Annotated in this window: 57 protein-coding genes and 1 tRNA gene (1 of these 58 running past the window's edge); 36 read left to right on the top strand and 22 right to left on the bottom strand. The window is 45.7% G+C overall.

Annotated elements, in window-relative coordinates; genetic code table 11:
- A protein-coding gene (pth, locus tag ACI351_RS05450) for an aminoacyl-tRNA hydrolase (protein WP_439734234.1) crosses the window boundary here: on the top strand, positions 1-537 show its 3' portion. 24 nt of this gene lie to the left of the window's left edge; the window shows 537 of its 561 coding nt (coding positions 25-561); the start codon falls outside the window, past its left edge; its stop codon occupies positions 535-537.
- A gap of 137 nt (positions 538-674) precedes the next feature.
- A complete protein-coding gene (locus ACI351_RS05445; RefSeq protein WP_439734233.1) occupies positions 675-1199 on the top strand; it encodes a type IV pilin protein in 525 nt (174 codons plus the stop codon).
- Positions 1200-1266: 67 nt separating this feature from the next.
- Here ACI351_RS05445 and glyA read toward each other — a convergent pair whose 3' ends face one another.
- Positions 1267-2514 (bottom strand): serine hydroxymethyltransferase, encoded by a 1248-nt coding sequence (glyA, locus tag ACI351_RS05440; RefSeq protein WP_439734232.1) that lies wholly within the window; start codon positions 2512-2514, stop codon positions 1267-1269.
- A gap of 142 nt (positions 2515-2656) precedes the next feature.
- On the opposite strand from glyA, the gene ACI351_RS05435 reads away from it, so the two are divergent.
- The 6 genes from ACI351_RS05435 to ACI351_RS05410 are packed head-to-tail and all read left to right on the top strand — an operon-like array spanning position 2657 to position 9307.
- Positions 2657-3733 carry a 1,9-bis(guanidino)-5-aza-nonane synthase gene (locus ACI351_RS05435; RefSeq protein ID WP_439734230.1) on the top strand — a complete coding sequence of 359 codons (1077 nt, stop codon included), beginning with the start codon at positions 2657-2659 and terminating at the stop codon, positions 3731-3733.
- Positions 3733-4587, top strand: a complete 855-nt coding sequence (locus ACI351_RS05430; RefSeq protein WP_439734229.1) for a hypothetical protein — start codon at positions 3733-3735, stop codon at positions 4585-4587. Before ACI351_RS05435 ends, ACI351_RS05430 begins: the two co-directional genes overlap by 1 nt.
- Positions 4588-4601: 14 nt before the next feature.
- Positions 4602-5042, top strand: a complete 441-nt coding sequence (locus ACI351_RS05425) for a DoxX family membrane protein (protein ID WP_439734228.1) — start codon at positions 4602-4604, stop codon at positions 5040-5042.
- A 3-nt stretch (positions 5043-5045) separates the two neighbouring features.
- Positions 5046-6857, top strand: a complete 1812-nt coding sequence (gene dnaX / locus ACI351_RS05420; protein ID WP_439734227.1) for a DNA polymerase III subunit gamma/tau — start codon at positions 5046-5048, stop codon at positions 6855-6857.
- Between the two features lie 3 nt (positions 6858-6860).
- A complete protein-coding gene (recR, locus tag ACI351_RS05415) occupies positions 6861-7454 on the top strand; it encodes a recombination mediator RecR (protein ID WP_439734226.1) in 594 nt (197 codons plus the stop codon).
- Complete coding sequence (locus tag ACI351_RS05410; protein ID WP_439734225.1) at positions 7454-9307, top strand: ComEC/Rec2 family competence protein; 1854 nt, start codon at positions 7454-7456, stop codon at positions 9305-9307. Before recR ends, ACI351_RS05410 begins: the two co-directional genes overlap by 1 nt.
- Here the strand turns inward: ACI351_RS05410 and ACI351_RS05405 are convergent.
- Genes ACI351_RS05405 through ACI351_RS05385 form a run of 5 tightly spaced genes read right to left on the bottom strand, consistent with a single transcriptional unit; the run spans position 9302 to position 15027 of the window.
- On the bottom strand, positions 9302-10708 hold the full coding sequence (locus ACI351_RS05405) for a glycoside hydrolase family 3 N-terminal domain-containing protein (RefSeq protein ID WP_439734224.1): 1407 nt from the start codon (positions 10706-10708) through the stop codon (positions 9302-9304). The genes ACI351_RS05410 and ACI351_RS05405 overlap by 6 nt on opposite strands.
- The gene (locus ACI351_RS05400) at positions 10705-11793 is read right to left on the bottom strand and encodes an anhydro-N-acetylmuramic acid kinase (protein WP_439734223.1); all 1089 of its coding nucleotides are present in this window, start codon (positions 11791-11793) and stop codon (positions 10705-10707) included. The genes ACI351_RS05405 and ACI351_RS05400 overlap by 4 nt, the downstream gene beginning before the upstream one ends.
- On the bottom strand, positions 11786-12673 hold the full coding sequence (murQ, locus tag ACI351_RS05395) for an N-acetylmuramic acid 6-phosphate etherase (protein WP_439734222.1): 888 nt from the start codon (positions 12671-12673) through the stop codon (positions 11786-11788). The genes ACI351_RS05400 and murQ overlap by 8 nt, the downstream gene beginning before the upstream one ends.
- Complete coding sequence (locus ACI351_RS05390) at positions 12674-14014, bottom strand: MFS transporter (RefSeq protein ID WP_439734221.1); 1341 nt, start codon at positions 14012-14014, stop codon at positions 12674-12676. It abuts the gene before it with no gap.
- Positions 14011-15027, bottom strand: a complete 1017-nt coding sequence (locus ACI351_RS05385) for an AI-2E family transporter (protein WP_439734220.1) — start codon at positions 15025-15027, stop codon at positions 14011-14013. Before ACI351_RS05385 ends, ACI351_RS05390 begins: the two co-directional genes overlap by 4 nt.
- A gap of 333 nt (positions 15028-15360) precedes the next feature.
- On the opposite strand from ACI351_RS05385, the gene ACI351_RS05380 reads away from it, so the two are divergent.
- A complete protein-coding gene (locus ACI351_RS05380) occupies positions 15361-15507 on the top strand; it encodes a hypothetical protein (protein ID WP_439734219.1) in 147 nt (48 codons plus the stop codon).
- Between the two features lie 435 nt (positions 15508-15942).
- On the opposite strand, the gene ACI351_RS05375 is transcribed toward ACI351_RS05380, so the two are convergent.
- Positions 15943-16017 (bottom strand) — tRNA-Val (locus ACI351_RS05375).
- Positions 16018-16180: 163 nt separating this feature from the next.
- On the opposite strand from ACI351_RS05375, the gene ACI351_RS05370 reads away from it, so the two are divergent.
- From ACI351_RS05370 to ACI351_RS05360, 3 genes are all read left to right on the top strand, one after another.
- Positions 16181-16858: a MarC family protein gene (locus ACI351_RS05370; RefSeq protein ID WP_439734218.1), complete on the top strand. Its 678-nt coding sequence runs from the start codon at positions 16181-16183 to the stop codon at positions 16856-16858.
- A gap of 69 nt (positions 16859-16927) precedes the next feature.
- Positions 16928-18931, top strand: coding sequence for an excinuclease ABC subunit UvrB (uvrB, locus tag ACI351_RS05365; RefSeq protein WP_439734217.1), 2004 nt, complete (start codon positions 16928-16930; stop codon positions 18929-18931).
- Positions 18932-18974: 43 nt separating this feature from the next.
- Positions 18975-19556, top strand: a complete 582-nt coding sequence (locus tag ACI351_RS05360) for a biotin--[acetyl-CoA-carboxylase] ligase (RefSeq protein WP_439734216.1) — start codon at positions 18975-18977, stop codon at positions 19554-19556.
- Between the two features lie 54 nt (positions 19557-19610).
- Here ACI351_RS05360 and ACI351_RS05355 read toward each other — a convergent pair whose 3' ends face one another.
- A complete protein-coding gene (locus tag ACI351_RS05355) occupies positions 19611-19976 on the bottom strand; it encodes a response regulator transcription factor (RefSeq protein WP_439734215.1) in 366 nt (121 codons plus the stop codon).
- A gap of 43 nt (positions 19977-20019) precedes the next feature.
- Here ACI351_RS05355 and tilS point away from each other — a divergent pair, with 43 nt between their 5' ends.
- Complete coding sequence (gene tilS / locus ACI351_RS05350) at positions 20020-20754, top strand: tRNA lysidine(34) synthetase TilS (RefSeq protein WP_439734214.1); 735 nt, start codon at positions 20020-20022, stop codon at positions 20752-20754.
- A 129-nt stretch (positions 20755-20883) separates the two neighbouring features.
- On the opposite strand, the gene ACI351_RS05345 is transcribed toward tilS, so the two are convergent.
- Positions 20884-21663, bottom strand: a complete 780-nt coding sequence (locus ACI351_RS05345; protein ID WP_439734213.1) for a TIGR02757 family protein — start codon at positions 21661-21663, stop codon at positions 20884-20886.
- Positions 21664-21698: 35 nt separating this feature from the next.
- Here ACI351_RS05345 and ACI351_RS05340 point away from each other — a divergent pair, with 35 nt between their 5' ends.
- From ACI351_RS05340 to ACI351_RS05330, 3 genes are all read left to right on the top strand, one after another.
- Positions 21699-23156 carry a UDP-N-acetylmuramoyl-L-alanyl-D-glutamate--2,6-diaminopimelate ligase gene (locus ACI351_RS05340; protein ID WP_439734212.1) on the top strand — a complete coding sequence of 486 codons (1458 nt, stop codon included), beginning with the start codon at positions 21699-21701 and terminating at the stop codon, positions 23154-23156.
- Entirely contained in the window at positions 23149-24540 is a 1392-nt protein-coding gene (gene murD / locus ACI351_RS05335) for a UDP-N-acetylmuramoyl-L-alanine--D-glutamate ligase (RefSeq protein WP_439734211.1), read from the top strand. Before ACI351_RS05340 ends, murD begins: the two co-directional genes overlap by 8 nt.
- 166 nt (positions 24541-24706) lie before the next feature.
- Positions 24707-25231 (top strand): type IV pilin protein, encoded by a 525-nt coding sequence (locus ACI351_RS05330; RefSeq protein ID WP_439734210.1) that lies wholly within the window; start codon positions 24707-24709, stop codon positions 25229-25231.
- Between the two features lie 65 nt (positions 25232-25296).
- Here ACI351_RS05330 and ACI351_RS05325 read toward each other — a convergent pair whose 3' ends face one another.
- The 6 genes from ACI351_RS05325 to ACI351_RS05300 are packed head-to-tail and all read right to left on the bottom strand — an operon-like array spanning position 25297 to position 29944.
- The gene (locus tag ACI351_RS05325; protein WP_439734209.1) at positions 25297-26058 is read right to left on the bottom strand and encodes a TlyA family RNA methyltransferase; all 762 of its coding nucleotides are present in this window, start codon (positions 26056-26058) and stop codon (positions 25297-25299) included.
- Entirely contained in the window at positions 26048-26296 is a 249-nt protein-coding gene (gene xseB / locus ACI351_RS05320; protein ID WP_439734208.1) for an exodeoxyribonuclease VII small subunit, read from the bottom strand. The genes ACI351_RS05325 and xseB overlap by 11 nt, the downstream gene beginning before the upstream one ends.
- A 13-nt stretch (positions 26297-26309) precedes the next feature.
- A complete protein-coding gene (xseA, locus tag ACI351_RS05315; RefSeq protein ID WP_439734207.1) occupies positions 26310-27515 on the bottom strand; it encodes an exodeoxyribonuclease VII large subunit in 1206 nt (401 codons plus the stop codon).
- The gene (locus ACI351_RS05310) at positions 27516-28763 is read right to left on the bottom strand and encodes a replication-associated recombination protein A (protein WP_439734206.1); all 1248 of its coding nucleotides are present in this window, start codon (positions 28761-28763) and stop codon (positions 27516-27518) included.
- 4 nt (positions 28764-28767) lie between these two features.
- A complete protein-coding gene (gene zapA, locus ACI351_RS05305; RefSeq protein ID WP_439734205.1) occupies positions 28768-29064 on the bottom strand; it encodes a cell division protein ZapA in 297 nt (98 codons plus the stop codon).
- A 34-nt stretch (positions 29065-29098) separates the two neighbouring features.
- Positions 29099-29944, bottom strand: coding sequence for a hypothetical protein (locus tag ACI351_RS05300; protein WP_439734204.1), 846 nt, complete (start codon positions 29942-29944; stop codon positions 29099-29101).
- 56 nt (positions 29945-30000) lie between these two features.
- Here ACI351_RS05300 and ACI351_RS05295 point away from each other — a divergent pair, with 56 nt between their 5' ends.
- Both ACI351_RS05295 and ACI351_RS05290 read left to right on the top strand, forming a co-directional pair.
- A complete protein-coding gene (locus ACI351_RS05295) occupies positions 30001-30417 on the top strand; it encodes a hypothetical protein (RefSeq protein WP_439734203.1) in 417 nt (138 codons plus the stop codon).
- A 189-nt stretch (positions 30418-30606) separates the two neighbouring features.
- The gene (locus ACI351_RS05290) at positions 30607-31245 is read left to right on the top strand and encodes a type IV pilin protein (protein WP_439734202.1); all 639 of its coding nucleotides are present in this window, start codon (positions 30607-30609) and stop codon (positions 31243-31245) included.
- A 62-nt stretch (positions 31246-31307) separates the two neighbouring features.
- Here ACI351_RS05290 and ACI351_RS05285 read toward each other — a convergent pair whose 3' ends face one another.
- Entirely contained in the window at positions 31308-31838 is a 531-nt protein-coding gene (locus ACI351_RS05285) for a ferritin-like domain-containing protein (protein WP_439734201.1), read from the bottom strand.
- Between the two features lie 284 nt (positions 31839-32122).
- On the opposite strand from ACI351_RS05285, the gene ACI351_RS05280 reads away from it, so the two are divergent.
- Positions 32123-32611, top strand: coding sequence for a deoxycytidylate deaminase (locus ACI351_RS05280; RefSeq protein WP_439734200.1), 489 nt, complete (start codon positions 32123-32125; stop codon positions 32609-32611).
- Between the two features lie 128 nt (positions 32612-32739).
- Here the strand turns inward: ACI351_RS05280 and ACI351_RS05275 are convergent, their stop codons facing one another.
- Positions 32740-33252 (bottom strand): type IV pilin protein, encoded by a 513-nt coding sequence (locus ACI351_RS05275; RefSeq protein ID WP_439734199.1) that lies wholly within the window; start codon positions 33250-33252, stop codon positions 32740-32742.
- Between the two features lie 590 nt (positions 33253-33842).
- Positions 33843-35984, bottom strand: coding sequence for an ankyrin repeat domain-containing protein (locus ACI351_RS05270; RefSeq protein WP_439734198.1), 2142 nt, complete (start codon positions 35982-35984; stop codon positions 33843-33845).
- 547 nt (positions 35985-36531) lie between these two features.
- On the opposite strand from ACI351_RS05270, the gene ACI351_RS05265 reads away from it, so the two are divergent.
- The 9 genes from ACI351_RS05265 (at position 36532) to ACI351_RS05225 (ending at position 47094) form a co-directional block, all read left to right on the top strand.
- On the top strand, positions 36532-37020 hold the full coding sequence (locus tag ACI351_RS05265) for a MarR family winged helix-turn-helix transcriptional regulator (protein ID WP_439734197.1): 489 nt from the start codon (positions 36532-36534) through the stop codon (positions 37018-37020).
- Position 37021: 1 nt separating this feature from the next.
- Positions 37022-40432: an acyl-[ACP]--phospholipid O-acyltransferase gene (locus tag ACI351_RS05260; protein ID WP_439734196.1), complete on the top strand. Its 3411-nt coding sequence runs from the start codon at positions 37022-37024 to the stop codon at positions 40430-40432.
- 8 nt (positions 40433-40440) lie between these two features.
- Positions 40441-41427, top strand: a complete 987-nt coding sequence (locus ACI351_RS05255) for a 3-oxoacyl-[acyl-carrier-protein] synthase III C-terminal domain-containing protein (RefSeq protein WP_439734195.1) — start codon at positions 40441-40443, stop codon at positions 41425-41427.
- Positions 41417-42550 carry an ATP-grasp domain-containing protein gene (locus ACI351_RS05250; protein WP_439734194.1) on the top strand — a complete coding sequence of 378 codons (1134 nt, stop codon included), beginning with the start codon at positions 41417-41419 and terminating at the stop codon, positions 42548-42550. Before ACI351_RS05255 ends, ACI351_RS05250 begins: the two co-directional genes overlap by 11 nt.
- On the top strand, positions 42510-43481 hold the full coding sequence (locus tag ACI351_RS05245; RefSeq protein ID WP_439734193.1) for an NAD-dependent epimerase/dehydratase family protein: 972 nt from the start codon (positions 42510-42512) through the stop codon (positions 43479-43481). Before ACI351_RS05250 ends, ACI351_RS05245 begins: the two co-directional genes overlap by 41 nt.
- Entirely contained in the window at positions 43456-44238 is a 783-nt protein-coding gene (locus tag ACI351_RS05240) for an MBL fold metallo-hydrolase (RefSeq protein WP_439734192.1), read from the top strand. The genes ACI351_RS05245 and ACI351_RS05240 overlap by 26 nt, the downstream gene beginning before the upstream one ends.
- Positions 44163-45512 carry a F390 synthetase-related protein gene (locus tag ACI351_RS05235; RefSeq protein WP_439734191.1) on the top strand — a complete coding sequence of 450 codons (1350 nt, stop codon included), beginning with the start codon at positions 44163-44165 and terminating at the stop codon, positions 45510-45512. The genes ACI351_RS05240 and ACI351_RS05235 overlap by 76 nt, the downstream gene beginning before the upstream one ends.
- Positions 45509-46639: a hypothetical protein gene (locus ACI351_RS05230; RefSeq protein WP_439734190.1), complete on the top strand. Its 1131-nt coding sequence runs from the start codon at positions 45509-45511 to the stop codon at positions 46637-46639. Before ACI351_RS05235 ends, ACI351_RS05230 begins: the two co-directional genes overlap by 4 nt.
- Positions 46640-46704: 65 nt before the next feature.
- Positions 46705-47094 carry a DUF2924 domain-containing protein gene (locus ACI351_RS05225; protein ID WP_439734189.1) on the top strand — a complete coding sequence of 130 codons (390 nt, stop codon included), beginning with the start codon at positions 46705-46707 and terminating at the stop codon, positions 47092-47094.
- A 33-nt stretch (positions 47095-47127) separates the two neighbouring features.
- Here the strand turns inward: ACI351_RS05225 and ACI351_RS05220 are convergent, their stop codons facing one another.
- Complete coding sequence (locus ACI351_RS05220; RefSeq protein WP_439734188.1) at positions 47128-48183, bottom strand: ankyrin repeat domain-containing protein; 1056 nt, start codon at positions 48181-48183, stop codon at positions 47128-47130.
- 684 nt (positions 48184-48867) lie between these two features.
- On the bottom strand, positions 48868-49332 hold the full coding sequence (locus ACI351_RS05215) for a DUF6088 family protein (RefSeq protein ID WP_439734187.1): 465 nt from the start codon (positions 49330-49332) through the stop codon (positions 48868-48870).
- Between the two features lie 342 nt (positions 49333-49674).
- Between ACI351_RS05215 and ACI351_RS05210 the strand changes: the two genes are divergently transcribed.
- The 5 genes from ACI351_RS05210 to ACI351_RS05190 are packed head-to-tail and all read left to right on the top strand — an operon-like array spanning position 49675 to position 52981.
- On the top strand, positions 49675-50358 hold the full coding sequence (locus ACI351_RS05210; protein WP_439734186.1) for a hypothetical protein: 684 nt from the start codon (positions 49675-49677) through the stop codon (positions 50356-50358).
- On the top strand, positions 50348-50650 hold the full coding sequence (locus tag ACI351_RS05205; protein WP_439734185.1) for a hypothetical protein: 303 nt from the start codon (positions 50348-50350) through the stop codon (positions 50648-50650). Before ACI351_RS05210 ends, ACI351_RS05205 begins: the two co-directional genes overlap by 11 nt.
- Positions 50651-50678: 28 nt before the next feature.
- Positions 50679-52151 carry a DUF2779 domain-containing protein gene (locus tag ACI351_RS05200; RefSeq protein ID WP_439734184.1) on the top strand — a complete coding sequence of 491 codons (1473 nt, stop codon included), beginning with the start codon at positions 50679-50681 and terminating at the stop codon, positions 52149-52151.
- Between the two features lie 4 nt (positions 52152-52155).
- Entirely contained in the window at positions 52156-52392 is a 237-nt protein-coding gene (locus ACI351_RS05195; RefSeq protein ID WP_439734183.1) for a hypothetical protein, read from the top strand.
- 46 nt (positions 52393-52438) lie between these two features.
- Positions 52439-52981 (top strand): hypothetical protein, encoded by a 543-nt coding sequence (locus ACI351_RS05190; RefSeq protein ID WP_439734182.1) that lies wholly within the window; start codon positions 52439-52441, stop codon positions 52979-52981.
- 62 nt (positions 52982-53043) lie between these two features.
- Here ACI351_RS05190 and ACI351_RS05185 read toward each other — a convergent pair whose 3' ends face one another.
- A complete protein-coding gene (locus ACI351_RS05185; RefSeq protein ID WP_439734181.1) occupies positions 53044-54129 on the bottom strand; it encodes a tetratricopeptide repeat protein in 1086 nt (361 codons plus the stop codon).
- Between the two features lie 146 nt (positions 54130-54275).
- On the opposite strand from ACI351_RS05185, the gene ACI351_RS05180 reads away from it, so the two are divergent.
- From ACI351_RS05180 to ACI351_RS05170, 3 genes are all read left to right on the top strand, one after another.
- Entirely contained in the window at positions 54276-54956 is a 681-nt protein-coding gene (locus ACI351_RS05180; protein WP_439734180.1) for an ankyrin repeat domain-containing protein, read from the top strand.
- Between the two features lie 21 nt (positions 54957-54977).
- On the top strand, positions 54978-55688 hold the full coding sequence (locus tag ACI351_RS05175; RefSeq protein ID WP_439734179.1) for an N-formylglutamate amidohydrolase: 711 nt from the start codon (positions 54978-54980) through the stop codon (positions 55686-55688).
- A gap of 294 nt (positions 55689-55982) precedes the next feature.
- Positions 55983-56762 carry a hypothetical protein gene (locus tag ACI351_RS05170; RefSeq protein ID WP_439734178.1) on the top strand — a complete coding sequence of 260 codons (780 nt, stop codon included), beginning with the start codon at positions 55983-55985 and terminating at the stop codon, positions 56760-56762.
- A gap of 21 nt (positions 56763-56783) precedes the next feature.
- Here ACI351_RS05170 and ACI351_RS05165 read toward each other — a convergent pair.
- Positions 56784-57671 (bottom strand): hypothetical protein (locus ACI351_RS05165; RefSeq protein ID WP_439734177.1); only part of this gene is annotated, 888 nt, incomplete at its 5' end.

Genomic DNA, 57671 nt, shown 5'->3' with positions numbered 1-57671 from the left:
GGCAACCCGGGAACCCAATATGCGCGTACGCGGCACAATGCCGGATTTATGGTGTTGGACGTAGCCGCGCGCAAGTGGGGAGCATCTTGGAACGCCTGGCAGAGGCTGGGAGAATATGCCAAGGTTACTTTGGGCGGGCACGAAGTTTTCCTGCTCAAGCCGTCTACTTATATGAACGAATCGGGCCGGGCTGTATCCAGCTTGGCCCGATTCTATAAAATTGCGCCGCAAAACTGTTTGATTTGTTTTGACGAGGTGGCTTTGGAGATTGGCAAACTGCGTATTCGCAAAAACGGATCCGCCGGCGGCCAAAAAGGAATGAAGAGCGTGATTGAACAGCTGGGCACGCAGGATATTCCGCGCCTGCGTGTGGGGGTCGGCCCAAAACCCGATAAATTTGATTTGGCCGATTTTGTATTGTCCAATTTCCCCAAATCCCAGGAAAGTGCTTTAGAGGACGCGCTGTCCCGCGCGGTGGAAGCAGTGGAGACCTTTTTTTCCGACGGGCTTGAAAAAGCGATGAACCGATTTAATTAACTATTTTTATGCTATTAACCCCTAGAAACTCCGGCCTAAAACCGGAGTTTTTTGTATGTTGCGGCCTTTTGCGGGCTGTTTGCAGACTGCGCTCTGCGGCGCCTTGACCCGTTTTTTTTTTTTGATAAACTGGGGATATGAACGGAATTTATCAAAAATTATTCTCCGGCAAGAAAAATCCCGGATTTACGTTAATAGAGCTGTTAGTGGTTGTTTTAATTATCGGTATTTTATCAGCAGTGGCTCTGCCGCAGTATCAAGCGGCGGTGGAAAAAGCTCGGGTGGCGCGGATGTTGCCTCTTTTTAAAAATATTCAACTCGCGCGGGAAGCTTACAAACTGGCTAATGGGATGAATACTGCGGATTTGGATTTGTTGGACATAGAAGTAAATTATAAGTCAAAAACTGAATCTTCACAGAGTATACGCTATAATGTGGATGGCGGGAGCTTTTCGTTATGGGTTACTTCCAATCTCATTACTTTTAATGCCGGAAGAGGATATACTGTCGATTATTATGGGCCCTTGTCCAACCTGGGATACAGCGGGCTTTGCTATCCCCATAAATCCGGCGGGGTGGCAGAACGCGTTTGCCAATCTATGGGAAAAAAACGCGACGCACTAAGTTCTAACAATACTAACGTCTATGTTTTTTATTATTAAAGGTCGTGCATACGGATATAAATATAAAAAGCCCCGGAAAAATCTGGGGCTTTTTTATCTTCGCAGATTAGTGTAATTCCGGATACAGCGGGAATTTTTCCAAAAATGCTTTTACGCGTCCGGCTTCCTCTTGCAGGAATGTTTCGTCTGTATGGTGCAAAATTGCCTCGTCGATAAACGCGGCCACCTGTGCCATATCTGCTTCTTTCATTCCGCGCGTGGTAACGGCGGGTGTACCAAGGCGAAGCCCGCTCGTTACAAACGGTTTTTCCGGATCGAACGGAATGGTATTTTTGTTGGCGGTAATGCCCGCTTTGTCGAGTGCGGCTTCGGCCGCTTTGCCCGTCAGCCCCTTGGAACGCAAATCAATGCACATTACGTGGCTGTCTGTTCCTCCGGCCACCAACCGATATCCGCGCGCTGTAAGCTGTTTGGCGAGTTCGGCAGCGTTTATTTTTACTTGGTGCTGGTACGTTTTAAACTCGGGTTTTAATGCTTCGCCGAAGCAAACGGCTTTGGCGGCGATGATGTGCATCAGCGGTCCGCCCTGCACTCCGGGGAATACGGCGGAATTAATTTGCTTGGCCAGCGCTTCTTTGCACAGAATAAGTCCTCCGCGCGGACCGCGCAGGGTTTTGTGCGTGGTAGTGGTAACTACGTCGGCATACGGCACGGGGTTCGGGTATTCTCCCGCGGCGATAAGTCCCGCATAGTGTGCCACATCACACGCCAAATACGCGCCGCACGAATCGGCGATTTCTCTTAAGCGCTGCCAGTCAAATACGCGCGAATAGTTGGACGCGCCTGCCATAATCAATTTGGGTTTATGCTCAAGGGCCAGTCTGGCGGCTTCATCATAATCAATTTGTTCTGTATCCCGGCGGACGTTCATCGCAATTATATTGTAGAGTTTACCCGAAAAATTCATCGGGTGTCCGTGGGTCAGGTGCCCTCCGTGCGATAGGTTGAGTCCCAACACAGTGTCTCCGGCCTGCAAGAGTGCAAAATAAACAGCCATATTAGCCTGCGCGCCAGAGTGCGGCTGTACGTTGGCGTGTTCAGCACCGAAGATTTTTTTGGCGCGTTCAATGGCTACGCTTTCCACCATATCTACATATTCGCAGCCACCGTAATAACGTTTGTTAGGATAGCCTTCGGCGTATTTATTGGTCAGCACGGAACCTTGTGCCTGCATAACTGCCATAGAGGTAAAATTTTCGGAAGCAATAAGCTCCAGTTTTTCACGTTGGCGGGTAAGTTCTTGGGCTACTGCGTGAAAGATTTCGGGATCAGTTTTTTTCAAATCGGGATACATACTAAAACCCTCCTTGGTCGGACAGTTTGATTTTTTGTTTATTTTTGCGCGGAAATTTTACATATTTTTCTAGGAAATCCGCGTGTTATTTAATATAATTTACTAAATAGAAGTAAATAAATCCAGCAGAGGTGTAAAAGAAATGGCAAAACTTACCAAAAAAGACTTTCTCAAAGACACCATCAAACACATTGATTTGAAAAAATACAATGTGGTCCCCTTGGTGGACGCCTTTGGGAGTATGGCTTACGCTTCCCGCGAAGTAGCCAGAGCGAGCAAAATCTATAATATGATGCTTTCCGATAAGAAATGCTCCGTCATTTTGTGCATCGCGGGGTCGTTGGTTTCCGCCGGTATGAAAAAAGTAGTGGTGGATATGATCCAAAACAATATGGTCGACGCGATTGTTTCCAACGGCGCCAACATTGTGGACCAAGATTTCTTTGAAGCCCTTGGTTACAAACACTATATCGGTACCCCTTACAATCAGGATGACAACCTCCTGCGCGATCTGCACATAGACCGTATTTACGATACCTATATTGATGAAGACCAATTGAAAGAATGCGACGAAACTATCCATAAAATTTGTAACTACCTCGAACCCCGCCCTTACTCTTCTCGCGAATTTATTTGGGAAATGGGCAAATGGCTGGAGAAAAAAGGCAAAGGTAAAGATTCTATTGTCTACAATGCGTACAAATACGGCGTGCCCGTGTTCGTGCCTGCTTTTTCGGACTGCTCCGCCGGTTTTGGCTTTGTCGCCCACCAGACGGAACACCCCGAAGCCCACGTGTCTATTGACAGTGCCAAAGACTTTTTGGAATTAACAAAAATCAAAATCAAAGCCAAAGAGACCGGTCTAATGATGTGGTCCGGCGGCGTACCGAAAAATTTTGCGCAGGACACCGTAGTGGCTGCCGAAATTTTGGGAATGGATGCTCCAATGCACAAATATGCCGTGCAAATTACCGTAGCAGACGTGCGCGACGGTGCGCTCTCCGGTTCTACTTTAAAAGAAGCCTCTTCTTGGGGTAAAGTTTCCACCGCTTTGGAACAGATGGTGTACGGCGAATGTACGACGTTAATTCCATTCATCATCGGCTACGGCTACCATAAAGGCGCATGGAAGAAACGCAAAGCGTCCAACTACATTAAATTCTTACAAGACGAGGACGCCAAAATCGCCGCGCTAAAAGCCAAAAAAGCGAAAAAATAATGCGGCTAAAAAACGCGTTAATAAGTTTAGTCCTGCTGATCTGCCCGTGTGCGTTATGCTACGGGCAGCTCAGTTTTTCGGGGGTAAATGGAGAACGCGGTTATTCGGCGGTGCGCGGGTATTTTCTGGCGGATTTGGACAACGGCTTTGTGTTTGTCCCCCATTATGAATACTATCGCCAAACCGATAAAGAATACGATGAATCCGGCTCTATTTCCCGCTATAAACTGGAGGGTTCTTACGAATTGAACGACGACTGGCAGCTGACGGCTTCCGCTTTTTGGCAACCTACTGCGGCGGGGTACCGCGCGGTGGGATATTCTGCCGGCGCGCAATGGAAACCGTTTTACCGATGGGGGATTTTAAAAAATCCGCTGTTTGGGGTAGCTTTCGGACAGAACCGCTATAAAACGTATGTAGATAAGTTGGGCAACGATTTGTATTCTTCGTTTCACCAAGTGGAAACTTTTGCATTCGTGCAGGCAGAGACGGAACTGGCCGCTTGGGACTTGAAAGCCGCGTGGCAGAAAGTGATACAATATAAGAACAGCTCTTTCCCTGCGGATGTGACATTCGGTTGGGCGGATATTCCGTTTATGACGGCGGTTATCCAAGGATTTATTAAAGACGCAGCTGCGGTGCGTGTCAGTTACCGGACTAGTTTTATCACGCCGTACGTATCCGTCGGGCGGTACAATTACGCTGAACGCAGCGCAACGGCGTTGTCCGTCAGCGCGGGGATGCGGGTAAATTGGGGCCGCACTTCTCTTTCCGGTGGGGTGGAAGTGTTCGAACCGCGCCGCGAAGCAAACCGCAAAACCTATTTTTCTATGTCCGCCGAAGTGGATTTTTAGTACGGAGGCTTGTTGTGCGCCAAATTGATTTACACTGTAATATAGACGAAAATCTTTTTTCGATTACCGTTTTTTTAACCCGTTTATTAAGCGGGCTGACGCTCATTTATGTGGCGGCGGGGTGTCTGCTTTTTTATCGGGAATTTTTATACAACGCCACCGCACTCGGGCTTCCGCTGCCCGTCCCGTTGGGCCTCGGGGTATTGGTGGTGGAGTTGTTTTTGGCGCTTCTTCTTATTTTAGGTTGGTTCACGCGCGCAGCCGCCGCCGCAAGTGTGATATGCACCGTGGGTGCGGGGGGAATTTTCTTTGCGGCGGATGTGAATAAAATTTACGTTGCGCTTATTTTGCTGTTGATTACATCTCTTCTTCCGGCGGTAATGCTTGGCCCGGGGAAAATCAGTTTGGATTATAAACACGCGGTGCGCCGCGCGCAGAAAACATTCAGAGGTTAACTTATGGAAAATACAGAAGCGACTACGCAGTACGTCAGTTTGGCCAATAAATACCGTCCGCAGAAATTTGAGGATATGGTTGGGCAGGAAAGCATTTCTAAAACGCTTCGCAACGCGCTGACCTCGGGCCGTATCGCGCACGCGTATTTATTTTACGGTCCGCGCGGCTGCGGGAAAACCACCACGGCGCGTATTTTGGCTAAAGCGTTAAACTGTACCGGCGCCGGAACGGATAAACCGACTGCCGAACCGTGCGGCAAGTGCCCGCAGTGTGTGGAAATTGCGCAAAGCGCGGATTTGGACGTGTTGGAACTAGACGCCGCCAGTAATACGCAGGTGGAAAAAGTACGAGAGGCGATTATTGATACCGTTGCGCTGGCCTCTACGCGCGACCGTTTTAAAGTGTTTATCCTGGACGAAGTACACATGCTTTCCACCAGCTCGTTCAACGCGCTTTTAAAAACGATTGAGGAACCGCCCGCCCATGTGGTATTTATCTTGGCGACTACGGAAAAACATAAAGTGCCCGCCACCATCGTCAGTCGCTGCCAGACGTTCCGCTTCCGCCCGATTACGACGGAAGAAATTACCACCCACCTGTTGGACCTCGCCGGCGCGGAAAATATCGATTTAACGCCCGCCGCGGCGAAAATCATCGCCAAAAACGCGGGCGGCGCCATGCGCGACGCCCTGACACTGATGGACCGCGCCATTGCGTATTCCGGCAACAAAATTGACGAAAAACTCGTGGGCGAAATGCTGGGGCTTACGCCGGACGAACTGATTGGGAACGCCGTGCGCGCGCTTGTGCAAAAAGACAATGCGGCCCTCCACCAAGTGTTTGATACGCTTAAAGTCGAAGGGTTTGACGCAAATTCGTTTTTGAAAGATTTAAAAAACGCGCTGGGCGATTTGTTTTATTTTGCCCTCGGTCAGGGGGAGGAACCTTTTGACGGCGCCAAACAAGTGATTGAAGGCGTGAGCGCGGGATTTTTGGCGCAGCTGTCGCGCAAGACGAATAAAATTATCGAAGAAGTAAAATTTTCCGACAACGCGCTCATCAGCGCGGAAGTGGGTATGTTTACGGTAATGGACAGCTGCTTGGATATCGAAGGTTTTGTGCGCCGCTTGGAAGCGTTGGAACGCGGCGGCGGAGCCGTTTCGTCCGGTCCGTCCGTGCCGCCCGCGCGTCAAACGCCGCCGGTCCAAAAGCCCGTTATGCGTTCCGCGGCCGCTTCCGTTCTCAAGGCCGCCGCACCGGAACCGTCGCCCAAACCCGCTTTTGCTCCGGCTCCGGCGGTTGAAAAAATGACGTCCGCCGCGCCGCAGAACGACGTTCCCACCCTGAACGCTGCCATTTCCAACCGCCAGATTTGGGATAAAATGCTGAAGCATTTTGAAAAAAGCCCGTTTGTGTACGACGTGATGACGAACTGCTCCGTGACGTTTGGGGAAAGTGAATGGACGCTTGGTTTTTCTACCGGAAAAGAATTTTATCAAATTCCCGCGCAAAATAAGCTGGCGGATTTGGAAAACGCCGCCAAACAGATTTCCGGCCGTGTAATTAAATTTAAACTGGGTACGGCTCCGGCGGAAACTGTTGCTTCGCCCGCGGCCAGATGCACGCCCGTGCGCGCAACTAAACCGGCTGCTACAAAAACGGACGTTGCGGATAATATTATTTTAGACGAAGAACCCTTTGTAAACGGTAATTTTGCGGCGGATATTGAGCCTTCTTCTTACACGGTGGCGCAGGATACGCCGGAAGAATTAAAGGAAATTTTGGAAGTCATTCCCGGGGAGCTACTCGCTTAGTTTATGAAAAGTTTAGACCGTTTAGTCCGCGCGCTTCGCCGTCTCCCGGGGGTAGGCCCCCGTCAGGCGGAGCGTTTTGCCGCGTATTTTTTGCGTGCATCTCAGGGCGAAACGGAAGAATTTGTTAACGCGCTTTTGCAGGTAAAGCAGGATGTTAAACTCTGCTCGGTTTGTTTTTCTTATAGTGAGGATGACCTTTGCTCCGTCTGCCGCGACCAAGACCGCGACCATAGTCTTATCTGTGTAGTGGAAGATCCGCAGGATATCGAAGCTATCGAAAAAACAGGCGCGTACAAGGGATTATATCACGTGCTTCACGGTGCCATTTCCCCAATGGACGGGCGCGGAGCAGAACAGGTAAAAGTGCGCGAACTACTAGAGCGCGTACAACATTCCCAGCCGCCGGTAAAAGAAGTTATCATCGCCACCGATCCGGACAGCGAAGGTGAAACGACCGCGTTGTATTTGGCGGATTTGTTGCGCGGACTAGTTGGGCAGGTAACGCGTATCGGCTACGGCGTACCGCTGGGGGGAGACATCGATTATATCGATGAAATGACGCTGGGATATTCGTTAAAAGGCCGTACCAAACTCTAATGCATCCGGATGTCTACAAAAGGCCGCTGTTGTGGGTACTTGCGGCGTATATTTTAGCCCTCGTTTTCTATTACAGTCCCGCTCCTTCCAAGCGGGACGTTTTCCATTTTCTTTCCCAAAAACAAGTAACGCTTACCGGCCGTGTAGACGGGTTTGCCGTTTCCAAGAAAGACGTCCAAAACGCGGCGGTAAAAGTGTTGTCCGTAAACGGTTTTCCCGCAGACGGAACGGTGTATGCGCGGTTTAAAAATTTCGAGCCGGAGTGGAAGGACACTGTGTTGGTTACGGGAAAATTGCAAAAACCGTACGGTATTAATTTGCTCGGCAATTTTGATTGGCGGGATTATCTGGCGCTTAAAAATATTTTTACGGAAATAAAAGCGTCGGACGCCGCCGTTATAAAACCCGCACCGTTTTTTATCCGTTGGATACGCCGTGCTCGCACGGCCGTTTTGCGCTCGTTTGACGATTCTTTCCCGCCGGAACTGGCGGGGATTGCCGGCGGCGTTACGCTGGGGGAACGCGGCGAGTTCCCGCAGGATTTGTATGGCGCGTTTCAGGACAGCGGCGCCATTCACTTGTTAGTGGCTTCCGGCGGGAACGTGGGTTTTGTAACGCTGATTGTACTGTTTATTTGTTCCTTTGCGGGGCTCGGACGGCGGAAGATGATGTTTGCCGCGCTGGCGGCCGCGGGCGTATACACGTTGGTAGCGGGAGCGGACGCGCCTTTGGTACGCGCGTATTTTATGACGATCTGCGCCTGCTTGGGGTATTTGCTCGGGCGCAACAGCGGCATTTTCCAAGGATTGCTGGTTTCGTGTTTTGCCATTTTGATTTTTCAGCCGGCGGCGGTATTTGAAACCGGTTTTCAAATGTCCTTCCTTGCCACCCTGGCGATTATTGTTTGCCTGAACAATTATTCTCCGCCCGCCACATGGCCTAAATGGCTCACCTTTTTCGTGCAGATTTTTTTGGCGACGCTTTCCACTCAGCTCGTGCTGCTGCCGGTATTTACCAATGTATTTTATAAAGTGTCGGTGACGGGTCTTGCGTCCAATATGGTTTTGGTGCCGCTCGCGTCATGCGTGATGGGCCTCGGGTTTGCGTATTCGGCGCTTTATGCCCTGCATGCGGGCGGTGTATTATACTGGCCGCTTTACGGCGCGCTGTGGTTGTTTAAAACCTTGGTGGAATTTTTCGCCTCGTTTAAAATGTCCGCACTGCCGTCGTCTTCCTGGGGAGCGGGCACAGTGGCAGCGTATTACGCAGGGCTCTTTTTGCTTTTCAATTTGCCGCTTAAAAATTTTGCGCGTAAAATTGCTCCGGCGTGTTTCGCGTTTATGGCGCTTGCGCTGGCCGTACAGTATATCGCCCGGCCGGAGGCGGAGGTATATTTGCTGAACGAATGGAACCGTTCTTCCGCCGTGGTGCGGTTGCGCGGAGGGGAAACGTTTGTGCTGGGGGACGGTATTAAAGAAGAGAAAATGCTTCCCGCGTTATATAAAACGGGTGTTCGCCGCGCAGATGTGTTTTTGCCGTTTTCGGCGGAGGCTAACTATGCGTGGGAACGCTTGGCCGATAACACCGTTTTACCGTTTAAAGACGTTTGGCCCGGTGAATTTATTTTCGCTGTTCCTGTGCGCGTGCGTATGGTGTGGGGCCTGCACGAAACCAAAGACGGCCGTCTGTGGGAAAATAAGGGTTACTCAGGTACGAAGAAAGACGACGTCTCTTACTGTTTTGAAACGTCCGGCGGCGAATGGTGTATCGGCGCGCAGGCGCGGTTTTTACGTAAGGCGGACGGATCCGTCGTGCACGGGCGGCTAAACGATACGGTGAAAATCAAATTATAACTGTACGGGGATTTTTCCGTGCGCCTGTTGCTCACCCAAAAGAATTTGCACCGCACACATTTGCGCTTCCCGCGCGGGGCTGAACAGAAAGAGTTTGGCTGTTAAGGCGGAAATTTTTTCCGCACCGAACGGACTTCCAAAGCTGATAAAAACCGATGGTTTATATTGTTTGGCCGCAGTTTCCAAAACGGTTTGTTCTTCGGGCGACAAATTAATATGTCCTTTAAACGCCTTGTAGTTGGAGAACGAAACGGCCAGCAGCACGTCTGCTTTTTCTCCCGCTTTTACCAGGCGTATGCCTGCGGTTTTCAGCGTGTTTAAAAAATCTTGTGCGGCAAAACTTTCGTTATTTCCAAGTTCCAAATAAGCGGCGGTCCGGCCGCGTTCCAACCGTACATTTTCGCCCGTCCAAACGGCACAATCCGGCGCGTAGCGCGCGTTGAACGCTTGGGGGGATAATCCTTCTTTTGGCGCAGGCGTGAGTTTTTGCACCAGCGCGTCCTGCAATTTTTCAGACGCGGCGATGATTTCGTCCGACGGCAGATTTTTTTCTAAAAAGTCGGACAGCGCAACGGAATCCTCCGCCGCCAATAAAATATGCGCGCCTGCCTGTAAGGCTTTTAAAGAAGCCTGTTTTTCATCGCCGATGGCCTTCATACACAGCGCGTCCGTAAATACAAGACCGCCAAAATTCATTTTTTCTTTGAGAATCCCGGTGATAATATTGTGCGAAAGCGATGCGGGGTTTTGCTCGTCCAAAGATGGAATTAATAAATGCCCAATCATCACGCTGTCCGCCGCCGGCAGTGCGTGCGCAAATGGGACGAGTTCGTTTTCTTGCAAATCTTTCAGCGTGCGGTGCAAAACGGGCAGCCCTAAATGGGAATCCTGAGCGGTGCGCCCGTGGCCGGGGAAATGTTTAATACTGTTCAGAACGCCGCCGTCCGAAAGCCCCTTGCATAAGGCCGCGCCCAAACGGGCAACAAGATGCGGGTCCGCTCCGAACGAGCGGGTGTTTACGATGGGGTTTTTCGGTTCGTCGCATAAGTCCAATACGGGTGCGAATACCCAGTCTACACCGACTGACCGCGCTTCGCGCGCCAGAGTCAGTCCCTTTTGGTAAGCGATTTCCGCACTTGCGCTTGCGCCGACGGCCAAATTGGACAAAACCCACGGTTCGCCGCCAATCCAGCGGCCCAGTCCGTCCTCATAATCGGCGCAGATAAATAAATGGGACAGCGGGGAGTTTTCGCGCAGGTCGCGCACTAGTTCTTTTACCGCTTCGCGCGTACCGCCGTAAATGCAAAAACCGCCAACCCCGCGCCGCGCCAGTTTAAGCGCGTCTTGTTTGTCCGTTTTACCAAACCAAAAACCGGCATAAATCAGGCGATTTACGTTCATAAAGTTATTTTTCCTAAGACGGCATTCTTCCGCGCGCCCGTTGCGTGCGAGCAGTGGTTGGTTTTGCGTTTGAGTGCCAGCCAGCCAAACAGCGCAAACGCCGCAGCTTCTTTAGCCTGCGGGTCAATCCCGTAGGCAAGCGTAGTAGTCAATTTTAGGTGCGGCAGGAGTTCATTTAAGAATTTTAACAGCGTTTGGTTGGAACATCCTCCACCGGAAACAACCAGTTCTTTCCGCAGTCTTTTGGGTACAAAATCTATTATCGCTTTCGCCACGGCCGCCGCCGTAAAATAAGTTAGGGTGGACAGTAAATCCGGCACGTTTTGGCAGTTCGGAAATCCAAAATACTTTTCTAGATATGCTTGTCCAAATGCGTTTTTATCCAAACTTTTGGGCGGTTTTTGCGTGAAAAATTTTTGCTTGAGCAATTTTTCTACCAGCATTTTGTCCGGCGTGCCTTTGGCAGCCGTCTGTCCGTTTTTATCAAACGGTTTGTGTAAAAGCTGTTGGCAGGCTAAATCTATGAGCGTGTTGCCGGGGCCAATGTCAAACCCAAAAGTTTTTATATCTTTACCTACGATGGAAACATTGGATATTCCGCCAATGTTAAGCAAAATTTTGGGGGAACCTTTACCCCAAATATATTCATCGAAAAAAGGAATCAGCGGGGCTCCTTCTCCGCCAAGAGCAATGTCCTTGGCGCGGAAATCGCTTACTGCCGGTGCACCTATTTCAGTTGCCAAAAAAGATGCATCGCCGATTTGCAGCGTGTTGGGGTTTTTATCGTGCGGCCCGTGGTAGACGGTTTGCCCGTGCGAGCCGGTGACAAGGATATCTTCGGCGCGCAAATTAAAATCTTTTAAAAATTTCCGTACGGTTTTGGCGTACAGCGAGCCCAGTTCAAAATGCAGGCGGCTGAGTTCAGGAACGGTCAGTTTTCCCGCATTTAACAGTCGGTGTTGAAGAGCGGCGGGATAAGGATAATTTTTGAAATGTAAAATTTTAAACGGCGCGGGACGCACGGCGCAGACGGTCAGTCCGTCCGCGCTGGTTCCGCTCATAAGGCCGAGTGCAATTTTAGTCATCAATCACCTTGGTTAAAAAACCGTTTTGTTTTTTTAGGAGTTTTTCCGCCTGCGTTTTATCCGCATTTTTTTTGTGCATTACGACGGCCGTTTTAACGCTTCGGCCCGAAGAAGCCAATAATTTTTTGGCGGTTTTTTCGTCCGTTCCCGCCACCTGGCAGATAAGCCGCACGGCCCGTGCGACGAGCTTTTCGTTGGTGGGGCGCACGTCAATCATCAGGTTGCCGTAGGTTTTGCCGCACAGCGTCATCGCTCCCGTAGTAATAGCATTTAAGGCCATTTTTGTAGCTGTTCCCGCTTTCATTCGCGTGGATCCGCTGAGCGCTTCCGGTCCCGTGGCTAAGCAGATATGCACTTCGGTGTGGGCGATATCCGCCCCCGCATTACAGGAAATTAGTGCGGTGCGCGCGCCTATTTGTTGGGCCGCTTTCAGCCCGCCCATTACGTACGGGGTGCGGCCGCTGGCAGTCAGCCCGATGACAAGATCCCCGCGTTTGGCGGTTTTCAAAATTTCAGCTGCACCTTGTTTATCGTCATCTTCCGCCCCCTCCTTGGCGCGGAACACTGCTTGTTTCCCGCCGGCAATCAGCCCGATGATCTGTGACGGTTTCGTTCCAAATGTGGGAACACATTCCGCCGCTTCCAAAATGCCGAGCCGCCCGCTGGTGCCCGCTCCCATAAAAATAATTTTTTTCTTGTCAGCGTATGCTTGCGCGGCCAATACGATGACAGCCGCAATTTCTTTGTTCGCTTTTTGTACGGCTCTGGCAGCGTTAAAATCTTCATCATTAAACGCACGGGCCAAGCGTTTCGGCGTCATTTTATCAAGCCCTTGGGTGCGCGGGTTTATTTGTTCAGTAGGCAGCGCGTTTGTGTTCATTTAGTCTCCGTCTGAAAGACTTATTTTGTGTTGTTTAAATGCCTGTTCGGTTTTTTCAATGGATTGAATTTTTCCTGTCAGCGGGATAGCGGCCAGCGTGAATAAACTAATAACAGAAGCCAGTAAAAAGAAATTTTCGTATCCTAATTCCGCTTGCAGCTTGCCCGATAGCATAGAGGGCGCCATCATCCCAAGTGCCATAATTCCTGTGGAAATGGCGTAGTGGGAGGTTTTGTATTTTCCTTGCGAAACGTACATAATAAATACGGAAAATGCCATCATCGCAAGTCCATTGCCCAGATGTTCAAGGGTAATCAGCAAGGCAGTAACGGTCAAACAGGGCTTGGCCCACGCCATATAAGCGTAGAAAAAATTGGGCAAAATCAAAATAACGGCAAACGGCCAGATACACTTTTTGAAACCCAATTTGCCGAGAAGCCATCCGCCGACCAAATTACCCGCGATAACTGCTCCCAGCCCGAGTGTGCCTTTAATCAGCCCGTAATACTGTAAAGATATTCCCATTGCCCCCGTATCCTGCGGTTTAAGCAAAAAGAGCGGTACGATTTTTTCTAGGAGCGCATCGCCTAAGCGGTACAATAAAATAAACAGTAAAATGTAGATGATGTTTTGCTGCGAAAAGTACGTTTGAAAGGATTCTTTCCAAGCATTTGCGCTGTTGGATGAAACGGGTTTGTCCTCTGCCGGAGCAGGTAAAATTTTGCTGTGCCACGCGGCGAATGCGGCGAACAAAAGACCGAGAAATACGAACAGCGCGGCCCAGTTGTACGGCCACGGCATTATATCAAGAGATAATTTTGGATTCGGGTTAGCAAGCGCCCCCGTGACGGAAATTAATGCGCCACTGCCCAAAATCATCGCCAGACGATAAAAAATAGTGCGGATACCAACGAAATAACCTTGTTCGCGCGGCGTAAGCGCAAGCAGGTAATATCCGTCGGTGGCGACATCCAATGTAGCGGACGCAAACGCGCCAAATAAAAAACCGAACAGCGATAAAGTAAAAAAAGTCATACTTCCCGCATTTTGTAAAAAAGCCGATACGGCCGCACACATCCCCACCAGTAAAAATACCGCCGCCAGAACGGTTTGTCCCGCCAAAAGCCAACGCCGTTTGGTGCTGCGGGCGTCTACGAGCGGACTCCAAAACATTTTTAAAATCCAAGGCAGATACAACCAGCCCGTCCAAAATGCGATTTTTTCGTTGGAGAAACCAAGATCCGCATACAACACCGCCGACACCGTATTGATAACAATGTACGGAAATCCTTCTGCTAAATATAAAGTGGGAATAAACGCCCACGGAGATAATTTTTTCATTTAAATGCGTATTTCCCAGCCAGTAAGTCAGCCAATGGTTTAGTGGTTTCGTTGCGTTCAAGCGCCATTTTAATAATAGCTGTTAACGGCACGGCCAAAAGCGCTCCCATAATTCCCCATACAATCGCCCAAAAAAGCAAGCTGGCGATGACGACAATCGGATCCAAGTCCATCCCTTTGCCAAGCCATTTCGTCTCCAGTACATTGCCAATGACAAAATGAATAGCGGTCAGCAAGATAAGCGTCAAGAGAATATGCCAATCAAACCCGTACTGCAGGAACAATACGGGCATAGGAAGTAAGGTGGAAATAAACGGCCCGATGTTAGGGATAAAGTTAAGCACAAACGTCAGCACCGCGAGCATAGAGGCCAGTTCCGTTTTGACGAAGATTAGTACAATCCACGTAAATCCGGCCGCCAGCAATGATACGAAAATTTTAACGATTAAGTAAAACGAAATCTGACGTTGGATATTGCCCACGAGAGAGGGCTTGTCTTCCGCCGCTTTGCCCATAAAAATGAAAATCAGAAAAAGTGTAATCAGCATTAAGTTGGTTAAAATGGACACAAGCGTGCCGCCTACACTTTTTACCACATTAAACACCGGCAGCTTGGAGACGTTTTCTGCTACAAACTCGGCGTTTACGTTGATCCCATATTTTTGCGCGCTGAAAAGGAACCAGTCGATGGTGTCGCTTACGCGTTCGGAGTAAATATCCGCTCCGGCGATAAAGCTTTCAATCGAACTGGAAATGAATAGTACCGATAGTGTAATAACCGCCAGAAACGCCGCAAATGTGATTACCAAACCCAATACGTAAGGCACTTTCCATATGTGTTTCATTGTTTCGGCCAGCGTGCTGGCCACCATAGAAATGAACAAAGCGATGACGAACGGCATCAGCATTACTTTAGTGTACACTAAGATGATAGTGGCGGCTGTGGCGGCCAAAATCATAAGACAGATGTTGTTGATGGGAGCTACGTTATCGTGCGTGTTTTTTGTGGGCATAAATCCTCTCTTGTATTTAGTATAGCATACCGGGCGAGGTATGTGAAAAATAAAAATCATACGGAGCAAATAGAGAGGTTTTTTATATTGCTTGGCTAACGGGATTTTTGCAGAAATGGAAGCTGCTTATAGTGCGGCTCTTGCTGCCAAGAACAACATTCCGCTTGTGTATGTAGACGCGAGTATCGGGGTTCTGCGGAAATATGCCAAAAGGATATTCTTATGACGATTTCCAGATGTTGTGGATCATGCGCAACGTTGCAAGAGAAACGAGATCACAGACTGCTGCTGCATACGAAATAAAGGGCCATACATAATCCCGCGTGGGGAAAATTGTTCACGGAACAAGGACTGTTGGACAATATCACCGCCGATTCAAACGGTTATAATATCGTGTTTGCGGAAATAGGGGCGGGCCGTTTTGCGTGTATGAACCGCGCACTAAAAAATGATGAACAAACCGCGGGATATCTTAGCTGAGCAACTGCCCGCACAGTGCTTGTAGAAGGATTGTAGGCTGGAAGGATTGGAGACGAATGTGTTGCTTCCGTAGCGAGTAAGCCGTTTTTGGGGCGGTGCATTACTGTTTCCGATGGTTTTTTGCGGATTAGGCGGCATACTGTTGTTTGCGTTCTTACTGCCAATATCCAAACAAAAAACCTATGCACGGAGCATAGGTTTCTTGTTTAAATGGTGGGCAGTACAGACGTTGCCTTCCGGTAAAATTCCTGACGGAATTTTCCTACAGGCTGGGCTCGCGGTTTTTGCCTTTCGGCGCTTGCCGGTACGGCTCGCACCTCAAACAAAAACATTGCTGCGCCTTTCAAATCCTGACGCGGGCCAAGCAGTTGGCCCGCTTACTGCCCCGCAATATAAAACACAAATCCCCCACGGTAGTGGAGGATTTGCGTTAAATGGTGGGCAGTACAGGATTTGAACCTGTGACCTTCCGCGTGTGAGGCGGACGCGCTACCGCTGCGCCAACTGCCCAAAATCTTTTGATATTTTAATTATAGCACTTTCCTCATCCTTTTGAAAAGTTTTATTTTCCGCGGGGGATGTCGTTCCCGCGCGAATTTTATATACTATATTTATAGTTTAAACGTCCGTCATTCGGCGGGCGATTTCTTAATTTAAGGAGCCTTCCCCAGATATGGAATGGAGTATTGTGGTCAACGCGTTTATCGGTATGTTGGCTATTTTAAACCCGATCGGAAATATGCCGATTTTCTTGGAACACGTGGAGAATGAAACCCCCAAAGTGCAGCGCGCGGTTGCTCTTTTGATGACGTTATCCATTTTTATTTTGCTGGCCACTTTTTTCGTTTGCGGCAACGGCATTTTAACCGTATTCGGTATTACGATTCCCGCTTTTCGGTTGGCGGGCGGCATTATCATTTTGACGGTAGGGCTTCGTATGTTACAGGGTAAAAGTAAGTTTGAAAGCCACGGTATTGAAACCGCCGCTGCCAGCGGCAGCACGTTCGACCAAGCCCGCAACCGTTTAAGTCATATTTTGGTGCCGGTGGCGATGCCTCTTTTCATTGGTCCCGGGTCCATTACCACCGTGGTATTATATGCGGAAAAAAGCACTTCGTTTGCAATGGCGGCAATGATGCTTTTGGTGCTTTTGGTGTGTTCCATTACGGTAGGTGTGGTGTTGGTCAGTTCCCGTTATATTTTTAATAAAATCGGGCCAAACGGTACGCAGATTGTCATTCGTTTTATGGGTATGATTTTGTGCGCGATTGCGATGCAGTTTATGATTGACGGCGTTTCGCAGCTGCTGCCGGGGGTGCTCGATTCCACCTTTACGCACGCGGGCGATTAATCCGTACGTTTTTGCGGGGCGGCTTTACAGCCGCCTTTTTTATGTGTATAAGATAGGTAAAATAAGAATATGGGACGCTTTAAACTCGTATCTAATTTTAAACCTGCAGGAGACCAACCTAAAGCAATTGAAGCTTTAACGCAAGGCGTATTGGCAGGCAAAAAACGCCAAACGCTGTTGGGGGTGACGGGTTCCGGTAAGACATTTACGATGGCCAATGTTATTGAGCGGCTTAACAAACCAACGCTTATTTTATCGCCTAACAAAGTGCTGGCCGCACAGCTGTATGCCGAGTTTAAACAGTTTTTCCCCGAAAATGCAGTTGAATACTTTATTTCTTATTACGATTATTACCAGCCCGAAGCATATATTCCACAGACGGATACGTATATTGAAAAGGACTCCGCTGTCAACGAGCATATCGACAAGCTCCGTCTGAAAGCCACTACATCGCTTACTGCGCGTAAGGATGTTATCGTTGTGGCGTCCGTGTCGTGCATTTACAACATTGGTTCGCCTGATTCATTTCGTGAAATGCGTATTTACGTTAAGAAAGGCTCGGAAATGACGCGTGCACAACTTTCGGGCCGTTTAATCAAAATCCAATACCACCGCGATGAAATGGAATTTATCTCCGGCCGCTTCCGTCTGCGCGGGCCGAATGTAGATATAATGACGCCCTACAGTCAAAATGCGCTTCGCATTGAAATTGCGGGCAAGACTATCGTTCATATTTATGAAATCCACCCCGTTACGGGCAATGTGCTGGCGGAGCTTGAAGAAGCGTGGATTTATCCGGCCAAACATTTTGTGGCAACAGATGAAGATACGTATAATGCTATTGAACAAATCCGCCGCGACCTGGCCCTGCGTCACGCAGAACTTATCAAAATGGGCAAAGAAATGGAAGCCTACCGTTTAAAACAGCGTACGGAATACGATATTGAAATGCTGCTCACGGCGGGTTTTTGTTCCGGCATTGAAAATTATTCACGTTATATGGACGGACGTAAAGCGGGGGAGAGACCATCGTGTTTGTTGGATTATTTCAAACGGTATGATGATTTCTTGATGATGGTGGACGAGTCGCACGTTGCCCTGCCTCAGGTACGCGGTATGTTTAACGGGGACCGCGCGCGCAAACAGATGTTGGTGGATTTCGGGTTTCGTCTGCCGTCTGCATTGGATAACCGTCCGCTTAAATTTGACGAGTTTGAAAGTCTGCTTCCGTCTACCGTTTTTGTGTCGGCTACCCCCGGGCCGTATGAATTGACGGTTTGCGGAAATAATATCGTGGAGCAGGTCATCCGCCCGACAGGACTTGTAGACCCAAAAGTAATGGTGCATTCCACTACCGGCCAAATTGACCACTTGGTGGACAAAATTAACGAGCACAAAGAAAAGGGGGAACGAACATTAGTGCTTGCACTGACTAAAAAAACGGCGGAAGATTTAAGCGCATATTTTACGGAAAAGAATATTAAAACACGGTATTTACATTCGGATATCGAGTCGTTGGACCGCGTGGAAATTTTAAAAGAGTTCCGCCAAGGCAAGTTTGATGTACTTGTCGGTATTAATCTTTTGCGCGAAGGGATTGATATTCCGCAGGTAGGGTTGGTGGCTATTTTGGGCGCGGACAATGAAGGGTTTCTGCGTAATACGACAACACTTATCCAAATTTCGGGCCGCGCCGCACGTAACGCGGGAGGCGAAGTAATTCTGTATGCGGACCGCAAAACCGATTCCATTAAGTACGCGTTAAACGAAATGAACCGCCGCCGCAAATTGCAGGAAGCGTATAATAAAGAACATCATATTACGCCTAAAACCATTCAAAAAACGGAAGTGGAAATTAAGGAATTTGAACAACAGACCAAAACAAGCGCATTCGGTATTTTAAGCGAAACACTGCCCATACCGACGATTAAAAACATTAAAGCGGTGGAGAAGGACATTGAAGAACAAATGCGCCAAGCAGCGGATGCCCTTAACTTTGAACTGGCCGCCGAACTGCGCGACCGTTTGTTTGAAATCCGCCAGATGAGCGTAACAGTCGGTAAGAAAAAATAACCGCACTGCCGCGTTTTGTACATTAAATTGGTAAAATATAACTATGGAAGAAAGACAAATCCCTTTACAATCTGTTACCAAAGTGATTGGTTTGGAAACCGTGCCCAGCACGCAGACGCTGGCCGAGAAATTGGCCGCCTCCGGTGAACAGGAAGGCACGCTTGTGTTAGCCTGTGAGCAAACCGCGTCTTACGGACGTGACGGACACCCTTTTAGTGCGGCGGAAGGCGGCGTATATTTTACGTTGATTTTGCGTCCGAACAAACCGATGTCTGCGCTGGGATCTCTGGTTGAAAAAACAGCTGAGGCCGTGTCGTTCACGGTATCATCCGTATTCGGCGTAAAAACCAAAGCGGCCGCAAACGGAGATGTGTCAGCGTGGACGGTAAAAGACCATAAATGGAAAAAAATGGGCGGCGTATTAGCGGAAGCTTCGGCGGAGGGGGATTATATCCTTTTGGGTGTAGGTGTAAACATTAACAATCGGCTATCCTCTTCAGCCAAAGCCTCGTCCGTCAGTTTGAAACAATTGATTGGTACAGAAACAAGTAAAGAACTGTTTTTGGACGAGCTCTTGGAGAATTTTTGGAAGTATTATGCGTGTTGGCTTATGTCATCACACTAAATTTTCGCCAATAAAAAACCCGCTCGTTTGAGCGGGTTTTTTGATGATTTACAATTAATCGCCGAGCGCCTGTTTTACTTTGGCGACAAATTCTGTTAAAACGAAAGGTTTGGAACAAAACCCCTTTACTTGCGGGAACGGCAGGAACATTTTTTCCGATTCTACCAACGCCGAGGTAACAATAACGGGCGTGGAAGCCAATGTTTCGTCTTCCCCCATAATGCGTACGATGCTGGCACCGTCCAAACCCGGCAACATGACGTCTAAAATAACGAGATGCGGATGAACCGTTTTCATAGAGGAGATGGCATCGCGCCCTGTCTGGCAGCAATGTACTTCATATCCTTCGCGCACCAATACCATTTGTAACAGCGCAATGATTCCGGATTCGTCTTCTACAATTAAAATTCTCTTTTTCATAAGTGTTTTCTAATGCTCCTACTTATTTATTATACTTTTTTATATGACAAAAAAAAGTTTTAATGCTGCGGTTCTTCCCCGTATGCGCGCATTTGCTGGCCGGCTGATTGATAGGGAGGATATGGTGTTGGCGGGGCTTAGCGGCGGTGCCGATTCGGTATGTCTCTTACATTTCCTGCGTTATTTGGCGCGGGAGAAGCACTTTGCACTGGCGGCGGTGCACGTTAACCACGGATTACGTGGCAAGGACGCTTCGGCCGACCAGCGGTTTTGCAAAAAGTTGTGCAACGAACTAGATATTCCTTTTTTTTGTGAAAAAGTAAACGTCAAAAAACTGGCCAAGGAGTTTGATTTAAGTCCCGAACACGCGGCGCGTAAAGCCCGCTATCACGCTTTTTTAAAAACAGCCCGCGCGTGGGGTGCAACCAAACTGGCGCTTGGACATCATTTGGACGACCAAGCCGAAACCTTCCTTTTAAATTTGCTGCGCGGTACCAGAGCTAAAGGTTTGGCCGGTATTCCGGTGCGCCGCGCGCTGGATAAAAAAGTGGAAATTGTCCGGCCCCTTCTGTGTGTTACCCGTGCAGAAACCGAAGAATATCTTCATCAAAACGGTCTTTCTTTCGTTACAGATAAAACCAACACTGACGATGCGTTTACCCGCAACTGGGTGCGCGGTACGCTTTTACCTATGCTAGAAACAAAGCAGCCGCAAATCCGCGCGCATTTGGCGCTTTTGGCACAGGAAATGGCCGCTTTGTTGGAAAAAAAGAAATGAACGTTTCCGATTATGCGTCCGCACGGTATTGTAAATATGTCGGGTGGAATATCATTTGTGCCAAGCCAACTTTTTTACATTGGCGGATTAGAAAGTTTGTCGGGAAATGCGGTGTAAAAATTGCATCCCTTATTTGAAAGCGTCTAAATTTTCGTAGTCCATATCCTCGCGTATTCCAAAACGTGTCAGGCAAAAGTCGTACTTGACGGGGTCGTGCGGACAGCATTTTTTAAAGGCACAGGTGATTTCCAGCGCGGCGGTCATATCCGCGGCGTTGCGGCGGGTGAGTTTTAATTTCCGCGCGATGCGGTGCAGGTGTACGTCCAGCGGAACAATCAGCTTGGCGGGAGAGATATTTGTCCAGTGTCCCAAATCCACCGCGTCCTTGCGTACCATCCAACGCAAAAATAAATTTAACCGTTTGAGCGCACTGTTTTTGTCCGGATTCGGTATCAGGGAGTGTAAATCGGTTCCGGAGCGTAGTTCGCGTGCAAAACCGCGCAACGCCGGCAGGACGGTTTGGTCTTGGGGGGTAAAATGGGCCAAAAAGCAGTTTTGTAAGGACCCGTATTTTTTAAGTACGCGTTTAACGGCGCATAAAAACGCGCAGAACTCTTCTTCTCCCGTAAAGCGGTAACGGAAATTTTTAAATGTGCGGTGCAGACCGGCGTGTGTGGAATGTAAAATAAACTGGTATGGGCTGTTGTGCATTTTTTCCAAGATTGCGTTTACATTCTTTAAAATTTGTTTGACGTTTCCGTATGCAAAACACGCGGCCAGCAAAGCGGCCGTTTCACGGTCCTGCGGGGAGGTGTAGCGGGATAAAAATTCCAGCGGGTCGGGACTGATCAGCTCCGGCCGATTATATTTTGCATATACGCGTTCCAGAAATAAAGCAGTTTTTTTCATTCCCTATATTCTAGCAATTTGGTACCATATCCTATATGACGGACAGTATTGTATTGGAAAAAGCCCGTTTGGGCGGATTAAAAATTACCGGACTGACGTTCCGCTCTCAGGACGTGCGTTCGGGTTTTATTTTTTTTGCTTTAAAAGGGGCTAATACGGACGGAAACCGATATATCTCCGATGCTATAAAACGCGGTGCGGTAATGGTGGTTTCTTCTGTTGCGCCTGCAGAACCGTGTCCCGTGTTATATTATCAGTCGCAGGATATTGACCGCGATATGGCGGACGCCGCATACGAATTTTACGGCCGTCCGTCTGATGGGATGAGAATGATCGGCATAACGGGGACCAAGGGAAAGACATCTATTGCGTATCTGATAGAGTCTGTGTTGTCCGGCGCGGGGGAAAAAGTTGGTGCGTTGGGAACGGTCAGCTACCGTATCGCGGGGCGTAAAGTCTGTGCTGCACCCAATACGACGCCCGCCGCCCTGCCGTTGTTTGAACTTTTGGCGCAAATGAAGAAACAGGAATGTTCGTCTGTGGTTATGGAAGTGTCTTCCCATTCGCTGGAACTGCAGCGCGTGCGCCACATTTGGTATGATACTGCCGTATTTACCAATCTCCAGCGCGACCATTTAGATTTCCACCACACGTTTGAAAATTATTTTTTGGCCAAGCAGAAACTGTTTGAAAATTTGGCCGATCCGTCCAACCCGAAGCCAAACCGCATTGCCGTTATCAATGTGGACGACCCATACGGCCGCAGGTTGGCGCAGAGTTTTGAGGGGCGTGTCAAAATCGTTACGTTTGGCTTGGAAAACGAGGCCGATTTTAAGGCGGAAAACATCCGCGAATTTTTGACGCATACGGAGTTTACGGTCGGCGGAGTGAAAGCTGCAATCAATTTACTTGGCCGTCATAACGTATACAACGCGCTGGCGGCCTGGGCCGCTTGCGCGGCTAACGGCGTACCGCAGAAAGATATCGTGCGCGGCCTCGCCTCCCTTAACGGCGTGCCCGGACGTATGGAACGCGTGGACGAAGGACAGAATTTTTTTACGTTTGTGGATTTTGCGTATACAGACGAGTCCTTGCAGCGCGCATTTAAAACAGTGGAACCGTTTAAAAAAGGCCGTGTATTTGTAGTGTTCGGCTGCGGCGGCCAGCGGGACCGCACCAAGCGGCCTCTGATGGGACGCACCGCTTGTTTAAATGCGGACCGCGTATTTTTAACCAATGATAACCCGCGCTGTGAGGATCCTAACCAAATTTTCAGCGATATTTTAGCTGGAATGAAAGAATTTTCCAATTACGAAACCGTTCCGGACCGCGCCGAGGCTATCAAGCGCGCGCTGGCCGCCGCCAAAGAAAACGATATTGTTATTGTGGCTGGAAAAGGACACGAGGATTATCAAATCATCGGCACAGAGAAGCATCATTTTTCGGATCAAGAAACCGTCCGCGCTTTTTTGAGGGAGAAAAAATATGTTTAAAAAGGAAAAATTTACGGGTCAAAAAGCTTGCGTGTTGGGGCTCGGAAAAAGCGGCCGCGCCGCGGCGGCATTGTTGCGCGCCAACGGTTTTGAAGTGCTGATCAGCGAAGAGGCCGCGTATGATAATATTTCTGCTCTTACCTTGCCGCAAGGGGTGGAAGTGGAAGTGGGCGGCCATACAGAGAAGGTTTTTTCTTGTGGATTTTGGATTAAAAGCCCCGGAATTTTCCCGTATTCGCCTATTTTGGAAGAAGCCAGGAAACGCAAAATCCCCGTTTTCAGCGAGTTGGAAGTTGCTCTTTCGTTTATGCCCAAGAATATTCGCGTTTTTGCGGTAACGGGAACAAACGGCAAAACCACTACCACCGCTTTATTGGGAGAAATTTTAAAAGAGGACGCATTAACCCGCGGCATTGGCCGGAAGGTGCACGTGTGCGGGAATATCGGCAGTCCCGTTTCCGCGTGTGCGCTTGATGTAAAAAGAGGAGACGACGTCGTCATCGAAGTGTCCAGCTATCAACTGGAGGACAGCACCTATTTCCGCCCCAATTACGCGTGTATTTTAAATGTAACGCCGGACCATTTGGATCATCACGGCGGGATGAAAAATTATATCAAGGCCAAAGGAAAGGTGTTTAAAAACCAGCGGGAGAATGACGTACTGGTCGTCAACGGGGCGGACGTGTCGTGTGCGGAACTGGTGGAGAAGGCAAAAGGCGAAGTGCTGGCGTTTTCCACCCATCCGAAGCATCTGCTGAAAACGGACGTATTTTTTGACGGAGATGAGCTGATTTTCAGCGAAGGCCACCAAATCCGTCCGCCGCAGTTAAAAGGGATTCATAACGTGGAAAACGCGATGGCCGCCGCGCTGATGGCGCTTTCGGCGGGGGTGGCGGCGGATACGGTACAGAAAGTGTTTAATCGTTTTCAGGCGATGGAACACCGTATTGAGCATTTTGCGTATCACCGCGGCGTAATTTACGTGAACGATTCCAAGGCCACCAATTTAGATTCTACCGTTACCGCGCTGAAAAGCTTTGAAAAATGCCATAATTTGTGGCTGATTTTGGGCGGGCGCGACAAAGGCGCATCTTACGAGGTATTGCTTCCTTACTTAAAAGAGTATTGCAAACGTGTGCTGACGATTGGGGAAGCAATGGATAAAATCGAACGGGAATTGAAAGGATACTCCGTCACGCGCTGCGGCACGCTGGAGCGTGCGGTGGAAACGGCTATGCGCGGCGCGGCGAAAGGGGACATTGTAATTCTTTCTCCGGCGTGTTCATCGTTTGACCAGTTTAAAGATTTTGAGGAACGCGGCCGCGTGTTTAAGCGGTTAGTGGACGCGCATATCTTTAAGGAACGTACGGATAAAAAGAAATAAAAACGTGGCCTAATTGCCAAAAAAGTTACCTTGCAAAACGGAGCGGATAAGAGTTTTCTTATCCGCTCTTTTTGTTGGTGATTGAGGGTGCGGCTGGGGTCTTGATTCGTTTTTTTTTTTTGATAAACTGGGATTATTACTTCGTTTACGAGAGGGGGATTATCCCATGCAAAAAAACGCCGGATTTACGCTGATAGAGTTATTGGTGGTCGTTTTAATTATCGGTATTTTAGCCGCCGTCGCGTTGCCGCAATACCAGGTGGCGGTGGAAAAGGCAAGGATCGCCAAGCTGATGCCCGTGGTTAAAGCGTTAAAGGATTCTGCCGAGCTGTATTATATGGAAAACGGACGGTATGATGATTCGGCCGACGGACTGGCAACGGAAGATCTGGCGGGGTGTACGGTGGGTGTTGCCGGTCACGTCAACTGCTCTGATTCGTGGTTTAATATGCTGACCAATACGCCAGGGTTATATAACGTGGGCGGCTATTCCGGCAAAAAAATGCAAAGCCGCGTAGGATATCAGTTGGGGTTGGATAACGGGCCCCATGCGGGAATGGTGTGGTGTCTTGCCAGTGCGTCCGACGAGGTGGCCAACAAAGTTTGTAAAAGTATGGGCGGCATTTCTGCTGGGAGTGGTTCAGAGAGCGGAATGAAAGGAACTGCGGTTAAAATTTACAGACTGCCCTGACGCTTGCCGCGCCAGTACATAGGGAGATTTACACAAGGTACTATTTTTTAAAACAAAACCCGCCGTTAAGCGGGTTTGTTTAATTTTACGTGCCACAAATATTCGGTATTTCCGTGCGTGCCTTTTATCGGGCTTTCCATTATTCCGCCCGACTTGCCACCGTATTTTTCTTTCAAATTTTCTTCAAAAAATGTTTGCACGCGTTCAATCGCCAGCCGTCTGTTTTCTTCCGTTTTGACAATTCCGTGCGGCACCTGTTTGGGTGTTAACTCAAATTGCGGCTTAATTAAAAATACGATTTCCGCCGAGGGGGCCATTACTTTAAAAAGCGGTTCCATAATCATTGTAAGCGAAATGAACGACACATCCACCGCCGCAAATTCCGGCGCGGTTTCAAACAAATCCGCTGTCATATAGCGGGCGTTGGTTTCGGGTTTAAAGTGAAAGTTTTTATATCGGCGCATTTCGTCCGCCAGTTGGCCTTTTCCTACGTCCACGCCGTAGACATCTTTGGCTCCGGCCTGAATCATACAGTCCGAAAATCCGCCCGTCGCCACGCCGATGTCCACGCACGTTTTGCCCTGTACGGAAATGTTCCACGCTTTCATCGCGCCCGCCAGTTTAAGGCCCCCGCGCGACACATACGGGCACGATTTTTCTTTGATGGAAATTTTATCTTCCGGCAGTATGGTGCGGTCGGCGCGGGTGTCCACTTCGCCGTTGACCAAAATTTCGCCCGCCATAATGCTGGCCTGTGCCCGCGTGCGGCTGGGGAAAAAACCTTGCTCCACAAGCGCCATATCCAAGCGCAGTTTTTTATTCGCCATCCGTGTTCTCCGCAAGGTCGGTGTCAAAGGGTTCCGTCAGCATTTCGGCGCCTTTCTTTTTTAATTCTTCCACTTTAAATTTAACCGTTTCCAATTTTTGCGAAAGCTCTTTGGAGAGCAAAACGCCTTCTTCAAACAGTTTGACGGACGCATCCAGGTCCGTTTGTTCTTCTTCCAGCTTGGCGACGATTTCTTCCAGCCTCGCCAGTTGTTTTTCAAAATTAAGTTTGGGTGCCATAGTTGTTAAAACCTCATTTTACTTGGGTGTAAATCATTCCGTCTTGCACTTGAATATAGACGGTTTCGCCGGAGGCGGTATCGCCTACGCGGCTGATGACGGTGCCGTCTGCTTTGCGCGTAATGCTGTAGCCGCGTTTTAACACGGCCTGCGGGCCGAGCGCGGCCAGTTTTTGGGCGGACAATTCCAAGCGTGTTTCGAAATTTTTAAATTTTTCGCGTATGCTGTTTTCCAGCCGCAGTGTTAAATCGTCCAGCTCCTGCTCTTTGGCCGTAAACAACGTTTCCGTGCGTTTAAATACGGGGCTGCTCACCGCCAAATCATACCGCCGTTTGGCGCGTTCGTAAAACAGGCTGACGGACTGCAGCAGCCGTTTTTGAAGCTGTGCCACATATTCCCGCGTGTTTTGTGCATTTTGCACGACCAGTTCTGCTGCCGCGGACGGAGTAGGAGCGCGCAAGTCGGCCACAAAGTCGGCAATCGTAAAATCCACCTCGTGCCCAACACAGGAAATGACGGGAATTTTGCTTTTGAAAATCGCGCGTGCAACGATTTCCTCGTTAAACGCCCATAAATCTTCCATACTTCCGCCGCCGCGTCCCAAGAGAATAACGTCCGGCTTGGGGGTAAACGCGTTGGCGTCCGCTAATGCCTGCGCGATTTGAGGTGCGGCATCGTCTCCCTGCACAAGCGTGGGGATAATCAGTACTTCCAAGTACGGGTTGCGGCGTTTTAAAACGGATAAAATATCGCGCACGGCCGCCCCCGTGGGCGACGTAATGACGGCAATCCGCTGCGGATAGGCGGGAATTTCTTTTTTATGTGCGGGGTCGAAAAGCCCCTCGGCTTCCAATTTCTTTTTGAGTTTTTCAAATTCTAAAAACAGGTTACCTTTGGTTAACGCTTCGGCTGTTTTGGCTATAATCTGATACCGTCCCTGCTTGGCGTAGCAGGATAAATCGCCGCCTACGCGCACTTGCATTCCTTCCTGCAAATGCAGGGCATATTTGCGCGCGTCCCATTTAAACATTACGCCGGATAATAATGCTTCGCGGTCTTTTAAATCAAAGTATACGTGCCCGCTGGCAGCGGTACGTAAGTTACTTACTTCGCCTTCCACAAATATGCCGCGGAATACACCTTCCATCATCTGCTTGATGGCCATCGTAATAGCGGTAACGGAGAAAACTTGTCCTCTAAACGGGGCTTCGGGTTCCATTTACTCCCCCTTGATTTTTTTCAGTCGTTCGATGAGCGCGGCTTCTTTGCCGAGCGTTCCCGCATTAAAGAATTTAACGGGCGACGGCATATAAAGCTGTTTTACATAATGGTTCGGATAGTCGTGCGCGTATTTGTAGCCGCGGTTTTTGCCGCCGGAACGCAAATGGTCCGGCACCGGCCGGTAGCGTCCTTCGCGCACTTCCTGCAGGGCGGCGTCCACGGCCAGATAGGCGGAGTTGCTTTTGGGGCAGCAGGCCACGTAAATCGCCGCGTGGGCCAAGGGAATGCGTACTTCCGGCATTCCCAGTTCTTCGGCAGCTTGAAAAGCGGCTTGGGCAATCATTAAAGCGGCAGGTTCGGCCAGACCTACATCCTCACTTGCGCAAATTACAATGCGGCGCGCAATAAAACGCGGGTCCTCCCCGCTTTCCAACATACGCGCAAGCCAGTAGACGGCAGCGTCGGGGTCCGAGCCGCGCATCGATTTAATAAAAGCGGAGATAATATCGTAATGTTCGTCGCCTTTTTTATCGTAATTTAAATGGCGGCGTTGGATGCATTCTTTGGCGGTTTCCAAGTCGATGTGTTTTTTATTGTCCTCGGACGGCTTGGTGGTAACGAACGCCAGTTCGGCAGCGTTGAGCATTTTGCGGCTGTCGCCGTTGGCTTGGGTGATAAAATAGTCCGCGGCGTCTTTGTCGATAACGGCGTTTTCTTTTTCTGCGGCGCGCGTTAAAATTTTGAGTAAATCCTTATCGCCAAGCGGTTTAAATTCAAACACGGAAAAACGCGACAACAGCGCGGTGTTGATGTAAAAATACGGGTTTTCGGTGGTAATGCCGATTAAAATAATGTCGCCCCGTTCCACGGACGGCAAAAGTACGTCCTGCTGGGTTTTGTTAAAGTGGTGGATTTCGTCCAAAATAACAAGCGTGCGTTTTTGGTCGAACGTCGGCGTGCGGGCGCGGTCTTTGGCTTCGGCCAGCACTTTTTTGATGTCCGCCACGCCTGCGGCTGCGGCGTTAAGTTCCACGGTGTACGCCTGCGTGCGCGAAGCGATATACCGCGCCGTGGCGGTTTTGCCGCACCCGGGGGGGCCGAAGAACACGGCGGATTTAACCATATCCGCTTCCAGCAGGCGGCGCAGCATTTTGCCTTCGCCGAGCAGGTGGTGTTGTCCGGCAAATTCTTCTAGCGTTTTTGGCGCTTGGCGCGCGGCTAGCGGGATATTGGTTTCTTCTTGCATAAAATTATTTTTGGGACGTATTAAGCGCCGTTTGCAATTTGATGATTAAGTCGCTTACGCGGGATTCTTCTTCTTGGCGTTTTCCGCCCTCGTTTTGGGTTTGCAGATAGGCCTTTGCGGCAAAGTGCAGCGCGGCCATGAGGGCTTGTTTTAAGGTGTCAATTTCGCCCTCTTCCTGCAGCTCTTGCATGTATTTTTCCACGGAGGCGGCCAAATCGGCGATTTCCACCATACCTAGGCTTTTGGCCTCGATATCAAGGGGAATACGTTTGATTTCTACCTGTATGATGTCTTTTGGCATATATTTGTATTGTAGCTTTTTATGTTTTAAAACGTTAATGGGTTATGCGGTTTAACATCAACCAAGACAAAAACGTCATTCCCGCCAGTACAGCCAGCATAATAAAAATCCATAACGCACCGTGGCGGCCGGATTCGGTCTTTACGGGCGCTTGCTGCGTGCATAACGCTTTTAACATCGCTTCGGCGCGTTTTTCCGCCTCGTCTTGCGGGGTGGGGGACAGCGTAGCGGTATCGGCCGCATTTTTAGTATCCAGCTGGGAAAGTAAATTTTCAAATTCGTTAAGGATTTGCATCGCACGGAAGCGGAAAGTTTCCATTTCTTCGGGCGCGATAAGCGTATGCTCGTGATAGACGAGGGCGTTGTCGTTCAGTTCCAAATAAAGATTGTTCTTCGTTTTTAGAAGACCTGTAATAAACGGCGTAAGGAGCAGGCCCGAGGCGGGCGTGGGGGCGTGAATGCGGTAATGGCTGTCCACCTCCGGAATGTTGGTTTTCATCAGCGTGTATTGGGAAGGGGCAAGAACGGAATCCAGCGGCACAATTTTTAAGGCGGGGAATTGGCTCCCGCGCATTTCGGCGGTAAAAATGGTAAAGCGGTGCGGTTGGGTGCGGGGGTTATCGTCTGTGTATAAGTTATCGTCCGCCACGCGGATGTAGGCCATCTGGTCGGAATACGTAAAAACATTTTGAAAATGATGAAAGAAAAGCGTAAAAATTTCCAGCCGTCCGGCGCTCATCGGCGTGGTGACCGTTTCTTTTTCGCGCACGAACGCACAACCGTTTAAACGTGCCAGTTGAGCCAAACGCGCTCCGCGCGTGCGGGAAAACGCCCACGCGCCCGCTCCAAGTGCAAGAAAAATAAGTAAAAAATAACCCATATTCATATCATATAAAAAGTCAAAAGAAACGGTAAAGTAAAAAAGAGGAGGACGTTATGAACAAAATAGCGGCAATGGGAATGGTTTTGTTTTTGGCGGCGGGCTGTGCGGAAGTAACGCAGGACGTACAGAACGTCATCCGCAATACGGCGGGGCCGATTGTGGCGGAGGACGGGCAGGTGCAAAACGGCATTCATTTAGTTGCGTATAAACCGGCGGACGACTGTGTGTTTAAAGGGGGAATTTTGGGAGACGCCAATCCGGATGAGGCGGGGGTGCCGTCTTCCATTTTTAATATCAGCCGGCACATTCGCGAGGGATTGGCTTCCAATGCGCGCCGTATGGGCGGAAATACCGTTTGGCTGCGTACGGCTAATTGGCGTAATCCGGATGTTTCTGCGGATTATTACCAATCTTTTTTTGTAGACAATGTAGAGTATTCTGCGTTGGTGTACGACTGCCCTGTAAGATAATTAAGGCAGTAGGGGAAGCTCTTGAGCGGGCAAGTTCTGTAAGGGGGTTGACCCGTTTTTTTTTTTTGATAACATGGGGATAATTCCAATTGTCATCCCGTAAGAGTCTGCCCCGTAAGGTAGTTATATGGGGTTGTACTATGGGAGCTGTTGTTTTAAACGGCAGATTCTGTGTTACGTCCTCACGGAATGACGACGCATACGGGGGATATTGCTATGTATCAAACTCTTGGTTTTACGCGTTGGCCTCATTATAAACTGACGCTTCTTCCACTTAACGTCACTCCAGAAGGCGGTAATCCGGAGTCTGATTATAGTATTTCAGAATCCAGTAAAATGGGGTTTACCTTAATTGAATTGTTAGTAGTTGTATTAATTATAGGTATATTAGCCGCAGTTGCCTTGCCGCAATACCAAAAAGCGGTGGAAAAATCCCGCGCCGCGCAGGCGTTTACGCTGGCGCGCGCGTTGCACACGGCGCAGGAGGAATATAAAATGTCCAACGGGGAATATACCCGATATTTTGACGACTTGTCCGTTAATACGGGCTTGTCTTCTTCCGGCACTAATACGTGCGGATTGCAGGCGCCGGATATCCGTTATTCAAAAGATTTTGCCGTCGCGTTAGGAACGACCGGACAGTACCTCGGGGATGTGGCGGTGGTACGAAACGACGGAAAATACCAATGTTATGCTATTGGTTTTATAGAAGGCAAAATATATTGTTCGGAATATCCGTATATGCATCAAGAATCTTTTTGTAGCAAAATGTTGGCGGGGAAGTTTGCTTTTTCCACCCCAAATTGGAAGCATTACGAATTGCGTTAAAAGAAAGCGAAAGAAAAAACGCTCCCGTTTCTGCGGGAGCGTTTAGCAGGCGAAAGTTCCCATTATTTTTTAGCGGAGCAACCGCAGGCTTTCCCTTTTAGCGCGGCAGGCAGTGCTTTGGCAAGGTGTTCCAAGTCCTCTTCGTGTTCCACTTCGTCGGCCAAAATATCAAGAATCAGATCTTCGGTAATGCGGTCTTTCCCGTCTATAGATTCAAGCAAATTTTCGTACACTTCAATGGCGCAGCGTTCGCTGGCTATATTTTGCCGCAAAAGTACCACGGCTTCTGGATCCGAAGGAACCAAGTATTCACAGTTGCTTTCTTGATACCATTCGGCAGGACTAAGTACCGGCTGTCCGCCCAACTCGCTGATGCGTCCCGCCAGTTTTTCCGCGTGCTCAAATTCTTCTTTGGCGTGTTCCATCATCTCAGCGGAAATAGGGCCCGCCAATACCCCTTCCGCCACTTTTGCTCCTACCCAATACTGGTAATAAGCAAGCCACTCATCGCTGTAGGCTTTATTTAAAAGTTTAATTAATTGGTCAACATCCAGCCCCGCTTTTTCTACAATTTCTCTTCCTTTCGTTCCCATATACTACCCCCTGTAGTTTGTAAATCCCGCCGTCCGCAAAGCGAACGGTATATGGGTAGTATAAGGGGTAGCTGTTGATCCGCAATCGGGAAAAATGGATTAGTTTTGGTGTTAAGATACCGCCAAGCGGCAGCAACAGAAAGAATTAAAACATACCGCCTACCATAAAACCGATTTGATTACTTCCGTCCTCCAGTCCGCGCGTGTAATTGAGTCCTACCGGCAGCGGAAAACGCCACCGTCTATATGCTATAATAAGAAAACTCTTTTTTGCCGGAGGACTTATGCAAAGACGCGACAAAACCAATTACTATTTGGATTTGGCGGACGTAGTATCCAAACGCGGCACGTGTTTGCGCCGCCGCTACGGGGCTGTTATTGTAAAAAATGACGAAGTGATTTCTACCGGATATGTCGGTGCGCCGCGCGGCCGTAAAAATTGCAGCGATTTGGGCTATTGTATCCGCCAACAGCTAAACATTCCCCGCGGCGAACGGTACGAACTCTGCCGCAGCGTGCACGCCGAGGCCAACGCTATTATCAGTGCGCCGCGCGATAAAATGCTGGGCGCCACGCTTTATTTATCGGGCCGCGAAGTGAGCGACGGCGCATATATTAAAAATTCTTCCAGCTGTTCTATGTGCAAACGTATGATTATCAATGCAGGCATCAAAACCGTTGTCATCCGCGACAGCGAAAACGAGTATCGCACGGTAGACGTACAGGACTGGATTGATAACGACGAATCTTTATCCGGCACGCGCGGGTATTAAACGCTTGTGCCCCTGTTTTGAGTCCATAAAAAAACCCGCCGTTTGCGGGTTTTAGTCTGTAAAAGGCGGTGTTTATCGTTTGGACGGCACGATGCTGATTATTCAGAAGGGTAATATACAGATAAAAATCAAAGTTTATAAATCCAATGTTTTGCGCTTTCGTCATATGTGCAAATTCTTTTTCTTAATTCCGCTGCATAGGAATTATAGGAATAACAATCTAAACGGCCTTTACTGGGGCCGCGATCATAGTTCCAAATCCAAAGAAAATCCGGAGAGTAAGGTCCTACTCCTAGGTATTCTGTGCCACCGTATAAAGTTACCCTTAAATTTTTGTCATAAGAATAAGCATGATCTCCGTCAATCGAAAACTGGAAAGGCAATATATCGGTGCCTAATTCATCCCAATTTTTAGCATAGCGGCCATTTTCAAGGTAAAAAAGTTCTTGTGCTTCTTTAATAGCGCGCGCCAAGGGGAGCAGCCGTAATAACCGTGTTTTATCAACGGCAAAGCGGTATTGCGGCACAGCCACCGCGGCCAAAATGCCGATAATTAGCACTACAACCAACAGTTCTATTAAAGTAAAACCTCTGAGGACACCGCTTTTCGTATAAATCTGCCGGGTATTTTGATTCTTCATATTGTTTACCTCTTTTTAATGTAATTTGCTGCAAATCTTGCCAATAAAAAACAGGATTCCAAATGTGATGGAATCCTGTAAATAAATTTCTGTTTAAAACAACGGTTGCTTTGTTCTTTAAGCCAAGTTCGGGTCTTATCGCGCAAAACAACCGTAGCCGTAAATTCTTAAATCACGCAATGTGCTAAGAATATACGACATTCGGCAGAAAATGCTTCTGGGAGCTACCCATTGGCTCTTTCTGCCTAAACAGTTGTTTTTGGACGAACTTGGACTTAGAGATTGCTAAGCACCATCCTATTCTTTCAACAGGATTCCAAAAACTCAAATTGTAACTAAGCCCCTTTTAAAGCTTAGGAAATATAATACTCCTTTTAATCAAATCTATTTCCAGTTTAGCATATTTAATTTGTGCATTGTAAATAATATCAAAACGACTTCTTGTCCAAGCTTGTCAACACAAAAAACCACCAAAATTCCTATGCTATGAGTGGGGCATAAAAAATCCCCGTCGGCAAAATGCCTAACGGGGATTTATGCTATAAACTTAAAACTAAAATACGGAGTGTGTAGTTTGGGTAGCAAAGTGCTTATTCCTTTGCCCCGGCGGATTGGAGTAATTCCACCATTTCGGTATGACCTTGTTCTTTAGCTATAGCTAACGGGGTTTTCCCCTCATTATTTTTGGCATTTACATTTGCTTTAGCTTCGATAAGCAAACGCGCTATTTCTATATGTCCAGCAAAAGCAGCATTTCCCAAAGCAGTATCATTATCAACATCTGCCAAATTGGGATTAGCCCCTGCTTTTAACAATATTTTCACTATTTCTGTCCGATTTTGTCCTGAGGCATATTTTAATGCTGTATTTTTATTTTTATCTTGTTGGTTTACATCAGCGCCTGTCTGCAATAGAAAGCGTACAATTTCGATGTGTCCTTTCTCCGCTGCTACGTCTAGCGGAGTATTACCTAAATGGTTAGTGATATTCACATCTGCTTTTTGTTCTACTAAATATTTAACTATGGGTAAATGTCCAGTAAGTGAAGCAAGTACTAACGCGGGACCGACGGCACCGCCACTTTTCGTCACCTCTTCTACTGTTAAATCTGCCCCGTGTTCTACAAAAAATTGAACTGCTTCTAAATGCCCTTGTTGTCCAACAGCATGAAGGAAAGGATAATTGCCGTCTTCATCCGGTTGGTTAATGTCTAATCCGGCAGCCTTTAATTGTTTTAACACTTCCGTTTGCCCTTTCTGGGCTGCCATAAGCGCATGGTGCGGGGTGGGTTTTACCCCGGCCGCTAATAATTGGTCCACTACTTCGGTAAATCCGTACGAACAGGCCGCGTCCATCATAGGCCCGGTTTGGTCCTCTCGGATAATTTGCCCCAATCTTCCCCCGGCCTGGTAAAGAAGTCTCGCCTCTTCTTCTTTTGCTTTTTTTCCCAAAGCAAACTGCAAGGCCGTATTGCCGTTGATGTCCGTTTTGGTTGCGTCTGCCCCTTTACTAAGTAGCATGGCAACAATTTCAGCTTGATTCTCCCAACCAAGCGAACTGGCTATAAGTGCTGTCTCCTTTGCATGGTTTTGAGCATTCACATCAGCGCCTTTGTCTAACAATAATTTAACAATTTCTTTTTCGTTGTTCCCCGCAGCCTCTATAAGTGCGGTCGTATAACTCGCTTTGTTAACATCTACATTGGAATCAAGCAATATCCGGGCAATTTCATTATGTCCTTCCTTAAGGGCCACCACCAACGCGGGCTCCCCTTTGTTGACATCCGCTCCCGCTTCCAATAAAGTTTTTACAATCTCAATATGCCCTTGCCGGCAAGCCACATACAAAGCTGTTCCGCCCCAACTATTAACAGCATTTACATCCGCTTTGTGAGCTAATAGTTCTTGCACAATGTCCAAATATCCAAAACTGCTGGCTATCATCAAAGGCGTGTTTCCGTTTTTATCACGCTTCTTTACTAAACTTTTTTGTTCTAACAATTGTTTGACTTGTGCCGCGTCCCCTTCTTCAACCGCTGTTATAATTCCCCTGGCTTGGGGACCCCGCAAATAAACATATTGACACAGTAGATATTCACATAGCAAAATAGCAGCACACAAAAATATAGCAACAAGTGAAAGGCTAGTCATTCCTTTTGAAATGCCCCACAAAACTATTCCACAGGCTAGCACACTAAGTAGAGGCATGGCGATATAGGAAAACCCAAGCCACAAACCCACCGGCGGCACATAGGTGGTTATATGAGGTGGTGCAATAGTTAATCCGCCGAAAACAGCCCCCGCAACAAAACATAATATTCCCAAAACTGTAAAATTAACTTTTGAAAAACAGAAGATTGATAATTGCAAATATTTGTACAAGTTAACAATAATCGATAAGACACCCCCCACACAAAATGCAATTTCCAGCACTCCCATTACGACCAATCCGGCCCATCCCAGACCTACTACAGGTCCTTTATCTTTGATAGTTGCAACAATCGTGCACACTATTAAAAACAACGCAATTTGAACACACAGCCAAAATGATGGGTTCTTTAGTGTAAAATTAGGCATTTCTGCGGAAGTTCCAAATACCCCGTACAAATAGAAAAATGATAATATGAGCGCTGGCGCAAGCGGAATACGTGTCATCAGCACGCCGCTGGCAAACATAAAACTACCCATAGACAGTAGTTGCGCCCACAAGGGCATATTGGCTAATTGTTCCATTGATTTTTACCTCATAATTTTAAACATACTCTCATTATAAAATATTTTATTAAATGTATTACAAATAATTGTAAGTGCGCGACTTCCTACCTAACCTTGTCAGCATAAATAGAGAATTTTTGCCGAAAATCTCACAAACACGCAAAAAACTGCACGCTGAAAGTGGTGCACAAAAAAATCCCCGTCGGGAGTTAATCCTAACGGGGATATATGCTATAAACTCAAAACTAAAATACGGTGCTTCTAGTTTGCTTAGCACTATGCTGATTTTCAAACAGGCAATAAATAGGCAAAAATTGATAGTTTTTTCTTTCCAAAGCGGCAATGAAGCGGCAAAAAGTGTCACTTTTTTTGTTTTCCCAAAGTGGTAATGAAACGGTAAAAACTGACGCTTTTTCAAAGCGGTGACAAAGCGGCGAGAATCGATAATTTTCAAAGCGACGATAAAGCGAGGAAAAATACTTTCAAACAGGCGAGAAATGTTATTTTTAAAGTTAAATTAAAATAAATAATTGACAAATAAATAATTTATTAGTAAACTATTTATATGGAAACAAATAAAACGAACTTACGTCCTTACGGTATCAATCCGGACAAAGGACGTGCGTATGAAAATATTACGTATGTGTTAGCGTTGGTTTATAACCTATTACAAGCCCGTGTGGAAAAATACTTGCTTCCGTATGGTTTGTCGGCTGTGCAATTTAATTTACTGATGCTTGCCTCTTATCAAAATAATGGCAACGGGCTTAGCCAAGTGGAGTTATCTAAGCGGCTTATTGCCTCCGCCAGTAACATTACTAAACTGGTAGAAAAATCGGTTCAAGCCGGTTTTATTACGCGCAACACAAATCCACAAAGCCGCCGCGAAAATATCATTTGTATTACGAAAAAAGGGCAGGAACTTATTGATAAAGTGTGGCCTGGATATGACCAACTGGTAAAAAGTTTGACGGAAAAAATCCCTGCCGCAGATCACCCGCAAATGGAACAGATTTTAAAAGATTGGTTTGTGGAACTACAGGGGGGAAAATAATATGTTGTCTTTACTTAAAACCTTTTTCAATCGTTCGTTTTTGGCTTTATTTTGCACGCAGTATTTAGGGGCATTTAACGACAATTTTTTCCGCACTGCTATGGCTACTTTTATTACTTACAAAGTAACCAGTATGTCTGCCGGAAGCAAATCGGTGGTAGTATCGCTAGCAGTGGCGTTATTTATGTTGCCGTTTTTCTTGTTCTCGGCCTTGGCCGGGGAATTAGCGGATAAATTTCGCAAAGATATCCTTATTAAAGCCACTAAAGGGTTGGAAGTTGTTATCGTTCTTTTAGCAGGGGTCGGATTTTTAACGACCAACGTAGCACTTTTACTGGGTGTACTATTTTTAATGGGTACGCAGTCGGCCTTTTTTGGACCCGTAAAATACAGCATCTTGCCTGATATTTTGGGTGAAAAACAACTCATTGCCGGTAACGGTATTATTGAAGCGGGAACGTATGGTTCTATTTTGCAAGGCACGATTTTCGGTGGAATTATCATTGCCGCTAATGAATTGTGGTTGCCCTGCATTATTTTAGGGGTAGCTATATTGGGGTTGCTTGCCAGTTTGTTCGTCCCTGCTCAAAAACCTGCGAACCCGAATTTAAAGGTAGATAAAAATTTCATCCGTAGTACATGGAAAAATATGGCGTTTGCTAAGCAGAATCACGATATTTTTCTGTGTATTTTAGGTATCTCTTGGTTTTGGATGTTGGGTATGGCACTTATTGCACAAATGCCTTCTTTGGCACATGATATTTTGAACGGAACTCCCGGACTTTTTACCTTCTTTCTCACACTTTTCTCTTGTGGTATTGGATTGGGGTCCTTACTTTGCCAGTTTTTAGTAAAAGGGGAAATTACCAGTAAATACGTTCCGGTCAGCGCCTTGATCATGACGGTATTTTTAGTCGATTTAGCGTGGGCTACTGCGGGCTATGTTCCATCTGCGGTCCCCGTGGATTACAAAGCATTTTGGCTGACCTTTGCAGGCAAACGCATTACACTGGATTTACTTGGTTTTGCGGTGTGCGGAGGGTTATATATCGTACCGCTTAATGCCATGCTCCAATTCTTAGCAACCGAAGACACGCGTTCTCGCGTAATTGCTACAAACAATATCATTAACTCGCTCTTTATGGTACTCGGTAGCGGATTCTGTGCGCTATTGTTGGCTATGCACTTTACGATTCCTACTGTGTTTGGCGTGATTGCGTTTGCTAACGCGTTAGCTGCCATTTACATTTGCGGTCTATTGCCGAATCACATCATCCGCATGATGATGACGCGCATTTTGAATTTTGTGTACGGTGTAAAAGTAAACGGGTTAGAAAACTGGAAAAATTTGCAAGGCAATGCACTTATTATTGCCAATCATACATCGTTTTTAGATGCAGTGCTATTGTGGGTATATATCCCTGGTCATTTGTATTTTGCCATTGATACATACGTGAGTCAAAAATGGTGGGTCAAACCGTTTTTGCACCTAGTCAAATACTTTCCGATTGATCCCACCAACCCGATGGCAGTAAAATCCATTATTGAAGAAGTAAAATCGGGTAAACGGGTAGTTATTTTCCCGGAAGGACGTATTACCACGACTGGGGGGCTGATGAAAATCTATCCCGGCCCTGCTATGATTGCCGATAAAAGTAATGCGCAATTACTTCCCATTTGTTTGGAAGGCAGCCAGTATTCGCTATTTTCTCGTTTTGGCACGCAATTAAAAACACGTCCGCAAAGTAAAATTACGATTTCTATTCAAGCTCCTAAAACCTTAAAAATTGACGAAACTATCAAGGGAAAAGCGCGCCGTTTGGCGGCCGCCCGTGGACTTTACGATATCATGGTCAATATGAAGTACGAGGCGGGCAATGTCAGCGAGACGTTGTTTGATTCGCTCATTGATGCCTATAAATTGGTGGGCCGTAAAAAACGTATTATCAATGACGCCACACGTCATCCGCTTAACTTCGGCCAATTTTTAACGGCTGTATTTGTACTTGGTAAACAAATCCAAAAGTATACCAAGCCGGGCGAAATGGCAGGATTTTTACTCCCCAATATGACGGCTAGTGTGGTAGCGTTTTTTGGTATGCGCGCGTTTAATATTACGCCGTGTATGCTGAACTTTTCTACGGGTGTAAAAAATATGCTGGCGTGTTGCAAGGCAGCAGAAATTTCTACCGTGTTTACTTCCAAAACATTTTTGGAACAAGGAGGGCTCTCGGAAACGGCGGCCGCGCTTAAACAAGCAGGGTTGAAACTTATTTATTTGGAAGATCTCAAAACACAAATTACGCTTTGGGATAAATTGGTGGGCTTGGCGGCTTCTTATGCGCCGCGCCGTTATTACAAAATGGTGCGTGGTAATGTAAGCCCTAAAGATCCGGCGGTTGTGCTCTTTACATCGGGGAGCGAGGGAACCCCCAAAGGGGTGGTTCTTTCCCATGAAAATATCCAAGCCAACCGTTTGCAACTGCAAAGCGTGCTAGATTTTGGGCTTAAAGACCGTGTGTTTAACGCTATGCCCATTTTTCATTCATTTGGACTCACAGTAGGAACGCTACTTCCGTTATTATGTGGGATGCCTGTATTTTTCTATCCGTCACCGTTGCATTATCGTATTGTGCCGGAACTTATTTATGATCGGAATGCTACCATTATTTTTGGAACGGATACATTCTTCGGCGGTTACGCCAAAATGGCCCACCCGTATGATTTTTATTCGGTGCGTTTAGCAGTAGTAGGTGCGGAAAAACTGAAAGAAGAAACTATCCGTAAATACTACGACCAATTCGGTTTACGTATCATGGAAGGATACGGCGCAACCGAAACAGCGCCCGTAATGACCGTCAATACGCCCATGTACTTTAAGCGTGGCAGCGTAGGGCGTTTGCTACCGGGTATTGAATATAAATTGGAACAAATCCCCGGTGTGGAAGACGGCGGTAAACTGCTCGTCAAAGGAGCTAACATTATGGCGGGCTATTTACGTGACAGTAACCCCGGCGTATTAGAACCGCCGCAAGACGGATGGTACGATACAGGCGATATTGTGCGTGTGGACGAAGATGGCTTTGTGTTTATTTTAGGCCGCGCTAAACGCTTTGCCAAAATTGCAGGCGAGATGATTTCTTTAACCGCTGTGGAAACGGAAATCAGTGCGCTGTGGCCTAACAAAATGCACGCGGTAGTAAACATCCCCGATGAGAAAAAAGGAGAACAGTTGGTACTGTTTACCACGGAACCGACGGCCGAACGCGGATCCTTGCTTGCTGATTTTAAAGAGAAAGGCCTTAGTGAACTGGCCGTGCCCAAAACGATTCGTGTAGTGGAAGAAATTCCGCTCATGGGTACAGGTAAAGTAGATTATGTAAAGTTAAAAGAGATGGCATTAAACAGCTAGGATTTATTATGACTAAATTACACATTGCAAGCATTGCTTATGAATTGCCGGATCGGTATGTCTTGTCTAATGAACTTGACGAAAAATGTCAAACCCCTATTGGATATGCCGAAGAACATATTGGTATCAAGTCACGCTATTATTTTGATAAGAAAACAGTGCTGGCAGGTGGTGCGGCAGCAGCTCAAAAGGCCGTGGAGCAGGCCGGACTGACGTGGGCAGATATTGATTGCATGGTGGCGGCGTCCGCTACCAAATGGCAACCAATACCGTGTATGGCGGCGTGCATAAAAAAAGAATTGGGCCTTAATGATTTATCTTTCCCTTGCTTTGATATAGACAGCACCTGTTTAAGTTTCATGGTAGCACTAGATAGTTTATCGTGGCTGGTGCAAGGCGGCAAATATAAAAACGTGTTGATTGTAAGCGCCGAGCAACCTTCCGGCGTACTTAATTGGCAACAACCCAAAAGTGCCTGCTTGTTTGGAGATATGGCGGTAGCAGCTGTCATCGGGCAAAGCGCGCAAGCAAAAAAAGTACTTTTTTCTTCGTTTTCCACCCATGCCAAAGGGGCTGATTTTGCCCGTATTAAGGGTGGGCAACTGGCAAAATTATCTACTTATTATACTCCGGAAAACAAAGCCGATTATTTATTTGATATGAACGGAAGAAGTATTTATAAAGCAACTGCACAGGTGCTTCCTGATATCTTTGCACATGCTTTTAAGGAAACCGGACTTTGTTGGGATGATATTGCCATGGTAATTCCACACCAGGCCAGTCCGCTTGCCATGACGCTTATGTGCAAAAAATTAGGGATTCCTTTGGAAAAAATGATGTTTACGATACAAGATTATGGCAATAATGTGGCGGCATCCATTCCGTTTGCATTTGCTAAAGCCACTGAGCAGGGTAAAATCAAACGAGGCGACAAAGTAATGCTGCTAGGCACGTCAGCGGGTTTATCTATTGGGGTGATGCTTCTTGAGTACTAAAGTGCTATTTACAGGGGCGCGGGCACCTATTGTAGCGTACATGGCTCGCTTGCTTGGGCAAGTGGGATATGAAGTGTACGCTGCAGACAGTACGTACGCAAGTGTATGTCTAATGAGTCGTTTTGTGCATAAATTTATTAAACTTCCCCAACCGAAAAGTCCCAATTACAAAGATGCGTTGTGTAAAATAGTACAAAAGTATCGGATTGACTATGTAATTCCCACCTGTGAAGAAATTTTTTACCTTGCTCAATTCCGGCAAGAATTATCCCAACATGCTCGCGTATTTTGCGAGGAAGCCCCAAAACTAATTTCGTTACATGACAAATGGAGTTTTTATAATTATTTATGTAAGGTTGGTTTAAGAACACCTGCTACCAAACTAGCAGATCAAGCAGACGAAGCGTGGGAAGAACCGCATATCATTAAACCGCGCTTTTCCCGTTTTGCTAGTAAGGTAAAATGTGAAACGAAATTGCCCAAGACAATGACAGATGACCATCATATTGTGCAAGAGTTTATCAACGGAAAACAAATTTGTTCGTATGCTTTTTGCAAAGAGGGGAAAGTACTTGCCCAATGTGTGTATGAGCCGGTTCTAGCGGCTGGCAAAGGAGCCGGGATTTTGCTTAAGCGTATCTCCCATCCGCAAGCGGAAGAAATAACAGCGCGTATTAGCCAAGATTTTTGTTTTACAGGGCAAATTGCCTTTGATTTTATAGAAAAGGATAACAATGAATTATATGTTATAGAGTGTAACCCGCGTTCGACGAATGGACTTGGTTTTTTAGGCGCTGATTTTGTGCGGTTGTTATCTAATGAAAGAACAGTTAAAAAGGATAACCCTTCTGTGCTGATTTCCCACTTGGCGGTTTGGTGTTATGGGGTACTACAACCTCTTAAAACCCTGCAAGCCCACAGATTGTGTGTTGGAGCGGTTGATTTTGTATCGTTTAAACAAGACCCCCTTGCGTGGCTAGCGCAAATTCCGATAGTGATTTGGTGGTTATTCAAAGGACTTTGGTATGGCGGGCCGACGGCGGCTAGCACCGTAGATATTGAGTTTAACGGAGCCAATTTTTATGAAAATACTTGTAACAGGGGCAACCGGTTTTTTGGGTAAACGGACTTGTGAAATATTGGCAAGCCAAGGTCATCAAGTGGTGGGGATTGGTCGCAATCGCGCTAAATCGCCCAGCGGAATTAAATTTATTCAGGCCGATTTAACTCGTCTCTTACCGCCGGAAGCATGGCAAGGAGTAGACGCTGTTGTCCACTGTGCGGCAAAAAGTTCCGTATGGGGTAAGTATGATGATTTTTATCAAAACAATGTAGTGGCTACCCGGTTATTAGCCGAGCAAGCTTTGCAACAAGGGGTTAAACGCTTTGTGCATATTTCATCTACCAGTGTATATTTTGACTCTAAAAATCACCAACAAATTACCGAGGATATGCCACTGCCCACACATAAGGCTAACCATTATGCCGAAACTAAATTTTTGGCAGAACAAGAGGTATTAAAATTTGTCCGTAAAGGGTTACCATGTATTATTTTACGTCCGCGTGCTATATTTGGGGTGGGAGACAGCGCTTTATTGCCGCGCCTTTTAAAAGTGAATAATGAAAAATTTTTCCCGGAATTTACCGATAATGGCGGTCCGCTAACCGATATAACGTACGTTGATAACGTGGTAGAAGCCATTATATGTGCGTTGCAAGCTCCAACATCTTGTTACGGGAAAATTTATAATATTACCAACGGGGAAAGTATTTTAATCCAGCAAACAGTTAAACAGTTAGTAGAAAATTTAGGATATACCTATCATGGGAAACGGATCCCGTTTGCTTTAGCCAAAATGTATGCTTATTTTTTAGAAAAATGGCATCAGTTATTTTGCCCTAAAACAGAGCCGCCTTTTACCACGTATAGCATAGGACTCATTGCCAAAAGCCAAACATTTTGTATTGATAAAGCACGCCGGGAACTGGGTTATCAGCCGAAAGTAACTATTACACAGGGGCTATCGTATGTCACGCAACGTTGGAAACATTAAAATATTATCTTGCGGATATTGCACGCAACTGGAAAGAGTTGCTTCCAAACAAGGGCGTTGGAAATGGTTGCATTTCCAGGCACGTTGTTTTTTAGTACCTTTGCAAGAGGGATATTTATTGTTTGACAGTGGTTATAGTGCCGACGTAGGCCGTATTATGCAATCATGGCCGGCTTTGTTGTATAAAACACTTATTCCGGTAACAATACCCTTCAGTCAAACTGCAGTTGCACAACTAAGTGAGCTGGGGATATCCAAGGATGATATAAAATATATTTTTATTTCCCACTTCCACGCAGACCATATTGGGGGCTTGCGTGATTTCCCGAAGGCCCGGTTTATTTGTTCGCAGGAGGGATACCAAGCACTTAAAAAACTTTCAAAATTCCGTCAGGTTTGCAAAGGATTTGTGAGCAAGTTCTTGCCGGATGATTTTGAACAGCGTGTGGTATTTGTAAGTACAAGTAATGCCCAAAAATTAAACAATTTAACAGTATATCCTTTGGCAGATTTGCCCAATCTGTATGCGGTAGAACTTCCCGGCCATGCCAAGGGACAGTTGGGATTATGGCTTAAAAACGAGAATATTTTACTGGCCGCCGATGCAGCATGGCGGCAAACTAATTTAAAACTCGGGGCAGAGCCGTCATCTATCGCTTTACTGTTTAGTGAAGATAAAATATGTTATTTACAAACCCTTTCTGCTTTAGCCAATTGGCCAGAAGTACAAATTTTATTCACGCACGAGGAAGAATAATGTTTTATAAATTTTTAACATTCTTTTACTATCTGCGGGCCAAATACGGATTGCGATTTTCTTCCCGTGCTCAGTTGGAGCGATACCAACAAAAGCAACTCAAACGTATTTTACGGTATATGAAAAATCATAGTCCCTTTTATCACACTAAAAATCTTTCCGATAAAGATTTATCTTCCTGGCCTTGTATGGATAAACGTGTTTTGATGACTCATTTTGACGAGCTTAATACGGCCAATATTCCTCTCGAGCAAGCACAGCATGTCGCCCGACAGGCCGAAACGACGCGTGATTTTACTCCCAAAATAGGCAAATATAGTGTAGGGCTTTCTTCAGGCACTTCCGGGATACGAGGCGTGTTTTTAATTAGCCCGCGGGAGCAAGTCCAGTGGAGTGGAACCATTTTGGCTAAAATGTTGCCCCACTCTATTTTTTGTAAACAGAAGATTGCATTTTTCTTGCGCGCCGATAATAATTTATATGAAAGTGTAAAGAGCCGTATTATACAGTTCAAATTTTTTGATTTGAAAAAACCGTTTGAACAACACATTTCTACTTTGCAAATTTTTCGGCCCGATATTTTGGTTGCACCACCTATGGTACTGTATCTATTGGCCCAAGCACAAGAGCAAGGGAAATTACATATTTCACCGATAAAAATTATTTCGGTGGCAGATGTACTGTATGATGATGTAAAACAATATATAAGCCGTATTTTTAAGCAAAAAATACACCAAATTTATCAAGCTACCGAAGGCCTTATCGCTTGTACTTGTGCGCACGGACATTTGCACTTAAACGAAGAGTTAATGCTTGTTCAGCAAAAATGTTTAGATAAAAATTCGGGCCGTTTTATACCGATATTAACCGATTTTAACCGGACTACACAACCGATTATTCGCTATGAACTCAATGATATGTTGACGTTAAGTTCCAAACCTTGCCCTTGTGGCAACCCTTCGTTGGTAATTGAGCGCATAGAAGGGCGGTGTGATGATGTGCTATATGCTCCGGGAAACCCATTGCGTCCGGTGTTTCCGGATTTTATTGTACGGCTTGTACTTCAATATTTGCCGTTTGTGGGTAATTTCCAATTTCGGCAAATTTCACTAACAAATGCGCAGTTGGCTTTGCCGGTTGATGTCAAATGCCCGCCCGAATTACTTACGCAACTAAAACAGATTTTGCCTATACAGATTGACGTGGCGGAGTACAGGCCCGCTACGAATTTAACTCGCAAACAAAAGCGGGTTGTGCGGGAGTTTTCGGTATGATACGTTTTATTAATCCGCAACAATATGCTACTTATACGCCTCCGGCTAATCCTCAGGCGCATGCGGTTTATCAGTATGTAGAACCTTTTATAGAAAAGGGTAGCCGTGCTTTAATCAGTAACGTAGATACGGAGGTATGGCTTGCTCAAATTGATGATATTTTATTACCGGTAACCAAAAACATAGCCCAGTATGAAAATTCCTATGTGTGTTCGTTGTATACGCATTATATTTCGTATTGCAAAGAAGAGATGAATATCGTTGGGATAGGGGGAGTCAAATATTTATTTGCGCCGCTGTTAGGGCTGTTGGGCTGGATGGCAAAACGAGCTCAAATGAACAAAGTAGTTATTCTAAATAATTTTATGCTTTCCACCAATTTGTATGTGCCCATATCTAAGATGCAATATCAAGAGTTGGTGTGGGCAGCTCAAAAACAATTTCCGGGATTTTTAATTGCTTTTCGCTCGATCAACGAGGATTATAACGCTACTGCACTGGCTGATCTAATTTCTTTAGGTGGTCACAAAATTGCCTCCCGTCGTGTTTACTTATTAAAATCCGAAAATATCCGTTCTTGCGCCAAAAAATTATTGCGCAAAGATGAAAACACAAAACAAGCAAAAAACTACTGCTGGGCCAACGCATCACTAGCGGATGTGCCGGATATAAATCAATTTTACGAAGCATTATATTTGAAGAAATATTCTCGTCTTAATCCACAATTTACCCAGTTATTTTATCGTCATATTTTGCAAAATGCATTATTTCGGGTACGGATGCTAAGACAAGGGGCCAAAAACAGAGGAGTGTGTGGGCTGTTTGTGCATGGAGGCGGAGCAACGGCTCCTATTTTTGGGTACGCATCTAACAGTACAACGCAAGATGCCTTGTATCGTGTTTTATCTTTGTGGGGATGGGAGATGATCCAAGATAAGGAACCGCTCAATATCAATTTTTCGTCCGGTGTATCTCTTTTTAAACGAGCACGCGGCGCAGTAGGACGCACGGAATATACTGTGCTATTTTATAACCATTTATCTATTGGTAGAAGATGGTTTTGGAAATGGTTCACCGGGTTTATAAACCGGGTTGCTTTGCCCATTATGATTTGGAAGAGGTATTAAATGATTTAATTAAATAACTTGACTTCTGGGCCTAGAAGAAGCGTGAATGTGTATAGGAGAGAAATATGACCGATTACACACAATTAACCGTACGGGAGTTACAGCTCAAATGGGCTGAAATCATAGGCCGGCCCATACCGCCAATCGGGCGTAGTTTAATTATTAAATACCTGTTATGGTATGAACAAGCCAAGCGTGAGAAAATCTCCCCACTTGGCTTTTTTCATGAAGTGGTTCGAGCCGCCAAGGGAGCAGATAAACGCCCCAAAGCCACTCTTGAAATAGGCTCAAAACTAATCCGGTCCTATCAAGGGCTTAAATACGAAGTAGAAATCGTTGCCAATGGGTATCTATATGAAAACACACTCTATAAAAGCCTATCCGGGGTCGCCAAAGCTATCACAGGTAAGAGTTGGAACGGTAAAGTATTTTTTGGGGTGAAAATCAAAAACTAAAATACGGAGTGTGTAGTTTGGGTAGCAAGGTGCTTATTCTTTTGCTCCGGCAGATTTTAAAAGATTGGCAATTGCAGTATAATCTTGTAAATTGTATTCTTTAGCAATGTCAAGAGCAGTACAATCTTTTAAGTTTATATCTCCGTTGTGCCCTTTTAAATTTACATCAGCTCCGGCGTTTACCAATAATTGAATTAGCGCGATGTTTCTATTTTTTACAGCCCACATTAATGGGGTTAATCGGTAAATATCATCTACATTGGCCATGCCGGCTACAAAAGTTTTGGCATACCAGTATGCATTTATATCCGCTCCTTCTGAAATTAACCATTGTGCCTTTTCAATAAAATTTTCCTTACATGCTGTTGCCAGTGCAGGATATTTCCATTCACGGTGACACACTTGAAAAGATTCTTCCCCCTGTTCTGCTACATTGATATCTATACCACTATCTTTAAGCAATTTGGCAATTTCGACGGATGGAGTATGTACAAACGATTTAATAAGTAAAGGTTTATCTATTTCTTCCATATTATCTCGAACAAAACCCACATCTCCTTGCTGAATAGCTTTCGGAAAATATTTTTTTAAATGTCTTTTCTTATAGTTCGGTATCCACTCAACCGTATATGGAGCAAGGTCATAAACCGTGCGTCCTTGTGCATCTTTATAATTTTCATCTGCTCCAGCTTGTAATAAAAGATCCATTACTATGAAATCCTGTCTTTTTGCTGCGCACATAAGGGGAGATTCGTCGTCTTGTTCTATCCCATTATTTATCACTTTAATAGGCAGGTCAACAATTGCACCGCCATCTTTCAATAACCATTTTATTTTTTGTAAATTATGATTTTCACATGCTTTATATAGAGCCGTTAATTTAATTGCATTATCTGTTTCCCAAACGTAGGTATTAACGTTAATTTTATGATAAAAATTAAGTATCAAATATCTAGCAATTGTAATAGAGAGAGTATAAACAAGGGCGAGTTGCAATGTTTCTTCATTCATTTTACTCGCTTGTTCTTTTACATAGTCAAAATTTTCCGTTTGTGCGGCTTGCAAAAATTGTTCTTCTTGTGGTGTCATTTTGGGGGGACCTACTACTAAAAGCTGTTCCTATTTCTATTATAGATTTTTTTATTGATAATTACACTGGCACCACTTCCTATCCATCCTTGTCAGCATAAAAATAAAAGATTTGCCTCACTTCGCAAAAACTTGCCAAAATTCTCATGCTGAAAGTCGTGCATAAAAAAATCCCCGTCGGGAGTTAATCCTAACGGGGATTTATGCTAATAATCAAAAACTAAAATACGGTGCTTTTAGTTTCCCTAGCACAATGCTGAATGTTTTTTACCAAACAGGCTGAAAACAGGCAGAAATTAATAGCTTTTTCTTTCCAAAGCGGCAATAAAGCGGCTAAAAGGGCCACTTTTTTGTTTTTCCAAAGTGGGGACAAAGCGGCGAGAATTGATACTTTGCAAAGCGACGATAAAGCGAGGAAAAATATTTTCAAACAGGCGAGAATTAGCAACTTTATTCCATGCTAAACAGGGAAAATACAGGGAAATTATAGAAATACACTTATACTTTAAGTGTTTTTTATAAATCTGCCCAATACAAATACCCCAAAATCCCTAAAACGTGAACAGGGAACGAGCAGGGAAAATCCTTATTTTTTAAGCGAATTATTTAACTTATACTTTCGGGCCTTTTGGACGGGTCTGCTATCACTACAAATCCTTGCCGTACCCATTTTGGAGTAACTGCCTAGCCGTCCGGCTTGCAAAGTGAAATAATCCTTCCACCTCTTTGTCCGCAATAAATTCGTTCATAAGTAAGTTTTGTGTTTCTAAAACTGATAGTGCGATTTACGCGCTTATTTACGCCTACAACGCGCCCTGTGGGTACTTGCGTACTAATACCGTTATTATAATCTTTTTCGGCCTGTGTAAGGAAGATTTTAATGCCTAATTTCTGTAATGCCTGTCTTCCTGCTTGGATGATACCGCCACTAACTACATAATCATTCGTAAGCGCAGATAATTTGGCCTTAGCATACGCCCCTTTCCCAATACGGATAAGCACTTTATCGGCTACTAATTTACGCAAGGCACGCAAAATTTGGTCGTTATCGGTACAATAGGTATAAAAGTCGGCCAGTACGAACGCGGTATCTTTAGAGCGTTGTACTTTCTTATAGATTTTTAAGATTAAACTCTTTCTTCTGTACATACATTTATCCTAAAATGCAAAAACACGACACTTATACTATACAAATAGTATAGATATTACAGGAATAAATGGCAATCATAAAAAGAAATCGTAGTCGTTTTTATACTGCGACGGGATGCTGTCGTGCGGGTTTATTATCCTATATATGCAGTACAAATTATGTATAGGAGAAATATATGCCGGAAACAAAATATGAATGCAATAAATGTCATCAGGTTTTTGTGTTTGCAAACCCGACATTGAACACAAAATGTCCCTCTTGCGGGGGCTTTTTAAGCCGTAAGTATTAACCTCTTGGCCCAGTAACCCCAGTCATCACGGTGGCTGGGGTGAGGATTTCTTATGTGGAATTATATTGAAAAAGTAGACTGGTGCAAGGTGTATCATCATTTTTTAGGGATGAAACATAAGGCCTTGGAATTGCAGGTATCCTACTTTGGTTGCGATGCCTTTGATATATCCTATTCTTGGCGCCGATGGCAGGACCATGCCGGCCTCAGTTTGGAAATTACGCTTTTGGGTGTACGTTGTGCCATGTCTCTTTATGATTACCGCCACTGGAACTCGGTCGAAAACCGTTTTTATTTTTCAGATGAGCCGGAGCCGTCTGGTATCGGCGTTAACGGTTATGTGGAAGAACAGTATTTTGAAGCGCTTAAAAGGTGCGCGCAAAAGCATTGTTTGGATGAGGATTATTTGCACCGTTGTGAGGCTGCTTTTGTGGAACACCAAATAGAGAGTGCCCGACAACAAGCCTTGTATGCCCAATGGGAGCAGGATGACAAAAAGCCCTTTCAACCCAAACACCCGATAAACTGGGCTAATGTAAAATATGCCAAACAAGGGAAAAAGTATAAGAAATACGCCGTTCAGTGCTTATCCAATGGCGACATAGAAATAACGGAGTTCCGCACAAAATACAGGCTTCCCGTAAAAGATGTTGCCGGCTTGTTTGATTTGTATGATAACAAAGGCCGTTTAGTGAGCCAAGCAAAGGAATACAGAGAGGACGAATATGAAATTTGAATCTATTAGGGGAAAATTTAAGCATTTTTACAATCTTATTCATACTTGCGGTGGCCCGCAGGGGATGATTGATAAGGGAATCCCTTGGGAAAAAGTGGCGTGGGGCAGCACATTTAACAATAACGGTATTTATTTTGAAATTTACTCTAAAACAGATGAAAAAGGCGAATTGCATTTGTTTGCCAAAAACGGCGATGAACTCATAGAGTGTACCAAGCGGGATTTGGCCTACTCGTGCGATTTGTACGACAAAGACGGCAAACTCCTTAGCATTATGTTTTGGGCTCTTTGATGTGCTATCATAAATTTAAGAGGCCTTTATGAACTTATCCAAATCCCAATATACCAAATACCGCAGTTGCGTGCGGCACCTGTGGCTGTACCGCAATAAAAAAGAGGTTTTGACTCCGCCCGACAAAGCCCTGCAAAAGATTTTTGACCGTGGACATTTAATCGGCGAACTAGCCTGGAAACGTTTCTCCGGTGGGGTTCTGGTGAAAAACGGCTGGCAAAATCCGCAAGCCGCTCTAAAACGCACGCAAGAACTGATGGCACAAGGGGTTCCCGCCATTTACGAGGCCGCTTTTTCCTATAACGGTATTTTAGTATTTGTGGATATTTTGGAGAAAACTGCTACCGGTTGGAACTTGGTGGAAGTAAAAAGCAGCGGGCGCAAAATAGACCCTATTTATATAGATGATATTTCTTTCCAACGCTATGTGTTATCTCATTGTGGGGTAATTCCGGAGCATTGTTATTTAATGCACCTCAATAGCGACTATTTTATGGAAACGGATATGCCGGATTTGGGAAAACTTTTCTTGTTAACGCCCATGGATAGAGAGTTGTTCCCGAATGAATTTATAGAAGAGAATTTGGAAACTATCCAAAAAATATTGGCTGGGCCGGAGCCGGAAGTGGAGTTGGATAAGACCCGTTGCAAAGAGTGTGAAGGGCGGGCCTATTGTTGGCGGGATATTCCGCAAGATTCTGTTTTTGATATTATGAAAAGCCAGAAAGCGCGGGAATATATGGCCTTGGGTATGATAAAAATAACCGATTTGCCACCAAACAGTTTTAAAAATGACAAAATAAACCATTGGATAGAGGTTCTGCGCTCGGACGCGCCCTATATCAACCGCGCGGCGGTGGCCTCTTGGCTTAATAAACTAAATTATCCCTTGTATTATTTGGACTTTGAAACCACCCAGCCCGCCGTACCGCTGTGGAAATACTCGCGGCCCTATCAGCAAATACCGTTCCAGTTTTCCTTGCACGTTCAGCGCAAGCCAAACGGAGAGTTTGAGCATTATGAATACCTTTCCACGGGTAAACAGGACCCGCGTATCGGGTGTGTGGCGGCGCTACTTAAATATATTGGCAAAAGTGGCACAATTCTAGCCCACAATGCGGCCTTTGAAAAGGAGCGAATAAAGGAAATGGCGCGCGATTTGCCTATGCCGGAGAAGGATGCACAACGGCTTTTGGATATGGAGTCTCTCTTTATGGATACGGGAGACCCGTTTAAGGCGGATTATTTACACCCTAAAATGCACGGCAGTTGGTCAATCAAAAAGGTTTTGCCCGCGTTGGTGCCGGATATGACCTACGAAGGCATGGCGGTTGCCAACGGTGGCGACGCTATGGACGCTTTTGACGTATTATACTCCCAATCCTTGCCGCACGAGGAACTGGAAGAGTTACGCAAAAACCTGCTTAAATATTGCAAGCAAGACACTTGGTCTATGGTCAAATTGGTGGATGCATTGAGGAACAGCGTGCAAGGATATTAAAATTATGAAAAAAATTTTATTATCCTTTATCATAGGAGGAATAACCGGTGGTGTTTCCTCTCATTATATGATTAAAGAATCCGAAGGGGGATTCCTTTTGTCAATTATTGTTGGACTTATTACAATACTAAATATACCTACCGAGAGATCCATAGATTATGTTGTGTTTAAGATAGCAGTATTACTGTCTGCTTTCGTGGGTTTCCTTTCGGTCGGAATGATTACTTGGTATTGCAAGTAGAATTGTAGAGAAAAAGTTTGAGTTGGGTTAAAAGGAAGAACTATTTATGGTGTTAAAAATAGAACAACAAATTTCTAAACTATCTAAAAGCGAAACTCTATTTTTGTTAAACAGTTTTTTAAAAATATATAACTCTTCCGAGGCTACCGAATCTGTTAAGCAAAAAATTAAAGAATTAAGTAAGAAAATACTATATACCGCTTCGGAAACGCGCAGCGCGGACTATATTTCTACCGCAGCAAAAAAGGTTTGGAGTAAAGGTGTCAAAAATCTAGGGCTTGCACCAGAAGATCTGTGTAAATTGACCGTCTGGCAACAACGATATCATAAGAAGAAAGAATATCCATTTTTAAAGGATTTATTTTTAGAACATTGTAATCCGCTAAATAATTTGGCTACACGTATTTTTGATAATAAAGAAGATATTGAAACCATACTAAAAGAAGAATTATTAACGGCTTGGATAACCACAGAAGAAAATAAAAAATTAAATATGAAATATAGGGATGGCCGCCCTAATGGTTGGAAAGTTTGCTACGAGGAAAATAATATTCAAGTAGAACAAAACCTGATGCCGGACTATAAATAACCCCTTAAAAAGCCCCTTGTTATTATAGCAAGGGGCTTTTAGCATAGTTTGCTTTGCAAGTGTTATTTTATGTTTGTTTTCTGTTCTTGTTCCTTTGTTTTGCTTAAAATATAGTCGCGTTTAAATTGGTGGACTTTATTTTGCGGGTTTAGTTCAACGGCCTTATTAATGTGGCGCAAAGCCAACTCCCATTGGCCCATATTGGCGTAAATACCCGCTAAAAAGGCGTAGCCCTCATCAGGGGCGGGGTTAATTTTTTCAAACACTTGCAGGGCCTTATCCACTTCGTGGTTTTCGCCTAACAAAAAGGCTAAATACCACCCCAATGTTTCTCCATAGCCGCCAATGGCTTTAATTCCGTTATGTAGCGTTTCAATGGCCGCGGGCAACTTGTCCATTTCGTAATAAGTAAAGGCCATTTCTCCATACGCCCACTCATCTTTGGAGTCTTCTTTGAGGGCGTTCTGTAATTGCTTTAATGCGTTAGGATAGTCTCGCCCAATGCGGTATGTGTGCGCAAGGTTGTGGCGCATTTCTTTCAGTTGCAACTTTTTGTAGCCATATTCGCCATTTTCTTGGGCGGCTGCTAACATATACCGCATAGTCATTGCTTCTTCAAACCGCACTGCGGGAGTTTGGGTGTCGCTTAGACCTTGTAAATACAAACTAAAAAAATGGCGCTCATCGGGTGTTTTGTTTTGGTAGTGTTCTTTGGCGTTTTTAGCAGTTTTGTCCTGTTGAGCCTTTTGATCTTTGGAAAAATTATAAACCTCTTGCTGTACCGGGGAAAGCAAATCAAAGGCTTTATCGTTAAATTTAGCCAAAGACAGCATTGTCTTATAAAACTCGTCCGCGTTTTGTGGAGTTACCTGAAATTTACCCAAATGAAAGGGATTAGTTAAACGATAATTTCCATTGGTGTTAACAGGTTTATAGATAGGGAACCCTGCCTCTTCCAGCACTTTCAAATCCCGCTGAATGGTGCGTTTGTTTACATTGCAATCCCGCGCGGCATCGTCCAAGTTTAGCACGCCGGAATCTAGCAGCAGCATTAAACGCACTAGGCGGCAGATACGCTGGTCTTTTTCCGGTTTACCGGATTTATTTGCCTTTTTCGGCAGTTTTGAAAAATCTTTTTTTGTCTTCATAAATAATCCCCTTGAATAAGTGCTTAACCTTTCTTTTATTATAGTTTATTCCTTTGCTATGACAGCATATTGTCGTACCATAAAGAATTTAATGCCTGACAATATGCTGTCGCTAGACCTTGGTATTCTGTAAATGGGAGGAATATATGAATTTAGTAAATGCGGTGGAAACGGGGAGTATCCGACAAGTAAAAAAATGTTTGGCTAATGGCGCAGATGTAAATAAGCCCAATAAGTACGGGGAAACCCCTTTGGAACGGGCCTACGGTAATAACGACGGGAAATTAGTTCGTTTTTTATTAAAAAGCGGGGCAAAAATTGTAGGGCCCTGGCTTGGCGGGCTTATCATTCTGAACCGAAATGCTGCTATTTTAAAACAATTACTGAAAGCCGGATTAGACCCAAACGGAGACTATATTTCGGAGCAAACCCTGCTGACTGCCGCTATACGGAGAGGCTGTACGTGCATAGTATCGTGCTTGCTAGATGCGGGAGCAAACCCCAATATGCACGAGCCGGGCGAGTTGGGAGGAACGCCCATAATGTTTGCCGCTTATTATAACCGCGTGTATATACTGGAAAAATTATTTGCTTATGGGGCGGATGTAAATATGGTGGACTATGTGGGGTTTAATGCCTTGTTTTATGCGCGTATGGGCTATGGCACAATACCTGTGTGTCGGTGGCTCGTGGAACACGGGATAAATGTGAATCAACGCGGCAAAAATGGCGTGTCCGTTTTGACGCTGTTTGGCGACCCGCGCCAATCGGGCCGCAAACTAACTAATGTGGAAAAATACCTTATTACTCACGGAGCCACTTATTAAGATGTTATTTGAGGATTATAAATGGATAACTTTAATCATATTGTTGCTTGGATACCCCATACTGGGATGTTTCTGCCAAATGTGGACAAAAGTCCAAAATTTGCCACCCTGCAAGAAAATGCCCTGCTTTTAGCGGATGAACAGGTTGATACTCTTTATCCTTTTCTTCCCAATAAAATCACGAGTGATTATTCCCGCTTTGTGGTAGATTTAGAACGCTACTTGGACGCTTCCAAGGAAGAAATGGCACGGCGAGGTATGGGGTGTTTGTATAACCGCTTGATAGACGGAACGCCCTTTGATAGGGCGGTGTTTGGGGAAAGTGCGTATTATACCCAGTACTATAAACATAAGCATTTACAATTAAAGCAGGCTATTGAAAAGATTGGCGACGGGGCGGTTCTGCTTGATTTGCACAGTTTTAATCCGCTCCCTCTTGCGTGTGATATAGATACAAGACCGGACCGACCGGATATATGCTTGGGATTTAATAATGGCCCGACTAAACCAGATGATACTATTTTGCACCACTTGAAGAATACTTTTGAAGAAAGAGGGTTCAAGGTAGCATTTAACGCCCCTTTTACTGGGACGATGACCGCTGATACCCCGACCAAATATAAGTCTTTAATGATAGAAATCAATAAAAAGTGCTACTTGGGAGAGCATATTCAACCACAAGATATAGCGCGTTTGGTACACATCTTGCGTAGGGCAATTTCGTTTTTGTAAAAATACCACGCTTCCCGATGTGGTTATGCATGAGAACCGTACTGCTGGTTATATGGCGACATAGTGCTGTCGTAATAGTTTATTATCCTATAAGTAATCTAACAAGAAAGGAGCCTAAATCTAGTTTCTTGCAGGATCGTTCCGCCGCCACACGCTCGTGGAATGCTTACTGGGATGGAGTTGCACCCATATTCGTTTAGTGCCGTTAAAGAAATGTTGGAAACAGAACAGAAACTTAAACACAATGCTTATGGAAACGGCATTGGGTTTCGGGCAAATTAAAGGAGAAAACAGATGATAACTATGCAGGAATTAACGCAATATTTTAAACCTATTTTAAACAGGACGATAGACACTAAAGAACCTACTGAAAACGGTATTAAAATACCTTATAAAAATATAGCCAAAGTTTGTATTGAATTCGCTCCGGGGGAAAGTTATAGTTTCTTTGGAAGTGCAAAGGAGTGCGCTCTATCTCTGTGGCGAAATAATTTAATGTGGCAACTTGCCAAAAAGGGTGTTCCTATCCATGTTTTAAGTGGCGGGCAAGAATTTCATAAAGATTTTTATGATTTACTATGCTTGGAAACAGAAGTTCCTAGGTGGCACTTAGAAAATGGTAGGCTGCAAGCAAAAGAATATCAGGTCCTTTCCGAAGCATTACCGACGGTAGAAAATTATCCGATTACTTGGTATACGGACGACAGGGTAGATTCTGCCAATATACCGGCCGTATGTTTCAAGACAATCACTTTGAAAGAATGGCAAACCGGGGAAGCGGGCATTTTGGCACCAGAGGTGCAAAACCAAGGGATGGTATTATTTTTATTTGTAAATCTGCCGGAAGATATGCCTGTAAGTTGGCTTAGCCTTTATACGCGTGATCATATCGTTATGTTAGAAGACCAGAGCACTTATGTGGGATTAGTACAATTTGTTGCAAGAGAGAGTTTTGATTTGCGTGCCCATAGAAAGGACTTATGCATTACGCTAAATAAGACAAATTTCCTAAGCAAAGATTCTTGTTATTTTGATTTTGAGAGAGAAACGGGAAAAATTACCGAACTGGCATAAGAATAGGAAAAAGGGAGAGTTTTACTCTCCCTTTTTGCTACCCTCTTGCGGTACAACTCGGTACCGTTTGCGGGTGCCGTAGGTGCGTAAGAGTTGATAATAGTCCAAGGCGTCGTTGGTGGCGATACGTTCGCGGCAATTATAGCAATAAAACTTAATTACGTGTCTGCCGGAAAGGGGCGAGGCAATACACGAATAGGGCCTAAGTGCTGTTTTTTGACAACGAGGGCAAATGGCTTGGGGAAAGTCATTTTGGGGCGGTTCATAAGATCCTAGCCAACAGATTCCAAGTTGTATAGAGTATCTATCAATATTCTTCCCATCCTTTTCCAAAATGCCAGGGTATAATTCCCCAAAATGATAGGATTTTCTAAATAACGAAAATAGTTTCAAACGCTTTTTATCCTGTTCAATGGTAAGGGCCGCGGATAAATCTTTGGTATAAATAGTTTTACAACGGCTTGTTTCATAATCTCGGCTGGCCATATACCAACTCCAAACTTCAGGAGTAATGTCAGAGCAATCCGAAAAACTGCGTTCCGCAACGAGTGATGTTGAAACAACAACCTGTATATTCTGTTTCGTTAGATATTTTAAAAATAATGCCAATTTATCTTGCTCTGTCTTATTAAGGCTTGTTAATTCTACCCCAGCCAGTAGCACACAAAATAAATTGGGGTGTAAACGGTGGTAACTCATCAATAACTCGTGTGGCCTATTCCTAATAAACTCCAAAATATCATATTCTTGCAAGTATAAGATTTCCCGTTCTGGATATTTTTTACTTAAATTGTGATACAACTGCGCTAAAATCAGCCCTCCACTAATTTCATCTCCATTGAGGATAAAACTGTTATATAGCGGATCTGCGGGATGTGCTATAATGTGTTGTAAACAACGCATTAAGTC

Origin of the sequence: Candidatus Avelusimicrobium sp. (genome assembly GCF_051874775.1) — a bacterium.
In the GTDB taxonomy this organism is placed as follows: Bacteria; Elusimicrobiota; Elusimicrobia; order Elusimicrobiales; family Elusimicrobiaceae; genus Avelusimicrobium.
Note: the sequence above shows the minus strand (reverse complement) of the source record. Positions and strands in the feature narration are given on the sequence as shown.

Bases quoted from the DNA above. Each gene is read 5' to 3' on its own strand.
- ACI351_RS05340 (WP_439734212.1), top strand. From the start codon at position 21,699: ATGACGGACAGTATTGTATTGGAAAAAGCCCGTTTGGGCGGATTAAAA.
- ACI351_RS05205 (WP_439734185.1), top strand. From the start codon at position 50,348: ATGAAATTTGAATCTATTAGGGGAAAATTTAAGCATTTTTACAATCTT.
- ACI351_RS05290 (WP_439734202.1), top strand. From the start codon at position 30,607: ATGACGACGCATACGGGGGATATTGCTATGTATCAAACTCTTGGTTTT.
- ACI351_RS05235 (WP_439734191.1), top strand. From the start codon at position 44,163: ATGTTATTTACAAACCCTTTCTGCTTTAGCCAATTGGCCAGAAGTACA.
- ACI351_RS05430 (WP_439734229.1), top strand. From the start codon at position 3,733: ATGCGGCTAAAAAACGCGTTAATAAGTTTAGTCCTGCTGATCTGCCCG.
- ACI351_RS05230 (WP_439734190.1), top strand. From the start codon at position 45,509: ATGATACGTTTTATTAATCCGCAACAATATGCTACTTATACGCCTCCG.
- ACI351_RS05445 (WP_439734233.1), top strand. From the start codon at position 675: ATGAACGGAATTTATCAAAAATTATTCTCCGGCAAGAAAAATCCCGGA.
- ACI351_RS05220 (WP_439734188.1), bottom strand. From the start codon at position 48,183: ATGACACCACAAGAAGAACAATTTTTGCAAGCCGCACAAACGGAAAAT.
- ACI351_RS05170 (WP_439734178.1), top strand. From the start codon at position 55,983: ATGATAACTATGCAGGAATTAACGCAATATTTTAAACCTATTTTAAAC.
- murQ (WP_439734222.1), bottom strand. From the start codon at position 12,673: ATGAACACAAACGCGCTGCCTACTGAACAAATAAACCCGCGCACCCAA.
- dnaX (WP_439734227.1), top strand. From the start codon at position 5,046: ATGGAAAATACAGAAGCGACTACGCAGTACGTCAGTTTGGCCAATAAA.
- ACI351_RS05355 (WP_439734215.1), bottom strand. From the start codon at position 19,976: ATGAAAAAGAGAATTTTAATTGTAGAAGACGAATCCGGAATCATTGCG.
- ACI351_RS05245 (WP_439734193.1), top strand. From the start codon at position 42,510: ATGAAAATACTTGTAACAGGGGCAACCGGTTTTTTGGGTAAACGGACT.
- ACI351_RS05280 (WP_439734200.1), top strand. From the start codon at position 32,123: ATGCAAAGACGCGACAAAACCAATTACTATTTGGATTTGGCGGACGTA.
- ACI351_RS05360 (WP_439734216.1), top strand. From the start codon at position 18,975: ATGGAAGAAAGACAAATCCCTTTACAATCTGTTACCAAAGTGATTGGT.
- uvrB (WP_439734217.1), top strand. From the start codon at position 16,928: ATGGGACGCTTTAAACTCGTATCTAATTTTAAACCTGCAGGAGACCAA.
- ACI351_RS05400 (WP_439734223.1), bottom strand. From the start codon at position 11,793: ATGACTAAAATTGCACTCGGCCTTATGAGCGGAACCAGCGCGGACGGA.
- ACI351_RS05390 (WP_439734221.1), bottom strand. From the start codon at position 14,014: ATGAAAAAATTATCTCCGTGGGCGTTTATTCCCACTTTATATTTAGCA.
- ACI351_RS05285 (WP_439734201.1), bottom strand. From the start codon at position 31,838: ATGGGAACGAAAGGAAGAGAAATTGTAGAAAAAGCGGGGCTGGATGTT.
- zapA (WP_439734205.1), bottom strand. From the start codon at position 29,064: ATGCCAAAAGACATCATACAGGTAGAAATCAAACGTATTCCCCTTGAT.
- murD (WP_439734211.1), top strand. From the start codon at position 23,149: ATGTTTAAAAAGGAAAAATTTACGGGTCAAAAAGCTTGCGTGTTGGGG.
- ACI351_RS05410 (WP_439734225.1), top strand. From the start codon at position 7,454: ATGCATCCGGATGTCTACAAAAGGCCGCTGTTGTGGGTACTTGCGGCG.
- ACI351_RS05270 (WP_439734198.1), bottom strand. From the start codon at position 35,984: ATGGAACAATTAGCCAATATGCCCTTGTGGGCGCAACTACTGTCTATG.
- ACI351_RS05200 (WP_439734184.1), top strand. From the start codon at position 50,679: ATGAACTTATCCAAATCCCAATATACCAAATACCGCAGTTGCGTGCGG.
- ACI351_RS05215 (WP_439734187.1), bottom strand. From the start codon at position 49,332: ATGTACAGAAGAAAGAGTTTAATCTTAAAAATCTATAAGAAAGTACAA.
- ACI351_RS05300 (WP_439734204.1), bottom strand. From the start codon at position 29,944: ATGGGTTATTTTTTACTTATTTTTCTTGCACTTGGAGCGGGCGCGTGG.
- ACI351_RS05405 (WP_439734224.1), bottom strand. From the start codon at position 10,708: ATGAACGTAAATCGCCTGATTTATGCCGGTTTTTGGTTTGGTAAAACG.
- ACI351_RS05310 (WP_439734206.1), bottom strand. From the start codon at position 28,763: ATGCAAGAAGAAACCAATATCCCGCTAGCCGCGCGCCAAGCGCCAAAA.
- ACI351_RS05275 (WP_439734199.1), bottom strand. From the start codon at position 33,252: ATGAAGAATCAAAATACCCGGCAGATTTATACGAAAAGCGGTGTCCTC.
- xseB (WP_439734208.1), bottom strand. From the start codon at position 26,296: ATGGCACCCAAACTTAATTTTGAAAAACAACTGGCGAGGCTGGAAGAA.
- ACI351_RS05180 (WP_439734180.1), top strand. From the start codon at position 54,276: ATGAATTTAGTAAATGCGGTGGAAACGGGGAGTATCCGACAAGTAAAA.
- ACI351_RS05325 (WP_439734209.1), bottom strand. From the start codon at position 26,058: ATGGCGAATAAAAAACTGCGCTTGGATATGGCGCTTGTGGAGCAAGGT.
- glyA (WP_439734232.1), bottom strand. From the start codon at position 2,514: ATGTATCCCGATTTGAAAAAAACTGATCCCGAAATCTTTCACGCAGTA.
- ACI351_RS05195 (WP_439734183.1), top strand. From the start codon at position 52,156: ATGAAAAAAATTTTATTATCCTTTATCATAGGAGGAATAACCGGTGGT.
- ACI351_RS05185 (WP_439734181.1), bottom strand. From the start codon at position 54,129: ATGAAGACAAAAAAAGATTTTTCAAAACTGCCGAAAAAGGCAAATAAA.
- ACI351_RS05370 (WP_439734218.1), top strand. From the start codon at position 16,181: ATGGAATGGAGTATTGTGGTCAACGCGTTTATCGGTATGTTGGCTATT.
- ACI351_RS05295 (WP_439734203.1), top strand. From the start codon at position 30,001: ATGAACAAAATAGCGGCAATGGGAATGGTTTTGTTTTTGGCGGCGGGC.
- ACI351_RS05435 (WP_439734230.1), top strand. From the start codon at position 2,657: ATGGCAAAACTTACCAAAAAAGACTTTCTCAAAGACACCATCAAACAC.
- ACI351_RS05240 (WP_439734192.1), top strand. From the start codon at position 43,456: ATGTCACGCAACGTTGGAAACATTAAAATATTATCTTGCGGATATTGC.
- ACI351_RS05330 (WP_439734210.1), top strand. From the start codon at position 24,707: ATGCAAAAAAACGCCGGATTTACGCTGATAGAGTTATTGGTGGTCGTT.
- tilS (WP_439734214.1), top strand. From the start codon at position 20,020: ATGACAAAAAAAAGTTTTAATGCTGCGGTTCTTCCCCGTATGCGCGCA.
- ACI351_RS05175 (WP_439734179.1), top strand. From the start codon at position 54,978: ATGGATAACTTTAATCATATTGTTGCTTGGATACCCCATACTGGGATG.
- ACI351_RS05385 (WP_439734220.1), bottom strand. From the start codon at position 15,027: ATGCCCACAAAAAACACGCACGATAACGTAGCTCCCATCAACAACATC.
- ACI351_RS05265 (WP_439734197.1), top strand. From the start codon at position 36,532: ATGGAAACAAATAAAACGAACTTACGTCCTTACGGTATCAATCCGGAC.
- ACI351_RS05260 (WP_439734196.1), top strand. From the start codon at position 37,022: ATGTTGTCTTTACTTAAAACCTTTTTCAATCGTTCGTTTTTGGCTTTA.
- ACI351_RS05190 (WP_439734182.1), top strand. From the start codon at position 52,439: ATGGTGTTAAAAATAGAACAACAAATTTCTAAACTATCTAAAAGCGAA.
- ACI351_RS05210 (WP_439734186.1), top strand. From the start codon at position 49,675: ATGTGGAATTATATTGAAAAAGTAGACTGGTGCAAGGTGTATCATCAT.
- ACI351_RS05255 (WP_439734195.1), top strand. From the start codon at position 40,441: ATGACTAAATTACACATTGCAAGCATTGCTTATGAATTGCCGGATCGG.
- xseA (WP_439734207.1), bottom strand. From the start codon at position 27,515: ATGGAACCCGAAGCCCCGTTTAGAGGACAAGTTTTCTCCGTTACCGCT.
- ACI351_RS05345 (WP_439734213.1), bottom strand. From the start codon at position 21,663: ATGAAAAAAACTGCTTTATTTCTGGAACGCGTATATGCAAAATATAAT.
- ACI351_RS05225 (WP_439734189.1), top strand. From the start codon at position 46,705: ATGACCGATTACACACAATTAACCGTACGGGAGTTACAGCTCAAATGG.
- recR (WP_439734226.1), top strand. From the start codon at position 6,861: ATGAAAAGTTTAGACCGTTTAGTCCGCGCGCTTCGCCGTCTCCCGGGG.